Below are 55,351 nucleotides of genomic sequence, written 5' to 3'. Positions count from 1 at the left end.
ATTCTTAAAGCAACCTTTCTCAGTATGTCCACCTCATTTCAAGTTATGAGGTTTATTGTATACTAAAATTTATATTTGGGACATAATCACATGTGTTATATTAAGACATTATCATATATCAATCAGATAAAAAAGCAATAAGTTTAAAATTTATTGACATAAAATATATATAGCATTAAAATAAAGTAAACTATAAGTTTACTTTGTAACAATTAAGTGAAAGGAAGGATTGCATTGGGAACAGCTCAACGTAAGGAGAAAGAAAAAGAGATTAGAAGAAACGATATTATTGATGCTGCCGAAAAAGTGTTTTTTTCAAAAGGATTCGATGCCACTACAATGGATGATGTAGCAAGAGAGGCTGAATTCAGTAAAAGGACAATATATGTATATTTTAATAGTAAAGATCAAATATATTTTGAAATAATGGTAAGAGGATATAAGATACTAATTGAAATGATGGAAACTGAGATACAGTATACCAATGGTAAAAATGCATTAGATAAAATTAAACAAATGGGTAAAGTTCTTTATAAATTTAGCCAAGAGTACATGTATTACTTTATGACTATTATTGAGTATGAAAATGGGGAGTTAGATTTTGCAAATGGAATATCTGATAAATCAAGACAGGAATGTTATGCACTTGGTGAAAAAATATTTACTTACCTAACTTCAGCGCTTAAGAGTGGTGTTGAAGAGGGAAGCATTAGATATGAATTAGATATTGTAAATACAGCAATAATATTATGGTCATGTATTGTTGGTATTTTTACTACATTACATAGAAAAAGAAATTATATTATGAACTATCATAACAGAGAATCAAATGAACTATTATTAAATGCTTTCGATATGTTAATAAGATCCATAGAAAATGGAGGAATAGCTAAATGAATAGGAAGGTGAAAAAAATCATGATATATTTTCTTTCAGGTATTGTTTCCATAATACTCTTGTGCTTAATTGTTATATTTGTAGCAAGTGGTATTTTTTCAAAACAGGAATATTTAAAACCTTGGGATAAAGGATATTCACAAAAATTTGATGACCCAAGGTTAAAGTTAACTGCACATGGAATATTGGCTTCAAATAGTCATAATATGCAACCATGGAAAATTAAATTAGACAATAACAAAGATGTTTTCTATTTATTTGTAGATAGTGAACGGTTAACAAAAGAGGTGGACCCTTATGCAAGACAAATTATGATTACTCAAGGAACTTTTCTTGAAAATGTAAAAATAGCAGGAGAAAAGTTAGGATATAAAACTAAAATAGATTTATTTCCACATGGGGAATATGATGAGCAAAATCTTGTTGAGAGTATGAAGGAAAAGCCAGTAGCTAAAATAACTATTAGAAAAACTCAACCTAAAGAAAGTGTACTATATGATTACATTTTTTTACCAGATACTAATAGAGGACCGTATGAAAAAACAAAATTAAATGAAACTCAAGTAAAGAAGTTATTAGCTATAAATACTAAGTCAGATTTAGTGGTGAAGTTATTTCAAGATGAAGCTAATATAAATATTATGGGAAATTATGCTATAGAAGGAGCTAAAATTGAAGCGGGTATTCACAGAATCAATGAAGAGACTAAAAATATTTTTCGTTCTAATGAATATGAGAAAAATAAATACAGATATGGATATTCAGTTGAAGGACAGGGCACAAGTGGAATAATGAAACATATAATGCAAGGGATTATAACATTGGTTCCATCCATTAATAGTGAGAAGCAATCTGCTAATATGTTTATAAAATCTACTGAAAATGTAGTAGAAAATACTTCAGCTTATGTAATGATTATTTCTAACAATAATAATAGAGTACAACAAGTTAAAAGTGGTATGCTTTATAGTAGATTAATATTAGCAGCACATTCAGAAGGGATTGTTGTACAACCAGTTAGTCAAGTGTTAGAAGAATACAGTGAGATGGAAAAGCAATATAATAAAATCCATGAGCAATATGCTCCAAAAGGTAGTACTATACAGTTATTTATTAGAATTGGAAAACCAAAACAGAAATTTCCTCAAAGTATGAGAAGCGATGTTATGGAGCTAGTTAGACTTGATTAAAAGTAAAATGGGGTAAATGTTAATATTTTCTAAATCAAAGAGTGTAAGTAGGTTTGTTTTATATAAAGCTACTTACACTCTTTTATAAATAAAAAATACTGGTAAGAGTAAATTATGAAGGAAATTTTAAAAAAGTATTATATATAAGATTATGCCTCTAAAATAATGTATACTAAGAATAAAAAACATTATTAATTTTATATAAAAAATCACCATTAATCTTTGTAGAATTATGATGAATATAAATAAATATTGTTATATTTATAAAAATAAGAAGGAAAATTTGGTATTTTGTAGAATATGTTTTTGTTAAATATATATAATATTAAATATTTATAACAATGGAAAACAATCTAAGAAGAAAGCTATAACAGTATGTTATTCATTCAATGGTGAAAAATAACTAAGGTAAATATGTGAATATACATACGGAGGTGTTTTTATGTATGAGGTTGAAAAAATAATTGTATTTTTATTTGTTGCAATACTTCTTTTTTATATGATAAGATTATCATTTTTTACAAAAAGAGAATGGGGATTAGAAACACATACATTTAAGATTTTATTTATGGGAGTTTTATTAATTGCAATTGCTACATTTTTTGATATGATATTGCCTATAATTAACACTAAAATTGTACATGTATCCATAAAGATATGTTTTACATTAGGAGCAGTTGTTTACATAGTAGGTATAATATTATGGAGTAATTATACGAAAAAGGTCATTAAGAAGTTTGAAGAACTAGCTGTAAAGGATCCTATGACAGGTGTATTCAACAGAAAAGGAATGGAGAAAGTGTATAAAGTGTTTTTAAAAGAAAAGACTCCTTTTTATCTTGTTGTTTGTGATCTGGATAGGGTGAAGAAAATTAATGATGAATATGGCCATCTAGAAGGAGATAAGTACATTGTAGGAGCTTCCAAAATTATTTTAGATACAACAGGAGAAAAAGGATATGTAGGAAGAATCGGTGGAGATGAATTTGTTATAATTTTAGAATATCAAGATATACAAGAAGTTGAGCGAATTGTATTTGAAATAAAACAGTCAGTTTATGAAATTTTTCCTCGAAAAGACACAGGAATAAGTTTAGGGTATTCGTTATTTCCTAATGATGGAGATACTCTTCAAGATTTAATAAAAGTTGCAGATGAAAGAATGTATAATGATAAAGAACGTAGAAAAAATATTTTAATTAAAGAATGCCATAATGATGAATCAAGGGAAAAATGAGATAGTAATTTTATTATCTCATTTTTCCCTTGATTTATAGTGATTCTAGTTTTGTTTTTCTAACATAATATCAAGAATCATTTTATCAGTTTGTAGCATACCCGGATTGCTAATTAGTCCCATGTTTTTAATAGCTTCTTCTGCAGTGGCACCAGTGATACCATCTGTTTTAGAAATAACTACATTATTAATAGCAAGACAAGCACTCATTAGAGCGGCGCTAGCAGCAGAGGCTAATTTTAATGCACATCCAATTTTTCCGCCATCACATATAATGCCTGTTAGGTTAGCAGTCATATTTATTATAGAACCAGAAATCTGTTCATCATTTCCTCCTAATAACCAAGTCATAGCAGCAGAAGCTCCAGAAGCAGCTGACATACCACACCCACAGATAGGAGATAAACGACCTGTATGTTGCTTAATATATAAAGTTACCATATGAGAAAATGCAAGTGCTTTAGCCAATTCTTCTTCTGTATTACCATTTTCATTAGCTAATTCTACTACAGGGATTATGGCAGTAATACCATGATTACCACTACCAGCGCTACTCATGACAGCGTAAGGACATCCAGACATTCTTGATTCTGCGCAAGCTGCCGTTCTCATCATAATACGACTTTGAAGATTATTACCGAAAAATTGGTTTTGTGTAAGATTATTAAGTGTATCTCCAATTCCAATGCCAGTATGATTTGAAAGGCCGAAATCAGCAATACCTTCATTTGTTTTAGCACCTTCTAACATAAATAGAAGCTGACTAGGATCTATTGAATCAATAAGTGAGCGTAATTCAGCTATGGTAGTGGAGCAAAGTTTTTCATACAGAGAATTTTCTGTATTTTTGGAAACTTTTTTAGAAACAAGTACAGTATCATTTGCTTTTGTAAATACTATATTTGCATGACTGTTTCTGATTATAGATATACCAATTCCGTTAGTAGTAATAACTTCTGCTTGTACGTAGAGATCGGTCTCTTCTTCATTAATACTTATCTTTACTTTATTATTTTTCACTATTGTATCAGCAAAAGAATTAATTGAATCAGTAATATCTTCTAGTAATTCAAGTCTTTTTTCTGGATTACCAAGACATGCACCAAGTGCAGCAGCATAGTTTAATCCAACATGGCTACATCCTGGGATTCCCACAGACATACCATTTTTAAATATATTGGCATTTACTTCAACTTTAATAGAAACAATTTGTCCTAAAATTGCATGGTAAGCATCTGCAGTAGCTAATGCCACGCACACTGGTTCAGTACAACCAAGTGCTGGAACAACTTCTTGATTTAATAGTTCTAAAATATTTTCTTTTGTAATCATAATTTTCACCTTTCTCATTTTACATTTTTATATGCCGCAGTTATTGTAATAATTATTAAAGAAACTTTTTATATATTAAAAAATTAGGAGGCTTCTTTATAATCTATTTTATTAATGAAGCAAAAAATATACCAACTTATAAAAGACAAAATTACAAATATAAATTTTAATAATCCCATACAAATAAAGATTTAATAGGTTTAATTGGTTGATTTATCAGCCAATTAAACCTATTATTTTGAATAATAAGAAATATTTCACTTATAATGAAACATATAGTTTAAAATACAGAAAATATCAAGTTGGCTTGATTATTGCTGATAAAGTTTATATCAATAATGATTGTAGCAATTTACTAATAAGAGGAAGGTGATAAGAGATGAATTACAATTTTCATGAAAAGGTTTACGAAAAAAGGAGAGAAATTAGTGGATTAATGGAAAGTAGTTAATAGGCTGCAATAAAAACAGTAGAAAAAATTCAATTTTAAATGTTTATAAAAGAAAGGAATATAATATGGAAAATAAAAAAGTAAGTATATGGAAGAATTATAGATTCCCCATCATTTTGATTAGTTCAATTATATTGGGTAGTATTATAGGAATAGTTATGGGAAAAAAGGCAGTTATTTTAAAACCATTTGGTGACATATTTTTAAACCTTATGTTTACAGCCGTTGTACCATTGGTATTTGTCACAATCACCAGTGCAGTTGGTAATATGATAAACATGAAACGATTAGGAAAAATTTTAGGAAGTATGTTAATGGTATTTATAACAACAGGAGCTATTGCATCTGTTTTTATTATTGTAACAGTAAAAGTTTTCCCTCCTACAGCAGGAATAGGTTTCAAGTTGGAACCAGGAAAAGCTACTGAAGCGGTAAATTTAGGACAACAAATTGTAAAAACAATAACAGTTGATGATTTTACTGGATTATTATCAAAAGCTAATATGCTCCCATTGATTATTTTCTCTATTATTTTTGGAATTTGTGTAAGTTTAACTTCAGATGAAGATAACGTAGTGGCAAAGGGGTTAGATGCTCTTTCTAAGGTGTTGATGAAATTTATTAATATAATAATGTACTATGCACCAATTGGATTAGGAGCCTATTTTGCATCATTAATTGGAGAATTTGGACCGGAATTATTAGGATCATATGCAAAGGTAATAGCTGTCTACTATCCATTGTGTGTTGGTTACTTTATTGTAGCTTTTACAGCTTATTCATATTTTGCAGGAGGTAAGAATGGAGTGAAAATTTTCTTTAAAAATATTTTACCTCCAACAGCTACATCGCTTGCTACTCAGAGTTCTATTGCAACTCTTCCTGTAAACTTGGAAGCTACTTATAGAATGGGTGTGCCTAAGGACATAAGAGAAATTATATTGCCAATTGGTGCCACTATGCATATGGATGGAACTTGTCTTTCTTCTATATTAAAAATAGCCTTCTTGTTTGGAGTGTTTGGAAAGGATTTTTCAGGAACTGGTATATATTTAACCTCTATTTTAGTTGCAGTTTTAGGTGGGGTTGTTATGTCAGGTGTACCAGGGGGGGGATTAATTGGTGAAATGTTAATTGTTAACCTATTTGGCTTTCCACCAGAAGCGTTCCCTATTATCGCTACAATAGGTTTCTTAGTAGATCCACCAGCAACGATGATAAATGCAACAGGTGATGCAGTAACGTCTATGATGGTAACTAGAATCTTAGAAGGAAAAAATTGGTTGAAAAATAAAATTGTAGAGTAAATATTAAATACTAAAAGGTTTTCTTAATATAGTAGTGTAAGTAGAGTTGTGTAAAAACAAGGCTACTTACATTTTTTTGTGCAAATTTTAAATTTTTATAATTACAATAATTGAAAGTGTTTAAATATATTAGTGTTTTAATGAATTAATTTTTAAGAATATAATAATTGTTTCACTTTAGGAAATAGTATTATGTGAGAAAACATATATAAACTATATTAGGAGGAAGATTATAATGAAGATTAAAAAAATTATTTTAACACTTTTGATTTGTATATTAACAGTAAACATGAGCGCATTTGCAAAACCAGTTAAATCACCAATTTTTTTAGGGGAAATATTAGAGGTGCAAAAAGGTAATAAAGGAGAAAATAATAGATTATTAGTGGAAGGGTATATAAAGGAATGTGAAGTATATAAAGAAAAATTGGTTATAATTATTAACGAAGATACTAAGATAATGAAAGGATGCAAAGAAGAAGTAAATAATGTTGAGTTTAAAAAGGGGGATAAGGTTTTTGTTACATTAAATTCAGCTATGACAAAGTCTATTCCTCCTCAAACGGTTGCCAAGAAAATACAGGTTACTAAAAATAAATAGAATTAATATAGCAACATATTTTTTAGTAGAGTATATTATGTATAGTGATGAATTAAAGGATGTATTAGAAATTGTTTCAATATATAATTGATGAATAAGGCAAAGAAAGTGATAGTATTAAATCTGAGAAAAATAAAGATTGTGAAACTGAAGAGATTAAATTAAGCAATACTAATATAAATATAACGATTTTGAAAAATATAATTAATGTAAAACGGACAAAATCAAATATTAAAGATACTGGAGTAGAGGAGTAATTAATTTTAGATATATATTATAGAATAGTAGTATAAAAATAACAAATATTTTAATACAGAAAGCATAGGAATATTGAAAAGTATCTTATGCTTTTTATGTATTTTGAAAACAAGTATCTTGACACAATTGATCCTTTGAAGATAATGTTATTATAGAGTTTAAAATTACTAAAATATGCTAATGTGTTATATAGGAGGCAATTTTTTGTGTTAAGTAGTAAAAGTTTAAAGGACATAATAGATATTGATATGTTACAAAATATACAAGATAGGCTTGCTGAAATTACAGGGCTTGCTTATAATATAGTAGATTTTAAAGGAAATCCTATCAATAATTATTCTAATTTTTCTAAGTTTTGCAAAAAAATGAGAAGTACTACAGAAGGAATGAAAACATGTTGTGATGCAAATGCACATGCTGGTTTAGAGGCTGCTATAAGGCAAAAACCATATATTTTTAAATGTCCTGCAGGCTTAGTAGATGTTGCTACACCTATTATTGTTAATAATAACTACCTTGGAGCTGTGTTTTTTGGACAAGTTAGAACAAACAATGATAAACTTGTGCCAATAAAAGAATCAGGATATTACTCTAAAATATATAAAAAAAATCCAGAACTAGAAAAAGATTATCAGAATACTGTATATGTTGATTATTATAAAATAGAGGCTATATCTTCTTTAGTGGAGATTATAGTAAATCAATTAATCGAAAAATCTGTTTTAGATTTAATGCAGGAAGAATTGAATTTTAATAACATTAGATTTATGAAAGAAAGAGAAGAGAGAGTTAAATTAGAAAATCAACTAAAAACTTATGAATTGAAATTACTACAATCACAAGTAAATTATCATTTTATATTTAATATATTAAATACTATAGCAAGGCTAGCACTGATTGAAGATGCGCCTAAAACTCAAGAGGTTATTTATTCTTTGTCAGAATTATTTAGACATACTTTAAAAAATATAGAACAGAAAGTTGTTTTTAAAGAAGAATTAGAAAATGTTATAAGATATTTAGAGATTCAATCTATTAGGTTTGGCAAGAGAATAAATTATAATATTGATATAGATGAAAAGATAAATAAGATTAAGATACCATCAATGATTTTACAGTGTTTTGTAGAAAATTCTATAATACATGGATTGTGTCCTAAAAGAGAAGGGGGAACAATTAATATTAAAGGATATTTTTGTGAAAATAATGTTATTATTACAATTAAGGATGACGGAATAGGGATTTCAGAAGATAAATTATTTTTAATACTAAATAAAAAATATAAAAAACAATTTAATGGAATAGGCATATATAACGCAAATGAAATATTAGCTAGTTATTATGGTAATGAATATACAGCGAAAATAGAGAGTGAAGTCAATATAGGGACTACAGTAAAATTAAAAATTCCTTTAATTCAATAGAGAATATATTATTTAATAGACAATAAATATATACTTATGTAAATGGATGATTAAATATTAAGGTGAGTTTGTGTATGATTAAATTTATGAGGGAGGAGTTAATATGTGTAAAATAATACTTGCCGATGATGAACATTTAGAAATTGAGGCACTAAAAATAATTATAGATAAAAAGGTAAAAATGGCTAGTGTTGTTGGGGAAGCACATAATGGAGAGGAAGTTATTCAGATGAATGATGACTTAAACCCTGATATTATTGTTATGGATATTGTAATGCCTGGTATGAATGGACTTGAAGTAGCTGAGTTAATAAAGAAAAAAGATAAAAATAAGAAAATTATTTTAATAAGTGCTTATGATGATTTTGAACTTGTTCAAAAAGCTTTGAGAATAAAGGTTGATGATTATTTATTAAAACCTATAAGGCCAGAAAAAATAGTAAAAGTTTTAAAGAGTCTTATGAACATTGATAATAAAAACTTATTTTATACAGATGAATTAAAGTGTGCTTTAAATTATATAGAAAACAATTTCAGAGATAATATAATGCTAAAAGATGTGGCTAATTATATGAAGTTTAGTACTACTTATTTAAGTAAACGTTTTAAAAAAGATATGGGAACTAATTTTAATAAATACTTAACTCAAAAAAGGATAGAAGAGGCTAAGAAAATGTTAGAAAGCACAAACATTAGTATAAATGATATAGCGTTTGATGTGGGTTATAATGAACCTAATTATTTTTGTAAAGTATTTAAAAAGTTAGAAGGTGTAACACCTTCAGAATACAGATGTAGAAGAAGAAAAACCTCTCTTATATAAATAATATATTTTAAATTTCTAATTAGATGGTTTTTCTAAATAACATAAAAGTATAGTTAAGAATAAAAAAATGTCATAGAAACGAAAAAATGGATAGGTTTTAAATTTTATTTGAGCAAAAAAATGCAGAAAGTAGATAAATAAATATTAAAGAAATTAATAGCTTGATTGTATTATATATATAAATACCATCAAGCTATTTTCAATGTACAGAATAGTTTAAATTATTTGAAAACGTTTAAATAATAGTATTAGTATTACTAAAGAAAGTTTTAAAAAATGTAAAAAACAATATTCTTTTAAAAGAAGCTTTATACAAAAATATATTAAGAAATTAGGGGGATAAAAGATGAATATCTTAGAAAAAGGATTTAGTAAACCAACACAGAGAGTAGAAAAGTTAAAAGAACAGATACTGTCAGCAGTTCCTTGTATTGAGGTAGATAGGGCTATATTGATAACTGAATCATTTAAAGAAACAGAAGATCAACCTATTATTATTCGTAAAGCTAAAGCACTTGAAAAGATTTTAAGTGAAATACCTATAATAATTAGAGATGGAGAACTTATAGTAGGCAGTTTAACAAAAAATCCTAGATCATCACAGGTTTTCCCTGAATTTTCAAATCAATGGTTAGTAGACGAATTTGATAAGCTTGATAAGAGAACATCTGACTCATTTCAAATTTCAGAAGAAACAAAATCACAACTTAAAGAGATATTTAAATATTGGGAAGGAAAAACTGTAAGTGAATTAGCTACATCTTATATGTCAGAGGAAACTACTAATGCAATGGAATCAAAGATCTTTACAGTAGCAAACTATCATTTTAATGGGTTAGGACATATTTCTGTAGATTATAAGAAAGTATTAGAAAAAGGTTTTAAGGGGATTATTGATGAAGTTGAAGAAGCTATTAATAATGCAGATAAAAATGATCCTCAATATGTGAAAAAGAGAAAGTTTTGGGATGCGGTAATTATCACTTGCAGAGCAGCAATAAATTATGCTAAGAGATATGCACAATTAGCTAGAGAATTAGCTGAAAGTACATCAGATATTACAAGAAAAAATGAGCTTTTGAATATTAGCAGAATATGTGCTAATGTTCCAGAAAATCCTGCAAATACGTTTTATGAAGCATGTCAGTCTTTCTGGTTTGTACAAGCAATTATAAGTTTAGAATCTAATGGGCATGCAATATCTCCAGCGCGTTTTGATCAATATATGTATCCATATTTTAAAAAAGATATAGATTCTAATAACGTAACTGAACAAGCTATTGAAGAAATACTTCATTGTTTGTGGGTAAAATTTAATGATATTACTAAAGTGCGTGATGAAACTACAACTAAAGCTTTTAGTGGGTATTCAATGTTCCAAAATTTAATCGTAGGAGGACAAACGCCTGAAGGAAAAGATGCTACTAATGAATTATCTTATATGTGCCTTGATGCTACAGGAAGTTTAAAATTACCACAGCCTTCACTTTCAGTTAGGATATGGAGTAAAACTCCAGAAGAATTTTTAATAAGAACTTGTGAATTAACACGTTTGGGAACAGGTCTGCCAGCTTATTATAATGATGAAGTTATTATTCCTACATTAATTAATCAAGGATTAACATTAGAAGATGCTAGGGATTATGCTATTGTAGGATGTGTTGAACCTCAAAAGCCAGGAAAAACAGATGGATGGTATGATGCAGCATTTTTTAATTTAGCAAAAGTTTTAGAGTTAAGTATAAATAATGGGAAGATTGATGGAAAACAAGTTGGACCTAAAACTGGTGAGGTTACGTCTTTTACTAATATAGATGAATTAATAGGGGCGTATAAAAAACAAACAGAGTATTTTGTAACACATATGGTTGCTGCGGATAATTGTGTTGATATTGCACATTCAGAAAGAGCGCCTCTTCCATTTTTATCATGTATGCTTGATGATTGCATTAGTAAAGGAAAATCAATACAAGAAGGAGGAGGGCATTATCGTTTTTCAGGACCTTTAGGAGTTGGAATTGCAAATGTAGGAGATTCGTTTATGGCTATTAAAAAGCTTGTATTTGATGAGAATAAGCTTACTTTAGACAAGTTAAAGGAAGCTATTGACACAAACTTTGGTGAATCTGAAACTGATACATTAAAGAAAAGAGTATTGGAACAGGTTCAACAAATGCTTCTTCATAGGTCTCCTAAATTTGGCAATGACATAGATGAGGTTGATGAATTTACTCGTGAAGGAGCACTTATTTATTGCAAAGAAGTAGAAAAACATACAAACCAACGAGGAGGAAAATTTATACCAGGATTATATCCTGTTTCTAACAATGTACATTTAGGAAGTTTAGTAGGAGCAACTCCAGATGGAAGAAAAGCATTTGAACCATTAGCAGACGGGGTATCTCCTACTAGAGGAGCTGATATTAAGGGACCAACCGCTGCAGCGAATTCTGTAGCAAAATTGGAGCATTTTATTGCACCAAGTGGAACATTATTTAATCAAAAATTTAATCCGAATTCTTTACAGGGAGGTAATGGATTGAAAAATTTAGGATCATTAATACGTAGTTATTTTGATCAAAAAGGTATGCATATACAATTTAATGTAGTTGATAAAAATATTCTTATAGATGCGCAAAAACATCCAGAAAAATATAGGGATTTAATAGTACGTGTTGCAGGGTATAGTGCTCAATTTGTTTGTTTGGATAAAGGAATTCAAGACGATATTATTAAAAGAACGGAACAAAATTTTTAAAAATATATTTTAAATTGGATTTAAGGCTTGAGTATTTTTCAAGCCTTAAAATTTAATTAATTTTAAAAGGGGAAGATAAGGCTATGCTAAAAAATGAAGTTAATTATGAAGAAAAAGGGATAGTTTTTAACATACAAAGATTTTCTGTAAATGATGGACCGGGTTTGAGAACTATAGTGTTTTTAAAAGGCTGCCCTTTATCTTGTCGTTGGTGTAGTAATCCAGAATCGCAAAATAAGCATAGACAAGTAATGTTTAATATTAAGAACTGTATTGATTGTCACCAATGTGAAGAAGTCTGCAAAATGGGAGCTATTGATTTTAAGTTTAATTATAGAATAGATAGGAATAAATGTGTCAATTGTGGTGAATGTATAGAAAATTGTTACTCAGGAGCTCTTACTATGTCTGGGGAAGAAATGACAGTGCAACAGGTTATAGATGAGTTAAAAAAAGAATCAATACAGTTTAGGCGTTCAAAAGGAGGGGTTACTCTTTCTGGAGGAGAACCATTAATGCAATCTAAATTCACTTTGGAATTATTAAAGGCTTGTAAAAGTATGGGATGGCATACTACTATAGAAACTACAGCTTATTGTAGTGAAAAAGTGATAAAAGATATATTACCTTGGGTTGATTTAGTACTTTTAGATATTAAAACATTGGATACAAATAAGCATTTTGAATATATTGGAGTAAATAATGAGATTATATTAGAAAATGCAAAAAAAATTATACAATTCGGTATAGAAACTATTATTAGAGTTCCTGTCATCCCAGAATTTAATGCAGATAAGAAAAGTATAGAAGACATAGCTAAATTTGCTAAGGGTTTAAATAAAGTAAATGAGGTACATCTCTTACCATATCATAAATATGGAGTAAATAAGTATGAATGTATAGGAAAAGAGTATGGTATGAGAAAAAAAATTAATACTCCAAGTAATGATGTAATGGTTAAATTTAAAACTATAGTAGAAGATTTGGGAATATGTTGTAACATTGGAGCACATTAGGTTGAAATGGATAAAAAATAGAAAGACTCTTTTAATAAAATATTAATAGTGAAAAACTTAGCCCATATATATGATTAATTGACAATTAAATTATCATAGGGTAGCATATGATTATAGAGGTATAATAAGTAATAAAATTGCAAGATAAGAAGGGGGAAAAGTAATGAAATCAAAAAAAATCATGGCAATAACTTTAGCGGCAGGAATATTTATTGGAGGAGTTGGAGTTTCACCAATTAAAGCTTTTGCAGCAACAGAAAATAAGGTGCAAGCTAAAGTAAGTACACAAAAAGAACTTCAAAGTAAGGTGTACAAGCTATTAAATAAAATTAAAGTTAATCCTAATGAAAAAGACATTAAAGAGGCTAGAAGAGTAATAGAAGATATAGACAATCATTCATATAGAGCAACATGTTCTTATCTTTTAAATTTATATATTAATAACAATATAGATAAAAATGTATCTTCTATAGACGAATTAGTTAATGCATATAAAATGAATAAAAAAATTACTTCATGTGAAGTTGAACAAAATTTAGGAATAAAATTAGATGGAAAAAATTTATCAAAAGAAGAGGAAAAAAATTTAGCGCAAATACTTTCAATAATAAACTCATTAAATGTAAAAACAGATATCAAAACAGTATCAAGGGACGAAAATAAAAAGGCTGTTGCAGAGGGAAATGTTAAAGTTAGTGTCAATGGAGTTACTATGGATATGAAAGTTTGGTCAGATGTAGATACAACTGGAAGTAATCCAAAAATAAAATCTATAATAGAAATTCCAGAAGCACTAAAAGTAATTATGCCAGCAGAGTATAAAGATAAAAAATATTTTGTTTATGATATTAGCAAAATACTTTCAAATTCACAAACAGTAGAAGCTACTAAGATGATAGATTTTCAAAAATTAATAAATTCAGCTAATAATTTTGGTGTTAGTTTCAATGAAAGCTTTGCAAACTTTATAAAAATAGCAGATGCAAAATATGATATTGTTTCAAAGGGTGATGCATCTAAATTAGGTAATAATTCAGTTAAAGCTTATAAGATTGATTTGAATAATGAAAAATTAATAAATGTAATAAAATATGCTCTAAAAGACAAAAAAATGACTGGATTAGTAAAGGATTATATAAATGATATAATGGCTCTTGATCCTAATTATAGTGGAACTAAAGTTACAGATGAACAATTATCAGCAGCTTTAAATCAAACTATAATGATATTAGATAAGATGAAAGATGCAGTTCAAATAGATATAAGTATTGATGTTGGTGTAGATAAGAGTGGATATGTTTCATACAATAAAGGCAATGTAAAGTTCACAGTTAATGTAGGCGAAATATCAAAGATGTCTGGAGATATAAAAGCTAAAAAAGACGTAGTAAATACAAATTCAATTTATACACTATTATTTAATTTTGATTCAAATATAAGTAAAATAAATGAAGATATAAAAACTAATCCTATGCCAGAAGTAAATGAAAAAAATTCTATAGACTATATGGAATTTGTAATGAATATGGCAAAACAAAATTCAAATAAATAAAAATAAATAGTAAGATCCTAATAGGTTGTTTTATTACAATTATATTAGGATCTTATTTGTTATGGGGAAATATGTTGCGAGATAGATACAAATTTAATACAAGTTTGAAACAAGTTATATGTAAACTTAAATGTAAATGAGAACATTGATGTATAAATGCAAATTAAAGTAGTAGTTATATTTTATTTAATATTTATAATTTTGGTTAGAGTAAGTAATTGTTTTTTTATATACTATAGAAATCTTATAAAAACTCGATAAAAATATATATACTTAAATTATGGTAATTTTAAAACTAATAAAGTCCAAATTTTTCTGATATAATATTATTTGGAAAATTATAATAAACTTGTGGAGTAAAGGAGGAACATATGAGGAAGTTAAAAAATACTATGCTTTTATTGTTTACATTAAGCATATGTATACTATTCACTAATATTGAAGCTTTTGCTAAAGTTTCATCTACTCAAATACAGTCTTTCAATATAACGCCAGTATCGAAGACTTCGGATTATGTAGTAGGGAAGCAATATAAGGTTACAGCAAAAGCCACAAGTACAAATAATCCAGAATATAGATTTTGGGTGGGAAATTTAAAAACAGGGAAGTGGAAAATCCTAAAAGATTATAGTACAAGTAATACTATAACATGGACACCTGCACAAGCGGGGAGATTCGAAGTTTCTGTTCATGTAAGAGATAAAAAAAGCAAAGTAGCATATGAAGCTGTAAAATTTCAGGATATGGATGTTTTATCATCTGCTTCAAAACCTGGGACAAGCATAAAAACTACTATACAAAATTTATCTATAGAAGATTTAAATGGAAATTATAAGTACATAGTAGGAAATAAATGCAAAATAAATGCAAATGCCGTAAGTACTAATGGACCTGAATATAAATTTTGGGTATCCGATTTAAAAAAAGGAGATAGAAAACTTCTTAGAGATTATAGTGAAAATAGTAGTATAACATGGACGCCTACAAGTAAGGGCAAGTTTGAAATAGTTGTATATGTAAGGGATAAGAGAAGTAAATTAGATTATGAATGTATAAATTATAAAGATATAGAAGTTGTTTCTACTGAAGAAGGTACAACAAAACCTACTGTAAAAACGGCTGTAAAAAACTTTTCTGTAGAAGCTTTAAATGGAAAAGCTAAATATACAGTGGGAAATAAACATAAAGTAACAGCTAATGCGGTAAGTGTTAATAGTCCTCAGTATAGATTTTGGTTAGGAGATTTAAAAACAGGAAAATGGAAAATACTTAAGGATTATAGTTCAACTAACACTATAACATGGACACCTACACAAAAAGGGAGATTTGAGGTATCTGTGCATGTAAGAGATAGTAAAAGCAAAGCTGCTTATGAAGCTGTGAAATTTGAGGATATAGATATTATATCTACTTCACAAGGAAATACAGATGATAATACTAAACCAGGTAAAGATACAGATATTAAGTCGCCTATAAAAACAACTGTAAAAAAATTTTCTATAGATAACTTAGATGGAGATCCAAAATATATAGTAGCAAATAGATATAAAGTAACAGCTGATGCTTTAAGTACTAATAATCCTCAATATAGATTTTGGGTAGGAAATTTAGATACAGGAAAGTGGCAAATTCTTAAGGATTATAGTGCAACTAATACTATAACATGGGTACCAACATCAAAAGGAAGATTTGAAGTATCTGTACATGTAAGAGATAGTAAAAGTAAAGCGGCTTATGAAGCTGTAAAATTTGAAGATATATTTGTGGATTCTGGTGCACATACACAGTCAAGAAAACAATCTCAATTACAAACGAATCTAGTTAATTATTTACTAGCTAGTAAAAGTAATAGGGATTCGGTTATGAAGAGAGCAATAGAACTTCATGATGGGGACGAGAGTAATACTTGTGTATATTTTACAAGTGAGGCATTAAGAAGAGCTGGATTGAAAAATTTACCTACATATGTATGTAATACTCGTCAACTTAGTACAAAATTAACTAGCTATGGATGGGCGAAATGTACGGATTACACTAAACTTTTACCAGGAGATTTATGTTTCAGTATAAATGGGGGCACAGGATATCCTACACATGTTTATACTTTTGTAAGCTGGGTAAAAGAAGGCGATTATGTATGGGCTAACATAGTTGATAATCAACGTTCAAGATTTAATGGTGAACCTCTTCATAAAAGAACAATTATCCGTAGCACAGAATTGTTTGATAAATTTCAGTATTTTATGTACAAGCCACGTTAAAATTTTTAGATGAATGCATAGGGCAAGATTCATTTAAAATATAGATTAATATATAGAGACTAGTAAAAGGAATTGATAAAAATTCTACTTTTGCTAGTCTTTTGATTTTTATAGGAACAGAATTAATTATTGTTTTAGTTAAAACATTATACTAAGAGCACTAAATAAGATTTTAAAACGACTAAAATTAACCTATTTTAAAATGAAAATATAAAATAGTACTTGTATCTTTCTATAAAAAATAGTATATTATTAATAATAGATATTAACAAATAATAAATATTAAAAATAATAGTAAATGAGTAAAGGGTGAGAATGTATGAAATATTTATTTTTAGAATATCCTAAATGTAGTACTTGTAAAAAAGCTAAGAAGTGGCTAGAAGAAAATAATATTATATTTGAAGATAGACATATTGTTGAGAAAAATCCGACAAAGAAGGAGCTAACTGAATGGATTGAAAAAAGCGGACTTCCAGTAAGTAAGTTTTTCAATACAAGTGGAGTTTTATATAGAGAAATGAATTTAAAAGAGAGAGTTAAAACGGCAGAAAAAGATCAGTTAATTGATATATTGTCAACTAATGGAATGTTAGTTAAACGTCCATTAGTTATAATGGATAAATTTGTTTTAGTTGGTTTTAAAGAAGATGAGTGGAGGAATAAGTTATTAGAAGATAAAAAATATAAGAAAAATATTGAAGGAGGAATAATAATGGATAATATAGAAATCGTATTAAATGCTTTAAAAAATTCAAAAGAACCAATGAAATCAGGTGAAATAGCTGAAGCAACTGGAATTGATAAGAAAGAGGTAGATAAGGCTATCAAAAAATTAAAATCAGAAGAAAAAATTAGTTCTCCTAAGAGATGTTACTATTCAATAAATGAGTAATTTTTATTAATTAAGATACTGGAGATGTAATTTTAAAATAGTGTGTTTAATGAGTTGAACAATATTTTGATGAACTAAAATAAATTAAGTAATTAACTTAATCTATATTTAAAAGGTGGATTATTTATAGTTTATATTGCTGTATATATCCACCTTTTTTATTTAATTAATTATTTTTAGTTTAATTAGATTCAATATTAACTAAAGATTTTTTAGGTAGTGATACGATAAAACCAACTAATGCACCAATTACTGCAGGTACAAGCCAACCAAGACCTTTTGAGTAAAGTGGCAAATAATTAAATAAACTTATTAATGAATCCAGTTTTAAACCAAACTCTTTGAGAGAATCTACAATGCTTACAAAAGATACAAACAGTAGACTCCATCTATAAACACTAGAACTACCTCCAAAAAAGTCATTGGCTAGAGAGAGTACTATAAGGGTAAGAGCAACTGGATATATAGCAGTTAAAACTGGTACAGATATTGAAAGAATTTTAGTTAATCCCATATTTGCAAAAACCATACTAGAAGAACATAATATTTTAACCCAAGTTTTATATGAAACTTTAGGTATTAATCTTGTAAAGTATTGACTACATGATGTTATAAGACCAACAGATGTAGTTAAACAAGCTAGTGAAAATATTATTCCTAATAATACAGCACCAGGTTTACCAAATAAGTAGAGTACTATATTAGTTAGTATTTCTGCTCCGTTTTGAGTATTAGGAAATCTTACTTGGCTAGAAGCACCTAAATATGCCAACATACCATATATAATTGTCAAAAATAAACCTGCTATTAATCCAGCTTTTATAGAGTTAGATGTTATAGATTTTTCATCTTGTATACCTTTTGCTTTAAGAGCTATTGAAATTACAATTCCAAAGTTTAGCGCTGCTATAGCATCCATTGTCATATATCCATCTAAGAATCCTTTAAAAGCAGGAAATTCTACATAATTTCCCTGTGCTTGAGCAAAAGAGCCTATAGGTTTAAACAAACTACATATGAAAATAGTTGATATAAGGGTTAATAATATTGGAGTTAAAATTTTACCAAAACGATCTACTAACTTTGATGGTGTTAAACAAAGCCAAAATGCTATTAAAAAATAACATAGTGTATATATAAAAAGAGCTAAGTTACTTGAACTAATGGAAGATGGTAAAAATGGAGCTACTCCCATTTCAAAAGCCAAACTTCCTGCACGAGGTATGCCTAGAAAAGGTCCAATTGCTAAATATATTATAATTGTAAATATAATTGCAAAGTATACATGTACACGGCTGGCTAAAGCATGAAGTCCACCAGCTTTTGATATAGTTACAATAGCTAATATAGGAAATCCCACTGCAGATATAAGAAATCCTCCCAAAGCAATCCAAGTAGAATTACCGGCTAGTTTACCTAAAAATGGTGGGAATATTAAATTTCCTGCCCCAAAGAATAAGGAAAAAGTCATTAAACTTATAAACATTAAATCTTTTTTTGATAAATTTTTCATTTTTATGCCCCCTAAAATTTTAAATGTTTTGTCAATAAAGGATAATATCTATCTCAGAATCCACATTAATCACATCCTTACTAGTTATGATAGGGTATGTCAAGAAGTTGTTATTTTAACATGATCTAGAATTTTAATTATTGATTATGTCAAAGTTAACAATTTAAAACATATCCAAATATTAATTGAAAAATTTTAAAATAAAAAAAGCACGTCCCCGAAAAGGGACGAGCTATACTCGCGTTACCACCCTAATTCAATAAAATCTAAACAAATACAAAGGAGATTTTATTGCACTTATTCTACGTACAACATGATACGCGTTCCTTTTAACGGTGGACATCCGGTAAGGCTTACTAATGAAAGCTTCGGTCTTACTTCTCTGAGATGATTTTCAGTTATACTCTGAACATTGGCTTTCAGCATAATGCCAACTCTCTGTAGAACAGTTTTTATAACTTACTTGTTCTCGTCATAGAATTTAATTTTTAATTTAAATATTTTATATCATAATATATATAATATGTCAAATGTTTTTTATTTATGGAAATTTCGTATTTTAAGTAAAATTTATAAATAATTATCAATAATATTTTCAGCTAGTTTTTTATACATGTTAGATTTATTGATAAGCATAAGAACTGTGAGAAGTATTTTATAATAATCACTATTTTGGTTTAAATTAGAAACTTCATTAAGTATTAAATCAAGTTTTTCTCCTATTTGATTATTAAAATTATCACTTTCAATATTTTTAATATTTAAGAATATTTCATATAATTTATCTAATTCTAATCCTTCTTCATCTATATTAAAGTTTTCTACTATTTGACTTAACAAGGTTTTTATATCAGTAATTGCTAAACTTTGTTTTAAATTGTAAATTAATATCATCATTATTATGTGATTTCTTGAATATTTTTTATTTTTAGCAGGCATTAATATTTTATCTTTTGTATAGTTATTTATCATAGTTTTCGTTAAAATTTTATCATCTTCATTACGCTTACTTCCATTTAAACCGGTCTCGAATAAAGTTATAACTTGGTCCATATATAAATCTAATTTTGGAATATCAATAAGTTCAATCTCTTCTTTTAAATTTAAATTATTTATGGTATTAAGTATGTCTTCTTTATAATTACTCATATTTACAGCTCCTTTCTTAAAAAATAACTGGTCTGCCGCTTGATATAAACATAGTGAAATGTAGTTATTAAAACTATGTCATGTAATATATATCTATAATTTTAATGGTATAGCAAAATAAATTCAAGGAGTTTATAAAAAAGTTATATAATTTTTACATTTTAACTAAAAATTAATTGAATTTTTGTGAAAATACTATATAATATAAGTATGATATGAAGTAGTTTTAAAAACTAGGTATAGTTATATTAATATATTTTAAAAGATTACACATAATAGAGTTAAACAATTCTACGAAATTTAAAATTACTTTGTTAAAAGGAAACAGTAAGGAGGAATAAAAATGACTAAGAACAAAATTTTTAGAGAGCCTATTAATGGATTTACTCATTTATTTGGGGCAATAGTTTCTTTAGTAGGGCTAATAGTTCTTATAATAAAAGCATTGATTTCATACCCTTCAAGTAATTTAAAGATAACTTCTGTTATTATATTTGGCGTAAGTCTTATATTTTTATACACAGCTAGTTCAGTGTATCATTTAGTAAATTCTACGGACAAGGTAATTAAGTTGTTAAGAAGACTGGATCATTCAATGATATTTATACTTATTGCAGGTACTTATACACCAATATGTTTAGTTGTGTTGCAAGGTAAATTACGTTGGAGTATATTTATAGCTGTATGGTTAATGGCATTAGCTGGAGTATTATTTAAAATGATATGGTTTAATATGCCTAGATGGTTGTCTACAATGTTTTATATATTGATGGGATGGTTTGTAGTTTTATTTATAAATCCTGTTTCACAAAGTATTAGTATGGCAGGAGTAGTGTGGCTTGTTTTAGGAGGTGTTTTTTATACTTTAGGAGGTATAATGTATGCATTGAAATGGCCCGATTTAAATTTGAAGTTTATGGGATTTCATGAAATATTTCATATATTCATACTTTTAGGAAGTTTTAGTCATTATATGTGTATATTTAAGTATGTAATATAATAATATTACGACTTAATGGATAACGGCAGAGAAATAGGTTTTCTAAATATATGTAGTTATTCATTAAATCTTCAGTATGCAAAGAAGCACTAAAAGGGTAGCCTTCTAAAAATGCTACCCTCCCTATGGGACGTCCATGACGCAGTTCGGCTTCAGGAGTCCATTATTTTATAGCAACTATCTTTTAATCTTAAGTTAAGAGATGCCTCCCATAAGCTATCGCTTTTAAGAGCTTACCAGCTCTTTTGTTTAAGTCAAAAACAAAGCTCATAATGAAAAATTAAATTTTCATTATGAGCTTATTCTTTTATTTAATTCAAAGATTTTCTGACACTAGGAGGGAAATCCTACTTTACTATTCACTATTCTCTAAAATAATGTTGCTATGCAACATTATTCTATAGTGTATAGTTAACAAAGGATGAGTATTAAATTAAAATAAATTTGTATATTACTTTTTTTATGATAAAATAAAGCTATGTTTTGGTAAAAGGAGATGAAATTCAATGGGAGCTAAGAAATTTTTAAAAGAATGGATATTGCCTATAGGAGCAGCCATAATATTAGCTGTTTTAATAAATCAATTTTTATTTTTTCAAGTATCTGTTCCAACTAAGTCCATGTATCCTACTATCAAGCCCAAAGATAGGATTATTGTTACAAGGATTTATGACAAAAAATCACTAAAAACAGGAGACATTATAGTTTTTCGTTCAGATGAATTGAATGAAACTTTGATAAAAAGGCTTATAGGACTTCCAGGTGATGAAGTTAAGATAGATGAAGAAGGTTTAGTGTATGTTAATGGGAAAAAAATAGATCAACCTTATGTTGTATATAATGGTGGGATGAGTGGAACTTTTAAGGTTCCAGAAGGAAAATATTTTTTTATGGGAGATAATAGAGCTAACTCATGGGATAGTAGGTATTGGAATGAGCATTATATAGAAGGAAGTAAGATAAAAGGTAAAGCGCGTTTTATAATTTTCCCATTTAATAGATTCGGTAATTTTAAAATAGAAGAATAATGTTATATAAAATTGAAAAGACTTGTGAAAATAAACAAGTCTTTTCTTTATGAAGTATTAAATACCATTTTGTACATTATTAGTAAAAAGATATAAAAAAATATTAAAAAATACTTGAAAAATAATAAAAACTAATATAATATAATAAATAAGAAAACTAAATAGTCTCAGGCAGAGAATAGAGAGCCGTTTTTAAATATTAGGAATCAACCTTATTAGGATTTTATTTCTAAAAATCTAGGTGGGGTTTAATTCGAATTTAAAAAGGGTTTATTTTTTGTGCTCACTACAAACGTTTACAAAAATGCTGGATTTTTTATTAATATAAAACAAAAATAAAGTGGACCAACAGGTTATGCAATAAACCCAGCTAGAGATTTAGGATCACGTATAGCAGGTAAAGGAGATTCAGATTGTGAATATTCATGGATACCAGTAATTTGACCTATTTTAGAAGGCATATTAGGAGCTATTATGTTTAATTTGGTGTTTTAAAAAGCTATTCTAAATATCTTTAAATTCGTAACAAATTAGTCTGGCTTACTTTACGAGAAAAGAATGATGTACAATAGATTAAACTATAATTTGAAATTTCACATAGATTTGACTAGTTTAAAATAAGAGAATAATGGCATATAAAATTTAGGACACTTGTGAGAATGAGTATTTCCCTTATAAAGTATTCAATACCATTTTATGTATTAATAGTAAAAACATAAAAAAAATACAAAAAAATAATAAAAAAATACTTGAAAAATAATAAAAACTAATGTAATATAATATATAAGAAAACCAAATAATTTTAGGCAGAGAATAGAGAGCCGTTTTTAAATATTAGGAATCAACCTTATTAGGATTTTATTTCTAAAAATCTAGGTGGGGTTTAATTCGAATTTTAAAAGGGCTTATTTTTTTGTGCTTGCTACAAACGTTTACAAAATGCTAGATTTTTTATTAATATAAAAGAAAAATAAAAAGGAGGAGTAAAAATGACTACTTATATGGCAGAATTTTTAGGAACAATGATTCTTATTTGGCTAGGAGATGGAGTTGTAGCATCTGTAGCACTTAACAAAAGTAAAGGTAAAGATGGTGGATGGATAGTTGTAACAGTAGCCTGGGGACTTGCAGTTGCTATTCCTGCATACATTTTTGGTGGAATCAGTGGGGCACATTTAAATCCAGCAGTTACTATTGGAAATGCATTTATAGGTAAATTTGCATGGAATCAAGTGGCAGGTTATATAATAGCACAGATGTTAGGTGGTATTGTAGGTGGTTTATTAGTTTGGTTAACTTATTTACCTCATTGGAAAGAAACAGAAGATAAAGCTGCAAAATTAGGTGTATTCTGTACAGCACCAGCAATAAGAGATTTTAAAGCAAACTTTTTAACTGAAGTTTTAGCAACTGCTTTATTAGTTTTTGGCTTACTTGGACTCGGACAAGCGGAGATGGTTGCAGGATTTGGAGCATTTGCCGCAGGATTATTAATAGTAGTTATTGGACTTTCTTTAGGCGGACCAACAGGTTATGCAATAAACCCAGCTAGAGATTTAGGACCACGTATAGCACATGCTATTCTACCTATAGCAGGAAAGGGAGGTTCAGATTGGGAATATTCATGGATACCAGTAATTGGACCTGTTTTAGGAGGTATATTAGGAGCTATTATATTTAATTTAGTATTTTAAGGAATTATTTTTAATATTTTTGAATTAATAACACATTAGCATGGTTTACTTTACGAGAAAAGAATGATGCACAACAGATTAAAGCATAATTAAAAATTTTATTAAGTATATTTTAATACTAAAAGAAAGTGATAGGGGGAGTAAAACATGGAAAAGAAGTATATAATGGCACTAGATCAAGGAACTACAAGCTGTAGATGTATAATTTTTAATAAAAAAGGTGAAATGATAAGTGTAGCTCAAAAGGAATTTAAACAAATTTATCCTAAAGGCGGTTGGGTTGAACATGATGCTTTAGAAATTTGGGGCAAACAGGTAGGAGTTGCTGGAGAAGCACTTAATAGTGCAAGAATTTCTCCAGAGGAAATCGCAGCAATAGGTATAACAAACCAAAGGGAAACTACTGTAGTTTGGGACAAAAGAACAGGACTTCCAGTGTATAATGCTATAGTATGGCAGTGTAGAAGAACTTCAGAGTATTGTGATGAGTTAAGAGAAAAAGGATTAGACAAGAAGATAAGAGAAAAAACAGGGTTAGTTTTAGATGCTTATTTTTCAGCTACAAAAGTTAAATGGATACTCGATAATGTAGAGGGAGCTAGAGATCAAGCTGAAAAAGGAAATTTATTGTTTGGAAATATAGATACATGGTTAATTTGGAATATGACTAAGGGCAAGGTTCACGTAACCGATTACACTAATGCATCAAGAACTATGCTTTTTAACATACATGAATTAAAATGGGATGAGGAATTATTAGAATTATTTGGAATACCAAAATCAATGTTACCAGATGTAAAACCATCAAGTTATGTGTATGGACAAACAGAGGAAATATTATTTGGAGTACCTATTCCAATTGCAGGAGATGCAGGTGATCAACAAGCAGCTTTATTTGGTCAAGTTTCATTCAAAGCGGGAATGGCTAAAAACACATATGGTACAGGATGTTTCTTGCTAATGAATACAGGAGAAAAAGCAGTAGATTCTAAAAATGGATTATTAACAACAATAGCAGCAAGTACATCTGATAAGGTTGAGTATGCTCTTGAGGGTAGTGTATTTATAGGCGGAGCAGTAATTCAATGGCTTAGAGATGAACTTAGAATGATAAAAAATGCTGCAGAATCACAAAAATATGCTGAATCTGTAGAAGATTCAAATGGAGTATATTTAGTTCCTGCTTTTGTTGGTATAGGAGCACCATATTGGGATCAATATGCAAGAGGAACTATGGTTGGGATTACAAGAGGTGCTAAAAAAGAGCACATAATAAGAGCTGCTTTAGAATCTATGGCATATCAAACATATGATGTTTTGAAAGCTATGGAGGAAGATTCACAAATAGAATTAAAAGCACTAAAAGTAGATGGTGGAGCATGTCAAAATGATTTCTTAATGCAATTCCAATCTGACATATTAGGAGTACAAGTTGATAGACCAGAAGTTATAGAAACTACAGCATTAGGAGCAGCATATCTTGCTGGACTTGCAGTTGGATATTGGAATAGTAAAGAAGAATTAGTTGCTAATTGGGCTATATCAAAAGATTTCCAATCAAACATGGATGAAGAGAAGAGACAATCTTTAGTTAAAGGATGGCATAAAGCTGTAGAAAGATCTAGAGATTGGGAAGAAAGATAATTAAAAATGAAAATATTCTCTAAAATTGTTGAAAAGGCTTAGATGTTGTGATAAAATTTTAATATAAATAATAAATTGGCTGAGAATGAGAGAGCCTTAATTTTAGAGGGGATACATATATCCACTTTAAATTAAGGTTCTCTTTTTTGTTGATATTAAGGAGGAATAATATGTTTGATATTACTATTATTGGGGCAGGGGTTACAGGCTGTGCAATAGCAAGAGAATTATCAAAATATAATCTTAAAACATGTGTTATTGAAAAAGAAATTGATGTGGCTTCAGGAACAAGTAAGGCTAATAGTGGAATTGTACATGCTGGAGAAGATCCAATGCCAGGTACACTTAAAGCTAAATTAAATGTAAGAGGAAATCAAATGTTTGATAAGCTTCAAGAAGAACTAGAATTTCCTTTCAAAAGAAATGGTTCCTTAGTTCTATGTTTTGATAAAGATAAAATGGGTGAATTAGAAGAGCTTAGAGAAAGAGGAATAAATAATGGTGTTCCTGACACTATGAGGGTAATAAATAGAGAAGAAGTTTTAAAAATAGAACCTAATATATCAGAGCATGTAGTAGGAGCGTTAACACTTCCTACTGGTGGAATAGTTTGTCCTTACGAGCTTACTATTGCTTTGGCAGAAAATGCGAGTACTAATGGTGTAGAATTTAAATTAGAAACACAAGTAAATGGAATTGAAAAAAGAGAAGATAGATATGTTTTACAGACTAGTAAAGGTGATATAGAAACTAAAATAGTTATAAATGCAGCTGGAGTTTTTGGAGACGATTTAAATAATATGGTAAGTGAAAAGAAATATCACATAATACCAAGAAGAGGAGAGTATTGTTTATTTGATAAATCAGTAGGAAATACTGTTTCAAGAACTTTATTCCAGCTTCCAACTAAAATGGGAAAAGGTGTTTTGGTAACGCCAACTGTTGATGGTAATTTAATTATTGGACCAAGTGCTAATAATATGGAAAACAAGGAAGATGTTAGTACAACAAGAGAAATAATGGAATCAATATTAGAGAAATCTAAAATGAGTATAAAAGAAGTTCCTATGAGACAGATTATCACATCTTTTGCAGGCCTTAGAGCTCATGAAGTTGATGGTGATTTTATAATAGGAGAAGCAGAAGATGCAAAAAACTTTATAAATGTAATAGGTATTGAATCACCAGGGCTTACAAGTGCTCCTGCAATTGGAGAGATGGTTAGAGATATTATTGTAGAAAAATTATCTCCTGAAAAAAATGAGAACTTTAATCCTATAAGAAAGAGTATACCTAAGTTCAGAGAAATGAATAATGATGAAAGAAGAGAGATTATAAAAAAAGATAAGGGCTATGGCAAAATAGTATGCAGATGTGAAACTGTTACTGAAGGGGAAATAAGAGAAGCTATTAGAAGACCTATCGGAGCTAAAACTTTAGATGGGGTTAAAAGGAGAACAAGAGCTGGAATGGGAAGATGTCAATCTGGTTTCTGTTCAAATAGAATAGTAGATATTTTAGCTGAAGAATTAAACATTTCACGTGAAGAAGTAACTAAATTTGGAAGAAAATCTAATCTTTTAGTGGAAAATATTAAGGATAGTATTCAATAAAACACATTGGAGGTCTTGATATGCAAGAATACGATATAGTTATAATTGGAGGAGGTCCTGCAGGACTTGCTGCTGCTATAAAGGCAAAAGAAGAAGGAATGGAAAATATATTGATTTTAGAAAGAGATTCGAGATTAGGAGGAATACTAAATCAATGTATCCACAATGGTTTTGGGCTTCATACATTTAAGGAAGAGCTTACTGGACCGGAATATTCTCAAAGATTTATAGATAAAGTTGAGGAAATGAAGATTCCTTACAAACTAAATACAATGGTACTTGATATAACTAGAGATAGAGTTATAACAGCAGTTAATCAAGAAGATGGAATTATAGAGATACATGCTCATGCGATAATTCTTGCTATGGGATGTAGAGAAAGACCAAGAGGAGCTATCAATATACCAGGAAGCAGATGTGCAGGAGTATTTTCAGCAGGAACTGCTCAGAAATTTGTAAATATAGAAGGTGAAATGCCAGGAAAAGAAGTTGTAATATTAGGTTCTGGAGATATAGGACTTATAATGGCAAGAAGAATGACTTTTGAAGGGGCAAAAGTTAAAGCAGTAGTAGAACTTATGCCTTATTCAGGTGGACTTAAGAGAAATATTGTTCAGTGTTTAGATGACTATGGAATACCACTAAAATTATCTCATACTATAACTAATATAGAAGGTAAAGACAGAATAACAGGAGTTACAATAGCAAAAGTTGATGAAAATTTAAAACCTATATCTGGAACAGAAGAATACATCAAGTGTGATACCTTACTTTTATCAGTAGGATTACTTCCTGAAAATGAACTTTCAAAAAGTGCAGAAGTTAAGCTAGGGGTAACAGGTGGTCCGGAAGTTGATGAAAGAATGCATACTAATATAGAAGGAATATTTGCTTGTGGTAACGTGCTTCATGTTCATGATTTGGTTGACTTTGTTACAGAGGAAAGTTATAAGGCTGGTAAAAATGCTGCTGATTATATTAAAGGTAAAAGAGCAGAAGGAGAAATTATTGAGCTTATAGCAAAAGATGGAGTTGGCTATACAGTTCCAAAAGTAATTCATAGAAATAATGTTGATGATAATGTAGATGTAAGATTTAGAGTTAGAAATGTATTTACGGATAGTTATATATCTGTGTATTTTGATGATAAAAGAGAAATACACAGAAAGAAGAAAGTTTTAGCTCCAGGTGAAATGGAAACAGTTAAGATAACTAAGAGTATTTTTGAAAAATATCCTAACTGCAAGAGTATAACTATTAAAGTGGAAGGTGAGTAAAGATGTCTATAAGGGAACTAATATGTATAGGCTGTCCTATGGGATGCCAACTTGAAGTTGAAATGGAAGGTAATGAGGTTAAAAGTGTTAAAGGAAATGTATGTCCAAGAGGTAAGTCTTATGCAGAAAAAGAATGTACAAATCCTACTAGAATAGTAACTTCATCTGTATTGGTTGAGGGTGGAGATATGGAAGTTCTTTCTGTAAAGACAGAACATGATGTACCAAAAGATAAGATTTTTCAATGCGTAAAAGCTTTAAAGGGAGTAAAGGTAAGTGCCCCTGTAAATATAGGTGATATAATTGTAGAAAATGTAGCTGATACTGGAGTAAATATTATATCTACTAAAAAGGTTGTTGCAGTATAATAATGCTGAAATGCAATATTATTCAACTAACAGCTTACAGTTGTCAGTTTCTAATGAATGAGAAATTTCTTTCTTATGTCATAAAACATTTGAATAAAAGAATAAGTCCTCAATGAAAAATTAATTTTTCATTGAGGACTTTATTACATTTCCCAAATTTTCTCATCCGTTGTTGAGATTCCAATAGCACCAGCTTTAATACTTTGAATTACGTCTTCCTTATCTTTTATTAGACCACCTGCTATTACAGGTCTGTTAGTTTGTTTATTTATAGTATAGGTTATTTTACCCATGATCCCGGGCAAAATTTCTGCTGCATCTGGGCGAATAGTTTTTAGTGATTCGATAGCATTATTTAAAGAAAGAGAATCGATTATAAAAAACCTTTGAATTGCAAACATATTCATGTCTTTTGCAGCTTTTATTAAGGTTGATTTTGTAGATATTATTCCATCAGGTTTTATATTTTCATGAATATATTTTAAGGCAGTAACATTTCTAGAAAAACCGTCTATTAAATCTATGTGTATAAATATACATTTACCTTTACTTTTAACTTTGCTAACGATTTCTTTTAAATTAAATATATCTCCTGTAAGTAGAAAAACTATTTCACAGGGTGATGCAATTGCCTTGTCTAACTTACTAATATCTTTAACTGCTGCTATTATAGGATTAATTTGTATTCTGTCAAAAAAAGCTTTTTTCAAATAGCCCACTCCCTTCATCTAATCTTGTTCTCAAATTTGATTTAAAAAATGTAGTTTTAAATATACTATTAAATATTTTTTTAGGCTCAGATGATATAGATTTGTTAGAATAAAACTTCATCTGAGCCTTAGTAAAGTTAATTTAATAAAATTTCTTGTAAGGTAAAAGTATATACAGTACTATATAATTATTATACATATTTTTTATTATAATAAAAAGAGCAAAATTTATTTTGATTGAAATTTATTGAAATTTTACAATAAATTATAACTGTATAGAATCTAAGAGGATTTTTCTAATGCTATAAGTGCTGCACCTAAGGCACCAATGATTTCAGGTTCTTTAGGAATAAATATTTTATGATTGAGTTTTTTTTCTAAGCACTGAACAACTCCTATATTTTTAGCTACTCCACCAGTCATCATAAAACCTTCTTCACGTTTAACCCTATCTATTAAAGAAAGGGTCCTATTTGCAATAGAATTACAAATACCATATATTATATCACTTTTTTCTTTGTTTTCAGCTATGAGAGAGATTACTTCAGATTCTGCAAAAACACTGCACATACTTGTTATATCTATATTTTCTTTGTGTTTTAATGAAAGAGAGCCCATTGTATCTATAGATACTTCAAGAGTTCTAGACATCATTTCTAAAAATCTACCTGTGCCAGCAGCACATTTGTCATTCATAGCAAAATCTTTAACATTACCCTCACTATCTATTTTAATAGCTTTGCTATCTTGTCCACCAATGTCTATTATAGTTCTAATATTTGAATTTAAAAAGTTAGCTCCTTTAGCATGACAAGTTATTTCTGTTACTGTTTGATCTGCAAAAGGTATACTCACTCTTCCATATCCTGTAGATACTATATAGCATAAATCTTCTATACATAGTTCTGATTTTTTTAGAACTTCATTAAGGGCTTTTTCTACGCCTATGGAGCTTTTAGAACTTGTTTTTACAATAGAAAAAGAAACTATTGACTTATTTTCATCTATAATTACAGCATTAGTAGAAGTTGAACCACTATCAATTCCAAGAGCAAATTTATTTTTGTGCACTTTATTAACAGGTGATGAATAATTTTTTTCAACAGATGTGGAAAACTTATTTAAGGATTCTATAAAAGCTTCTATTCTCGTCCTAATTTGACCTTCACTTTGTTCACTATAATCTGTTTCTATTTTAATCATAGGAACATCTATGTTATTTTTTAAATTTGAATATTCATAGGAGTAAAAATCGCAAAATTTAATTGTGTGATAAATTATACCTGAAAAATTTTCTTTTAAAATAGAATTACGTTTATCTATGTCGGCCATTCTAAGACAAGGGAAGTAATTTAATATATTTTTAGCATATTGAGTTAGAATATCTACATCATTATAGATGTTATTGTAAAGCCCATAGTTAGAGGTACATGTAAAATTATAGACTTGTGCATTGCTGAGTTTTTCAATATATTCTATTAAAGAATTTTTACATCTAGCTCCCATAATAGCAAGCTTAAGAGAAGTGCTAGTTCTATTATTTATATCATTGTTTTTATTATTTACAATTTTTTTAAATTCTTTTTCATTAAATATTTTTTTACTGTAATGCTCGTAGTGGTTAATTAATTTAAATATTTCTTTTTTAAATAATTCTATGGAGCAACAAGAATTCTTCTTAGGAATGTCAATTATGTGGATAAAGTTAAAGTTATTTTGAAACTTTAGTACATCATATAAACGTCTTATACTATCACAGCAATTTACAAGCACTAATTCTTTTATTTGTTTTTTTAAGCAAAACTCTAAAACAGACTTACAATAAAAACACATATTTGGGTGCATTAATGTATCGGAATTATGAAAATTTGTTATGTAAGGGTCTATTTTTATTACTTCTTCCCCAAAGCTCTCTAAAATCTCTATAGGAGTATATTTACATACATAACCTATCATTTATATAACCTTCTTTCTTTGGGTTGTGTCTATTATTTCTAGAAAAGCTTCTACCCTAGTTTTTATCTGACCGTCTTGAGTATTACGTCTGTCCACTCCATCTCCATCAATAGATAAGAATGGAATATTATTTTCTTTTAATAAATCTTTTAGGATCATAGTTCCACCAGTAGATTGCTTACACCCCCAATGACAGAAGTTTATTACAGCATCTGCATCAAGTACTTTAGCAGTTTTTAGTATGTTTTTAGCTTTTTTTTCAAAGCTACCATTGTATTGATTTAAAAGCATTTTTTTTGCTAAGGCATTAAATGGATTATTATAGTCTAATTCCTCCATATAATCAAAACTAAAATCACAAGTTAAAAGCTGATACTCTCGACTTAAGTTAAAGTAATCTTTTAATGTTTTATGATAAAAAGGCAGAAGATGTACCCATAAAATTTTTTTACATGATGTTCTATTAAAGTATTGGATATCTTCTGATTGCATTTTGTAAAATTTATAAGTTTCTTTTCTACCAAGGGCAACATGAGAAGTGAAAAGTTTATACATTTCTAAAGTAAGTGTATTTGGAAAATACTTTGTTTTAAGTTTATTATAGAATAATTTCCTATAATATAAAGTAGAGTTTTCTAATATTAAAATTTCTTTCAACTTGTTTACATCTAAACTTTTGCTCATGGCGTCTTCTATCATACATACCATTTCTTTTATTTGATTTGCAACATATGATTCAGTATCTTTGTTATATTCATAAGGTATATCTATAATGTAAAAAGGTATATTATAGTTGTGTGAGCAATGTCTAAAGGTATTTATATTAGCATCACAGATCATAGAAGAAGTAACTGCAAAAGACGGTTTAGATATAAGTCCTGAATCTATAGCTCCTAAGAAAGCCTTATGATATGAGCACAGAGTTTCTGAAAATCCACAATTTGAGGCATAATCTATAAAATAATCTTCGCATGTAAAACCAGATAAAAATGAAGAAAATGCTTCAATAAATAAAGGATAAATACCCATAGCATGAAGTATTTCAGTTGGAGCAAAAAGATTGACTAAGCCACAATTATTAGGATTTCGGAGTGGTTCTAATATATATTGAATACATATTTTATTGAGATATTGAAGAGAAGGAGGTAAATGTTTATCTCTAAATTTAGAAACCCTTAGTTTTTCAAGAGATAGACCAGTTTTTATTAAGTTTAAAGCAGTTTGGGGATTATACATAGATTTTTTAATTAAATTTCCATATCTTTTAACAATATCCACATAAACACTTCCTTAATATAATAATAAATTATTAATAGCTTGATTCATAATTTATTATAGCAGAACAGATGAGAAATAATTCCAGATTTCATATAAATTAAAATAAAAAACGCCATACATGGATGTGGGAGGGAAATACAAGATTTCTGGATCCATGTATGACTTATGTTTTGTTACGAACTTACGATTTAAAATATATAGAAATTTCTTGTTTATTAGTAGTACAATTTAAAATCTTTACCTATACTTTATATTGTATTATTTGTTTATTTCAATGTCAATAAAAGTATTAGCATTATTTATATTAATATATTAATATATTAATGAATTTCATAAAAATAGTATGTTTATTGATATATATCAAATTTATTTTGTTTGTTTTTTTTATATGAGACATAAGGGCTAAATGTTAATACTTGTAGCTAGTCAATATTAAATGTATAATAACTATATTAATTAATTTATTGTAGAAAAATGTTTAAATTAATTATAGAAAGTTTTAAATGAATATTAGTTTTACAGTTTGCTAAAATATCTAAATTTTATAAATTAGATGTTGATAATTTATAAGAAATTATGTCAATAATAGATAATATATAGTTAGATGTAGTAGGTAAAAAGTGATATTAAATATGTGTATTATTTGTTTTGTAAAATATGACATGATTTTATGTAGATTATAGTAATAAACGCTAATTTAGATTTTTAGTTATTTTTATAGGAGGATGTAGGATGTTTAACAACAAAAAACTGAAATACTTAATTTACTATGTTACAGGTGTTTTAATTTTACTTATAATATTAAACTCTGTAATGAGGAGCTTTGGAACAGAACATATAAAATATAGTGAATTTGAACAAATGCTTTCACAGAAAAAAATTGAAGAAGTCCAAATAACAGATAATCAGCTTATAGTTGTTCCTAAGCCAGGAGTAGAAAATAAAAAGATACTTTATACTGCAAATATTGAAAAGCTTAATGCATCTGATTTACTAGTGAAATTAAAGGCAGCAGGAGTAAAATACGATGGGCCTGTAAAAAACCAAAATCCTTTCATGAACTTTTTCTTGGAATGGGTATTGCCATTACTAGTATTTATGGTTATAGGTAGAATAATATTTGGAAGTATGGAAAAAAGAATGGGTAATGGTGTTATGTCTTTTGGAAAGAATAACGCAAAAATTTATGCTGAAAGTGAAACAGGAAAAACTTTTGAAGATGTAGCAGGTCAAGATGAAGCTAAGGAATCGTTAGTAGAAATTGTGGACTTTTTACATAGGCCAGAAAGGTATACGGAAATAGGAGCAAAACTTCCTAAAGGAGCTCTTTTAGTAGGACCTCCAGGAACAGGTAAAACACTTCTTGCAAAAGCAGTTGCAGGAGAAGCTAAGGTACCGTTTTTCTCTATATCCGGATCTAGCTTTGTCGAAATGTTTGTAGGAATGGGTGCCGCTAGAGTTAGAGATTTATTTAAGCAAGCAGAAGAAAAGGCTCCTTGTATAGTATTCATTGACGAAATAGATGCTATAGGAAAAAGTAGAGACAATGGAGTAGGCGGAGGAAATGATGAAAGGGAACAAACATTAAATCAGCTTCTTGCTCAAATGGATGGGTTCGATGCTTCTAAAGGGGTTGTAATTCTAGCAGCAACAAATAGACCAGAGATTTTGGATAAAGCTTTGCTAAGACCAGGTAGATTCGATAGAAGAGTTATTGTTGATACACCGGATTTAAAAGGTAGAGAAGCTATACTTAAAGTTCATGCAAAAGAAGTAAAAATGTCTAATGAGGTTAATTTAGAATCTGTTGCAAGATCAACGCCAGGAGCAGTAGGGGCAGACCTTGCTAATATAGTAAATGAAGCAGCTCTTTTAGCAGTTAAAAAAGGCAGAAAAGAAGTTATACAAGAAGATTTAGAGGAAGCCGTTGAAATAATTATCGCTGGTAAAGAGAAAAAAGATAGGATAATGTCCACTAAAGAAAAAAGAACGGTTGCTTTTCATGAAGTTGGTCATGCATTAGTTGCTGCTTTATTAAAACATACAGATCCTGTTCATAAGATAACTATTATACCAAGAACAATGGGAGCATTAGGTTATACTATGCAACTTCCAGAAGAAGAAAAATATCTTGTAAGTAAAGAAGAAATGATGGATAAGATAACTGTAATGCTTGGAGGTAGAGCTGCAGAGGAAGTAGAATTTAACACAATATCTACGGGTGCTTCAAATGATATAGAAAAAGCAACTCAAACTGCAAGAAATATGGTTACTATATATGGTATGACTGAAAGATTTGATATGATGGCCTTAGAGTCTGTTTCTAACAGATATTTAGATGGTAGACCTATTAGAAATTGTAGTGCTCAAACAGCAGCTTTTATAGATGAAGAAATGTTAAGAATAATAAAAGAATCTCATAACAAAGCTATTAAAATATTAGAAGACAATAGAGAATTATTAACTAATATTACTGAAAGACTTATTGAAAAAGAAACCTTAATGGGAGATGAATTCATGGATATGGTTAGAGAAGTATATCCTGAGATACCATCAAAAAAAGAGAAAAAAGATAATAATAGTGAAATCAAGAATGAATATATTGAGGAAAATAAAGAAAAAATTAAAGAAGAATACTATCCACAAATTAAAAAAGATGATAATGATGAGAAAAAAGAGGAAGATAATAAAGAAATTAAGGAAGAAATTAAGGAAGAAATTAATAATAAAAGTCAAGAAGATGACAAGAAAATTAAAGAATAAAAAACATAATATCCATATAACTATAGTACAATGCACAATGTATTGTACTATAATTATATGTATTGTATTAAATTTTTTTAGAAAGAGATGATTGAATGAAAAATAATGATTTTGAAAAAGAAATACAAAAAGAAATACAATTAGAGTTTGAAAAAAATAGATTAAATGACACTATTAATATAATAAAAGAAGAGATAATAAACTGTATTGAAAAGAGGAAAAATATTACACAGCATTTAATAGATACTAGAAAGAATGCTGTAGAAGAATATAGAGATGACGAAGATAAGTTAATAGAATATTTTGATCATGAGAGATTTGTAAGAGAAGAAAGTTTTAAGTCTATAGATAGGAAGCTAAAAGAATATACAATATTGCAACCATCACCTTACTTTGGAAAAGTGACTTTTGAAGAAAAGGAGATTCAAGGAGAAGATTCTATATATGTAGGTAGATTTGGTGTTACTCCAGAGGAAGCTTACGAGCCTGTAGTCGTGGATTGGAGAGCTCCTATATCATCTTTATTTTATGCTGGTAAATTAGGTGAGGTAGAATATAATGCTCCTCTAGGAAAAATTAAAGTAGATGTAAATGGCAAAAGACAATTTATAATAAAAAAAGAAAATCTTATTGGTATGTTTGATTCTGAAATAGATGTAAAAGATGAGATACTTCAAATGGTTTTAAGTAAAAATGCAGAGGACAAGTTAAAAGATATAATAATGACAATTCAGCAAGAGCAAGATGATTTGATAAGACAACCAAAAGATAAAACTATAGTTGTAGACGGAATAGCAGGGAGCGGAAAGACAACAATAGCTCTTCATAGAGTAGCATATTTACTTTATAATTATAGAAACATTCTACAAGATAAGGTGCTTATACTAGGACCTAACAGTATATTTATGGAATACATATCAACTGTTCTTCCTAGTTTAGGTGAAATAGGGGTTAGGCAGCAAACTTTTAGAGACTTTGCAATGGAAATTTTAGATTTAAAGACTATTATGGAATTTAGAGAGTATATGGAAAAAATAATAAATAAAGATGAAGAATTTATAAAAGAAGTTCTTTTTAAAACATCTGAAGGATATATGAAAGAGTTAGATAAGTTTATTGAAGTTTTAAATAAAAGCTATTTTATAATACAGGATCTTGTTTTTGAGAATAATGTAATAGTTCCTAAAGAGGCAATAAAGGATTTATTTGATTATTATGAAAATATGCCGTTGTTTAGAAGAAGTAAAAAAATAAAGAGAATACTTTTTGCTAAGATAAGAGATAAAAGAGATGAGAAGGTAAGAGAAATTGAAAAATGGTACAAAGAATCTTTAGCTAAAATGGATGAAGAGAAGAAAAATTTAGAAGGATCTGAGCTAATATTTAAGAGAAAGCTTAAAATTAGAAAAGTTATAAAAAATGCTATGATTGCAAAGAAATCTCTTCAATGGTTAGATAATGAGAAAGTTATAGATTTATATAATAACTTAAATAGTAATAAGATACTTACTATAGATGATTTAGCACCAATTTTATATTTAAAGCTAAAGTTAGAAGGATTAAAACTAAATGAGGAAATAAAACATGTTGTGATAGATGAGGCCCAAGATTATAGTTTGCTTCAACTTATAGTTATTAAAGAGTTAACGAAGTGTAAGGCTTTTACTATTGTAGGTGATAAAAACCAACGACTAATTCCTGTATTAGGAGAAATACCTATGCTAAATCTTAATGGCATATTAGAAAATGTAGAGTATTTTAATTTAAACAAGAGCTATAGATCAACTAAGGAAATTATGGAATATGCAAATAAGTATCTTGACGATGATAAAATAGTTCCATTAGTTAGAAGTGGAGATTTAGTTATTGATAAATATATAAATTCAAAAGAAGAGTTTATAAAAGAAATTGAGAATGTCCTTGGTAAATTGAATAGTGAAGGGTTTGAAAGTATAGCTTTAATATGCAAAAATAAGGAACAAGCAAAAAAAGTATATTCTCTTGTAAACAGAAAAATTGGAATAAAACTAATAGATAGTGAAGAAATAATTTATAATAAAGGTGGGGTAGTTATACCAGCTTATTATGCAAAAGGTTTAGAATTTGATGCTGCTATTATTATAAATTGTGAAAATAACCAAATGATTAAAGAAGATAAGTTAATGTATGTTATGGCAACAAGAGCTTTGCACAAGCTTTATGTTTACAATATTAAGTTCAAATAAGTAATAAAAACATGGATTCAATTCTAGAATTGAATCCATGTTTTTTATAGTTTAAAGATTTTTATATTCTTTTTCATATTTTAAAATTTTGGTTATTACATCATTAGTTATTTTTTCAACTTTATCAAAGTTCATATTAGGTACATATAATTTTTCAAGTTCATCGTGTAGAATTTTTGCTTGAGAGATAATAGACAAACCTTTATTTAAAAGCATATAAAAAGTTTGTTTTGAAGCATCTATTTCAGCTTTACTTCTTTCAAGGAGAAGTTTATTTTGATAATCTGACATATTTATTTGAATTCCTTCAAAAGTTTTTTTGTTTATTTCATTAGAAGTTAAAATAGCAGTATTTATATTTGGTATACATATATGCTCTATTCTTTCAGGAATCAAAGGATCATGGTAAACCTCAACAAAAAGTCCTCTCTTTAAGGCCTCCTCATAGATATATCGCATAACTGAAGTTTTATAAGTTCCAGGTTCGCCATTTAAAACATATATTTGTTTATAATCTTTATATATAGAGTCTATATAGCTTACGATACCATTAGGAGTAAATGCAGTGGCAAATAAATGTCTATTATTTGCAGCAACCGAAACTGTGGTATTCCTAAATAGTATATTTTTTAAATCTTCTATAAAAACATTTATCTTTGAAAAATTTAAAGCGTCTAAATTATAATAGTTCCAGTCATCATGAATTATCTTAGCGGCACCTATATATCTATATGCATGTTTAAAGGTTTTTCCTATTTGTTTATTAATAGATATAATAGAATTTCTATAGTCTTTAAAATTATTTTCTATCCAACATTCCCCCATATTTAGAATTTCATCTACAGCACCAGGATTTATAGGATCAACTACATGTGGGGATGTTCCATCAAGTATTGCTACATTTAATTCTTTTATAACTACACCATCTAAAGAATTGTTATCAGAAGAACAATGATGATATTCTATGTCATAACCTTTTTCATTAAAATATTGTCCTACTTTTTTCATAAGGGTGGACTTTCCTGTACCAGGACCACCTTTAAGGCATATTATTCTTCTTGCATTTTCTTGAGGCATGATATATCTATAGAAAGAATAAAATCCTTTAGAAGTATTACCACCAGGGAAGAAATGCTTAAAATTACCTTTCATAAAATCACACTCCTATTTTCATATCAGTACATTATATTAAAAGAAAAACAAAAGTTTACAAAAATTTTTATAAGTACAATAAAAATGTATTTATTTAATGAATTTATTTATTGATTTTTTGTGTGGAATTGTTACAATAAATAAGGTGAAATTAATATTTAAAAATTTAAGATAAGATAGTGTTGTTTACTGTTTTGGAATTAATTTGTAACAATTAATTAATAAATAAATTGTATAATATAAGTGTAATCTATTTAAAAATTTGAGTATCTTTTAAGTAATTGTTGATCCGATATGATTTACAGTTTGAAATTTCAGTATAATTAAGTCAACAATTTCAAATAAAGAAGAAAGTTTATATGAAAGTGGAGGAAGGAGAATAAATGTCAAGAGGAAGGCACTTGTTAATTGTTGCTATTATTATATTTATTAGTATTATTTTTGTAGGATGTAAAGATAAAGACTTTACCAGTAACGATACTCCTTCATGTGATGCAAACAAACAACAGATAGTCCATGAGAAAGAGAATGTGGTTGTAGCTTCTAAAGAAGAAGTAAATGAAAATGAAAATGGAAATACTAATGGAAATCTAAACAACTTCGGGCTTGCTGTAGAAAAAAAAGGATGGATTTATTACCTATATGAAAAAGATGATAAAGGATATATATACAAAAAGAAAATAGATGGCTCTTCAAATACAAAATTATGTGATGATTATGGCTTTTATATAAATGTAGTAGGAAACTATATTTATTATAATAATGCTGATGATAACAATCATATTTATAGGATAAAAACAGATGGTACAGGAAGAGAAAAAATTTCTAATGATGTTGTACAAGATGTTTATGTAGAGGGAAAATTTATTTATTATGTAAATGCTGAGGACGGAAAAATATACAAGCTTAAAATTGACAATAAGGAAAAGGTTAAATTAAGTGATGATATTATAGAAACAGGCGGTATTGTAATAGATAAAGAGTTTATATACTATAATAATAAAGGAATTACCAAAATCAAGAAAGATGGGTCAGCAAAAACATCTATTTTACAAGATAATAGCAATGTTTTTACCATAATAGATGTGGATCAACAGTGGATGTATTATTTAAATGATGTTGGATTGTTTAGAATAAAAAAAGACGGTACATTAAAAGAGCAGTTATATAGTGGATCAGCATCGTGGGGAAACATTAAGGGAGAATATATTTTTTTTAGTGACATAAATGATGGGTGTATATATAAACTTAGTAAAGATGGAAAAAGTAAAACAAAAGTAGTAGAAGATTTAGCCTATAAAATAAATATTATTGGAAATGAGATTTACTATGATTATTCTAATAGACCTATGAAAATGAAGTGGATAAGTCAGAAATAATTTAAAAGCAAAATTGGATAATATCTACAATGATAATTTAAAACGTGTAATGAAAAAATAATTTTTTTATTACACGTTTTTTATATTAAATAGATACATATTATTTTTAAATAAATTATTATCTAACTATAAGCTTTATCTATTGTAATAAGGGAATTATAAAGAGGATGAATTTTCTTTAGTTCTTTGTCTATATTAGTTTTAAGATTTTCTTCATCCTTTAAAGTTAGTTTTGAACTAAAGTCAATTACAATATCAAAAATTAAATTTTTATATTCTCCATCGCCAACCATTCTAAAATCGTGAAAAGATTTGACTTGGGGAAATTTGCCTAAAACCGTTCCTACTTCTATTCTAGCTTTATTTATTTCTTCATCGTCTGTATTTATAGGATCCATATGTATAACTAGAAACAAGTCTAAGTTCTTAGAAATTTCATTTTCTGCTTTATCTATTATTTCATGGATTTTAACAATAGAGATATCATAAGGAACTTCTGCATGTATGGAAGCCATCCTTCTTCCAGGACCATAGTTGTGTATTATTAAATCGTGAACTCCTATAATATTTTCGTATTTTAACACTTCATTTTTTAACTCTTCGACAAGCTCAGGATCTGGAGCTTCTCCTAATAGTGGGTTAATTGTGTCTTTTATTAAAGAGTATCCAGAATATAAAATAAATAATGATATTACTATTCCCACATATCCATCAATAGGGAAAGAAATCCACTTAGAAAGTAGTAATGAAAATGCTACAGTGCTTGAAGAGATAACATCAGTTAGGGCGTCTAAAGAAGAAGCTTGAAGAGCAGAAGAATTTATTTTTTCTCCTATGTACTTGTTGAACTTACTTAGCCATATCTTAGCACCAACAGAAATTAATAATAAAATAAAAGGTATTAATTGAAAATTTATTTTTTCAGGATTCATTATTTTATTAAAAGAAGACTTAGTAAATTCTACTCCAACCATAAGTACCATAAAAGCTACAATTAATCCAGAAATATATTCTATTCTTCCATGACCAAAAGGATGTTCTTCATCGGCAGGCTTAGAAGCTAATTTAAAGCCTGCAATAGTTATGACTGAAGATAAAACGTCTGATAAGTTGTTGAAGGCATCTGCTGTTACAGCAATACTTTTAACAAATAATCCAATAGATAATTTTATTAAGAAAAGAATAAGGTTAACTATTATGCCTACTATTCCACCTAGATATCCATAGGAGTCTCTAACTTTATGATCATTTGTATTTTCATAGCCTTTTACAAATTTAATAACTAGTAATTTTGAAAGCATTTTATCACCTCTAACATAAATTTACTCTTCATATTATAGCACAACTGAAAAATGTTGTTAGGCGATGTTTTTTAGTAAAATAAAAAATCCAATATCTTTGAGTTTTACTGCAGTGTAACTTTTTTGAACAGTTTTTGATTGGTGCTGTATCTTAAATGGGACAAATATACATAAATAATTATAAATTCCATAATAAACGCTACTATATCAATCTATATTTTTTTGGTATGAATATTGCTGTAAATTTATAGCAAATAAAACAAAGGAGGTAATGTAATGATATCTAAGGTGATTTCTATTGATAAAGCTCTTAATGTAATAAAAGATGGAACAAGATTAATGATTGGAGGATTTATTGATGTAGGTTCTCCAATTAAGTCTATTGAAAAGATTGTTCAAAAAGGGACGAAAGATTTAATTCTTATTGCAGTAACTCCAGGAATGTCTGGATTTGGTAAATCAATGCTTTACAAGAACAAGCAAGTAAAAGAACTTATTTCAAGTCATGTAGGCACTTCAGTTGAGTCTACAGAAGAATATCTAGCTGGAGATTTATGCGTAAAAGAATTTTTTCCTATGGGAACTTGGATGGAAAAAGTACGCGCTGGTGCTATGGGGCTAGGTGGAGTACTAGTACCAGTAGGAGTAGGTATTTTAGATGAGCCAGGATTATTTGAAAATTTAGATGAGCCTAAAAAAGTAATAAATGTAAATGGCTTAGATTGTTTTATTGAGCCAGCGCTAACATCAGAGGTATCAATAGTTAAGGCTTGGAGGGCAGATGAACTTGGGAACCTAGAATTTAGAGGGACCAGCTTAAACGATAATGCAGATATAGCTATGGCTGGAAAATACACTATTGCAGAGGTAAATGAAATTGTACCTGTTGGAACTATAGACCCAGAAAGAGTTGGATGTCCAGGAGTTTTTGTTGATGCGGTAGTTCAAGGCTATACATTAAAAGAGCAGAATGATATATATCGTGAAGTATGGATTAAAAAAGGTAAATTAAATAAGGAAGAATAAATTGTTTGTAAGAAATTTTAAGCTTATTCAAGATAATAAAAGGAGGAATAACAATGGAGGTTAGAGAGATTATTGCCAGAAGAGCAGCTAAGGAATTAAATGATGGAGAAGTTGCAAATTTAGGCTTTGGTATGCCTACACAGGCAGTCAACTATTTGCCAAAAGGTATAAAGCTAATTATGCATACAGAAAATGGGGCTTTTGGTTTTGGTGGGAAACCAAATTGTAATGATGCGGATTCTGACGTTTCAAATGCAGGTTCAGAGCCAGTTACATTGTTACCAGGGGCAGCGTGTATGTCACTTGCTACATCTTTAGGAGCTATGAGAAATGGATATATTGATGTGACTATATTAGGAGCTTTAGAAGTTGATCAATTTGGTAATATAGCAAATTGGGCCGTAAAGAGGGATGGATTATGGTGGCCAGGAATAGGTGGAGCTATGGAGTTAACTTATGGAACAAAGAAAATAATAGCTACATTACAACATACGGATAAGAATGGAAATTCTAAAATAAAGAAAAAATGTGAATTACCTTTAACAGGGAAGAGGTGTGTAAAAACAATAATTACAGAGAAAGCAGTTTTTGATGTTGGAGAAGATATGTTAATTTTAAGAGAAATTTATCCGGGATTATCTTTGGAGGATATAAAAGCTATAACAGAGGCAGATTTTATTGTAGGTGAAGATTTGAAAGATATGGAATTATAAAAGACATATAAATGAAAAATGGAGATGAGAAGTGTAAATGAATATTAGTAGTGAAGAATTAATTTTAAAAGCTAAGAATTTTACTAAAGAAAATATAAAGCCTATAGCCAAAGAATTAGATGAGAGTAATCGCTGCCCAAAAGAGTTATTTGATCCTATGAGAAAATTAGGATTCTTTAGAGCTCAGTATCCCTTAGAATATGGTGGATATGATATGGATTATAAAAGTGCTTTTTATATATTAAAGGAAATAGCTAAAGGAAGTGCAGGAATAAGTTTACTTTATGTAGTGCACTGGATGGCTACAGATGTTCTCTTAAAATATGGTACCGAATCACAAAAGAAAAAATATCTGAAAGATTTAGTAGAGGGAAAGAAGATAGCTGCTTACTCAATAAGTGAGGCAACAGCTGGATCAGATGCTGCAGGTATTAAAACAGTCGCAGAAAAGGTTGAGAATGGATGGAAGATTAATGGAACAAAGTATTTTGTGACGAATGGAGGTATAGCAGATTTATATTTTGTTATGTGTAAGACAAGTCCTAATAAAGGTGCAAAGGGAATAAGTTTATTTATAGTTGACAAAGAAACTTATGGATTAGATGTAACCTATTATGCTGAAAAAATGGGGTTTAGAAGTTCTGCAACTACTAATTTAGTATTAAAAGATTGTATAGTTTCTGAAGACAATTTACTAGGAAAAGAAGACAAAGGATTTGAAATTGTTTTAGATGGACTGGTAGGAGGTAGACTTGGAATGTCAGCCATTGGGATAGGAATTGGAGAAGTGGCTTTAGAGTAAGCTGTTAAATTTTCAAATAATCGTAGTGCTTTTGGTAAACCTATTGCAGCACTTTTCTCTATTCAAGAAAAAATAGCTAATATGTATATAAAATTAGCAGGGGTAAAGGCACTTTTTCGCAAAGCTTGTGAAGTAAGAGATAGAGGAGAAGATTATTCTTTAGAAGCATCTGTTGCTAAGGTAGCTACAGCTAAAGCAGTAAATGATATATGTTATGAAGCTATACAAATTATGGGGGGACACGGTTATATAAGAAATAATGATGTAGAAAGATTTGCAAGGGATGCAAGATTAATAGATATAGGTGTTGGAACGGTAGAAGTTTTAAATATGATAATTGGACTTAATGTACTGAAGAATTTAAAGTGAAAAATCTATGAAAATGCACTTAGAGTGTATAGTTGAGATAAAGAGAAATGAGATTAATTTATTTTAAAATAGATAATAGGAGAGGGATTAAGATGAAGAATATTCAATTAAACCAAATAGAATTACCTAATAATGAAATGTATAGTTATAGACAATATATAGGAGGTGAAAAAGTTATAGTTTTAGTTCATGGAAATTTAGCCAGCTCCAAGTTTTATGATGAGCTTATACAAGAGCTACCAGAAGAATATACTGCTTATGCTATTGATATGAGAGGGTTTGGAAGGTCGACTTATAATAGACCAATAGATACTTTAAGAGATTTTGCTGGAGATTTAAAATTATTTGTTGATCAATTAAAATTAAAAAAATTCGATTTATTAGGATGGTCTACAGGTGGAGCTGTAAGCATGTTATTTTGTTCAAATTATGAATATATGGTAAACAGATTATTCTTAATAGACTCAGCGGGTATTTCAGGATATCACTCTTATGCAGTAGATGATAAAGGTAAGAAAATTTTATTAAAATCTAGAAAAGAGATTCAGGAAGACAAGACTAAAATTGAACTATTAGAGGCATTAGAGCGTAATGATAAAGAGTACTACAGAAATATATGGGATACTGCAATATACAATAAAAATAAGCCAAAGCCTGAGGTTTTTGAAGCGCAATTAGAAGAAAGTTTGCTTCAAAGAAACTTAATGGATGTATACTATGGATTGACAAAATTTAATATATCTAATTATTACAATGGGTTGTCTATGGGAACAGGTGAGGTTGATAGAATAAATGTACCTACGATAATACTGCAAGGAGATAGTGATTTATTAATTACTGTAGATGAGGCAAAAGAGATGAAAGAAAGTATAGGAGATAATGCAGAACTTGTAATAGTGAAAGAGTGTGGACATTCACCTATGGTGGATGCTCAAGAAGTATTGGTTAGATGTATAAGTGAAGATTAAGAAATTATATTCAAAGAACATTTAGACAAAAGGAGGTTAATAAGATTATGAAAAAAACTAAATTATTCAGAAATCTAATTATAACATTCATAATTTTCGCATTATTCAATTTGCCTGCTAGTGCTAGAACTGCTCAATTGAATGTTGAAGATGTTTGGGGCATAGCAAATGAAAAATTTTCAGAAGTATTTTTTAATTCTCCGGTGGCAATGTCTAAAGATGCTAAAGGAAATATATATGTTGCAGATATGAGTAATAACAGAATTGTAAAGATTGATGAAAATGGAAATGTTCTTAAGAAATTTGGTGCGCGAGGTTCTGGTAATGGACAATTTGATACTCCTTTTGGTGTAGCTATTGATAATAAAGGTAATATACTAGTTGCAGATACAGCAAATTATCGTATTCAAAAGTTTGATTCAAATTGGAATTTTATAACCGCTTGGGGTTCTTTTGGCGATGGGACAAGTCAATTTGGCTTACCTAGGGAAATAGGCATAGATAGTCAAAATAGATATCATGTTTGTGATGAATTTCATGATCGCATTCAGGTTTTTGATGAAAATGGAAAATTTTTATATCATTATGGAGGAAGAGGTACAGGTAATGGTAAGTTTAGATTACCTCAAGGGATTGCTATAAAGCAAGATCCACTAGGCGACAAAGTTTATATATGCGATACTTTCAATAACAGAGTTCAAGTTTTAGATGTTAAAGGAAATTATATTGAGCAATTAGGAACGGGAGAACCAGGGGATAGCTCTAATAAGTTTTTATATCCTAGAGGAGTGAATATAGACTCTAATGGCGATGTATATATAGCAGATACTTTTAATCACAAGATTAAAAAATTTAATAGTAATCATGTCTATAAATATTCTACAAGTTTAGGTATTGCTAATTTAGAACCAGTATTCCCTTGTCAAGTTTTACCTATAGGAAATGGGAAATTTATTGTTTCAGATACAGGAAATAGCCAATTAATTAGATTTAATGGATATTCAACTTATGCTTCACCAGATTTGAATATAGGAAAGTTAAGGACAGGTGATAAAGTATTCTCAGGAAGTACGGGAGTAGCTGTAGACCCTTCAGGTAATGTTTATGTTACAGATAGTTTAAATCACCGCATAAAAAAATTTGATAGCTCTGGAAAATTATTAGGTAAATGGGGTGGAAATAGCGGTAATGGAGGACCAGGAGCTTATGGTATATACTATTGGCAATTTACTACACCTAAACAGATTTGCTACAATAAAAAATATGATAATATAGTGATTGCAGATACAGGTAATTCTAGAATTCAAGTATTCTCAAAGAATGGAACTTGGTTAATGAACTTTGGGTATGGTCATTTAACCTTACCTGTAGGAGTATGTACTACTAGTGATGGTTCCATATATGTTGCGGATACAGGAGGTAATAGAATTGTAAAATTTAATTCTTTAGGACAGTTTGTAAAGAGTTGGGGTAGAGAAGGAATGGAAAATGGACAGTTTAGACAACCATTTTTTCTTGCTAGTGACTCTAAAGATAATATCTATGTAGTAGATAGATCTAATAGCCGTATTCAAAAATTCGATAAGAACGGTAATTTTATTACAAAGTGGGGAACTAAAGGAGGGGTCCCTGTGACTGATCCTTTAGAAAATTGGGGTATTGGTGACGGAGATTTATTTTTACCCATAGGGATTACTATTGATGAAAGCGATAATGTTTATGTTACTGACAGTTCTAATAATAGGGTGCAAAAATTTACTTCAAATGGAATTTTTATTGAAAAATGGGGGAATTTTAGTAGCAGTAGTGGGAATTTCTTTTCACCTCAAGGTATTGCATGTGGAGCAAATGGAGAAATCTATGTAGCAGATGGACTACTTAACAAAGTTACAAAGTTTGTTCCTTGATATTCTTAAGACAAATAGAATTTAAATAATATGATTAACTATATAGATATTAGAAATTATTAAGTTCTATATAGTTATGTTGCAAATAGAATATTACACATGTAACATTTTGTTACAATAATATTATAAATTAAATTTATTATTTACAGAAAAAATTTATCTTTTGTTAGAAAAGATAAATTTTTTTTGCTATGAGAAGCCATTTATAGGGAGATAGAATCCGTCAATTTAAAAAATTTGTATTTAGCACATAAAGTGGCATATGTATTGCTATAAAACAATATATGAAGTGGGTGTTATAAAGATAGAAGGGGGAATAAGTATAAGTTTAATTGAGACGAAGAAAAGGTTTAACTAACAATATTTAATGGAGGGATAGTTATATGGAGAAAAAACAATCAAAATTTTTTTATGGTTGGATTGTAGTTTTAGTAGCATTTTTGTCAGTAGGTATAACTTATGGGACAAAAGGAGCTTATGGTGTAATTCAACTTTCTATGTTAAATGACTTAGGATGGTCAAGAACACAAGTGGCAGGGGCCTTTTCTGCAAATATGTTTGTATATGCTATTGTGGTTTTATTTGTTGGTAAAATAATGGATAAAGTTGGAGTCAAAAATATTTTAGCAATAGGTGGTGTATTAACAGGACTGGCTTATTATTTAATGACAGTAATTAAAACTCCTACTCAATTTTACTTATGCTATGGATTGTTATTAGGTGTTGCAGGCAGTTGTATGGGAATGGTACCAGGCCCAACAGCTGTAGGTAGATGGTTTGTTAAGAAAAGAGGAAGAGCTATGGCGATAACATTAGTAGCATCACCTTTAGGAGCAGCTATATTTACAATGTTTGCAAAGGGATGGCTAGAATCAATAGGATGGAGAGGAACATTTAAAATAATGGCTATAACTTCATGGATTTTAGTAATTATACCATCACTATTATTAATGAAAAATAAACCAGAAGATATAGGGTTATTGCCGGATGGAGAAATCAAAATAAAAGTAAATCAAAATACAAATAGCTGTAGTATTGATGATGAGGAATGGACATATAAAAAAATCTTTTGTTCTCCAAAAGCATGGGCATTAATTCTTGCATACTTCTTATTTGGAGGAAATGGTCTTGCTCAACAAATACATCAAGTGCCACATCTTATTAATAATGGATTAACAGAGACACAGGCTACTGATGCTTTGGCAATGAATATGTTTTTATCTATGTTTTCTATGTTAATTTGGCCAACAATCTCAGATTTTATTGATAGAAAGAAGGCACTATGTATTTCATTAATATTACAAATAATTGGAACTATAGTTCTTATGAATGCTAACACGCCAGTAATGGCATACGTATTTGTGTTCATAATGGGACTATCGTACATGGGAGCATTTGGATTATTTTCATCTTTAACAGCAGACTTGTTTGGAAGAAAAAGTCTTGGAACACTTAATGGAGTAATGGCTACTAGTGCCTCAATTGGATCTGCTGTAGCAATTTATTTTGGAGGATATATTTATGATGTTACAAAATCATACACAATTTTATGGTCAATATGTATAGGAGGATTAGTTTTAGCAACGCTTTTCACTATTTTTCTTATCAAATCCACGGCTACAGATAAAAGTAGCAATATGATTGTGAATGGTGGTAAATAAAAATATTTTATAAAAATTATTAGGAGGTTTTTTTATGATAGCAAAAATAAATGGAATCGATTTGTATTATGAAGATAAGGGTCAAGGACCTGCTTTGGTATTTATTCATGGATTAGGTGAAAATGCAGAATCGTGGAAATACCAAATTGATGTTTTTAGCAAAAGTTTTAGAACTATTGTTATGGATTTACGCGGACATTATCGTAGTGGCGATGGAGATGAATTCATTACTATGGAATTGTTTGCAAAAGATGTATTAGCATTATTAGATTATCTAGGGATAGATAAAGCTCATTTTGTTGGTTTATCCATGGGAGGACTAATTTGTCAAGAGATTGCAATAAAAAATCAAAACCGTATGCTCACTATGACTCTAAGTGATGCTGCGGGGTATTATCCAGAACCTATGTGTACAACTGGACTTGATGAAAGATTGGAGAGAATCGATAGAATGCCCATGGAAGAATTAGGTGAGTTGATTGCTAAAGCAGCTTGCAAGATAAATGTTGAAGAAAGTATTTTAAAGGAAGCTATACAAATGTTCCAATTAAATAGAGTAAAACCATATAGACAGGCTACGTATTCTACTTTAAAGGCTGATTATAGAGAATATCATGAAGATATGAATATTCCAACATTCATATCTGTAGGACAATTTGATCCTGTAACCCCAATTGTTTATGCGCAATATCTAAACGAAAATATTATTGGGTCAAAAATGCAAATTATACCAGATGCATCCCATTTATCAAAAATGGATAATGCACCAGCATACAACTTGGCTTTAGCTGAATTTTTAATAGCATATGAGACAGAATCTGCTATACCTGTAATTGAGATATTAAAATAATTATTAATAAGTTAACTTAAAAGAGGAGGTAACCCAGATACCTCCTTTTTTACATATAAATTCAATAAATTAATTATACTAGTTATGCAACTTATATTATAATTAATATATAAGTTGTAGGGGGGATATAGTAATGATTAATTTGAACACAAAGGAATTTTTAGAGTTTTGTCATAGTGCTTTTGACAATATACCTATTGCAATTGACTTTTTAGACAAAGATGGAAAAATGATATATATAAACAAATCTTTTTCTGATTTTCTTCAAATACCTATTGAAAATATGATTGGTAGAATAGTGACAGATATAAATCCTACATCTAAATTTATGAAATCTTTGAAAAATAAAAGAGCAGATATAGCCACTCCTCATAAGTTCCCTAATGGAAAGGAAGCGATATGTCATAGAATACCCATAATTGATGATAGAGGTAATTTAGTAGGTGGATTAGGTATGATTTTATTTGAAGAAATTCAGAATATGAAAGATATATTGGATAAATATGAATTACTCAATAAAGAATTGAAGTTATATAAAAATGAAATTGCTAAATTTAATAAGACTACATATAGTTTGGATAATATAATTGGAAAATCTAGCAGCATTATTAAGTGCAAAAATGATGTGAAAAAATTTGCTAAAGTAAAATTTGATGTGCTTATTAAAGGTGAAAGTGGGGTAGGAAAGGAACTTTTTGCTCATGCAATACATGCAGAGAGTGAGAGACATAATATGCCTTTTGTTAGGATAGATTGTTCGTCAATTCCAGAAAGTCTATTAGAATCAGAGTTTTTTGGATATGAAGAAGGTTCATTTACTGGAACGAAAAAAGGCGGAAGTATAGGTAAATTTGAGCTAGCAAATGGAGGCACTATTTTTTTAGATGAGATTGGAGAAATGCCATACCATATGCAAGCAAAACTTTTAAGGGTTTTGCAGGAAAAAGAGATTATAAGAATTGGTGGAAAAAAAGTTATTCCATTAGATATAAGGGTAATAAGTGCTACAAATAGAAACTTAGAAAAAATGGTTATTGATGGAAAATTCAGGGAGGACTTATACTACAGAATTAATGTTTTAAGTATAGAAGTACCACCATTAAGAGAGAGAAAAGAAGATATGAAATTTTTAGTAGAGGAGTTTTTATCTAATTTCCATAAAGAATTGGGGATATTAAGAAAAATTCCTGATAATATAATGGATATTCTTAATGAGTATTTGTGGCCTGGAAATATTAGAGAATTAAAAAATGTAATAAATAAAATATGTGTTAGCGCAGATGATGTAAATGTAGGGATAAATGATTTACCTGAATTTTTTTTACAAGATTCAATAAAACAGAATATAAATTTAAGCGGTATGGGACTGAATGAAGTCATAAATGCTGTTGAAGCAGAGACAATAAAAAGTGCGCTAAGCCAGTGTAATTATAATAAAAGTCAGGCTGCAAAACTTTTAAAAATACCTAGAAATACATTATATAGAAAGATAAATGAATTGAATATAAAGGATATTTAAAATGTGAAAAACTACAAGTTAGTTTGTAGCTTTTTATAATAACTAAACCAAAGGTATTGTAAACACAAATCTGGAATACTACAATAGATTTGATGCAGGAATAAAATAGCTAAACAGTATTTGGAAAAATGAGGTATAATATAAAATATAATAAAATCAGTCGGTGTAGGGCTATCTACACTAGATATGCTATGGAGGTAATAAAATGAGTAAAGAATTAAAAATTGCACAAGAACTTATAGATTTTATATATGAGAGCCCAACAGCTTTTCATGCCGTGGAAAATGTAAAAGAAGAGTTATTAGGAAATGGTTTTAAAGAATTGAAAGAAGAAGATAAATGGCATATAAAAAACAAAGGAAAATATTTTGTAACTAAGAACAATTCGGCTTTAATTGCATTTGTAGTAGGAAAAGGTGAAGTCGCAGATAATGGATTTAAAATATTAGGGGCACATACAGATTCACCATGTTTTAGAGTTAAGCCAAATTGCGAAATGACATCAGAAGAGGCTTATTTTAAAATTAATACGGAAGTTTACGGGGGACCTATAGTAAACACATGGCTAGATAGACCACTATCTATTGCGGGTAGAGTTATATTAAAGGGAAAAAATATCTTATTTCCAGAAGAGAGGCTTGTAAATATAAATAAACCTATAATGATAATTCCTAATCTTGCTATTCATATGAATAGAGAAGTAAATAAAGGAATTGAGTTAAATAGGCAAATAGACACACTTCCTTTAGTATCTCTAATTAATGATCAATTTGAAAAAGAGAATTATCTTTTAAACACTATAGCGAAGGAATTAAATATAGATTGTGATGAAATACTAGATTTTGATCTATTTCTTTATGAATATGAAAAAGGAAGTATTATAGGACTTAATGAAGAGTTTATATCTTGCGGAAGATTAGATGATTTAGAAGCTGTTCATGCTGGGGTTAAAGCTATTATAAATACAGAGGCATCAGAAGCTACTAATGTCTTAGTATGTTTTGATAATGAGGAAGTAGGTAGTTCAACAAAACAAGGTGCAGATTCAGAAATGCTTTCAAATATTTTAGAAAGAATAGTTTTAGCCCAAGAAGGAAATAGAGAAGACTATTTTAGAGCTTTAGCTAAATCATTTATTATATCTTGTGATGCAGCTCATGCGGTTCATCCAAATAAAGGTGAGAAATGTGATCCAACCAATAGACCAGTTATAAATAAGGGGCCAGCAATAAAAATTGCAGCTAGCCAGAGTTATACTTCAGATGGAAATTCATCAGCTGTATTTGAATGTATTTGTAAAAAAGCAGGAGTACCTGTACAAAAGTTTGTAAACAGATCAGATGAAAGAGGAGGAAGTACAATAGGACCTATTTCATCCACCCATATAAATATACGTTCTGTTGATATTGGAATTCCAATGCTAGCAATGCATTCAGTAAGAGAATTTTGTGGAGTTATGGATCATTATTATTGCATCCAATGCTTTGAAGAATTTTACAAATAAGATCTTGACTTTAGATGGGATTTAAAATTCAATTTGAATTTTAAATAGTGAATTGAAATTTTAATGTTTCAAAGTGTTAAACAATAACTAAGGAGCTATTACTATGAATATAGATATAATTATTTCTAGTGAAGATATAAAAGAAGAAAAAATAAAAGGGAAAACAATAGTTATAATTGATATGTTAAGAGCCACTTCTGTAATTGTAACTGCTCTATATAATGGATGTAAAGAGGTAATCCCTGTAATAGATATAGAAGAAGCAAGAGACGTAGTAAAAAATGAAAGAGAAAAATACGTTTTAGGAGGAGAAAGAAAAGCTTTAAAAATAGAAGGGTTTGATTTTTCAAATTCTCCTTTGGAGTATTTAGATGGTTCTGCTAAGGGTAAAATATTAGTTATGACTACTAGCAACGGAACTAAAGCTATTAATAGATCTATTAGTGCAGAACGAATGTTAATAGGAGCTATGATAAATGCATCATCTGTTGCAAAAAAAGTTGTGGAAGTAGGGAATGATGTTGTTATAATAAACTCAGGAACCAATGGAGAATTTTCTATAGATGACTTTTTATGTAGTGGATATATTATAGAGTGTATACTTAAAGAAATAAAAGTAGATATGTCAGATATAGCTATTACTGCTAATTATATGTATAAGCAAAATGAAGATTTAATAACATTTATAAAAAATGCAAAGCATTATAATATATTACTAGAATTAGGGCTTCAGAAGGACTTAGAATATTGTTGCAGAAAAGATATTATAAATATAGTACCAGAGTTTATTAATGGAAAAATTATTATATGAGTTCGATAATTTAAAATATAAGCTGAAATTAGAGTTGTTATGAGAAGCTTTAAAAGAATGCAAAGAAGTAATATTTAATTAAAATAGTGAGTTATAAATAAAAAGGTTAAGCTTGTATTAAGATTACAAGTTTAACTTTTTTTATTTAGGCGTTGAATAATTTATAGTATATTTTATTAAAATATATAATTAATAATAAAATAATATTTATAATTTTAGGAGGATTTTTTAGATATGGTAAATATATATAATAATATAAGGCAAAATAATAAGTATTAAATTCAAATAAGTTAATCTTTAACTTATAACAGCAGTGTGGTATAATTTATTAAAGGATATTAAATATCATTGTAAGGGGATATAAAATATAACTTAATTAAAGGGGATGATTGTTATTATCCAAGTATTTGAGGATTTCCCAATATTGGATGGAAACGTATACAACTTAAGACAAGTTAAAAAAACCGATTGCAAAGATATATTTGATATATACTCTGATAACGATGCAGTAAAATATGAGGGAATGAATCCTATTGAATCTATTGATAAAGCTAAAAGCTACATTGATTTCATTAATGATGGATATAATAAAAAAATGTTTGTTCGTTGGTGCATAAGTGATAAAGAAGATGATAAGCTATTAGGATTAATTTCTCTCCAGCATTTTGACTATTTAAATGCAAAGGCTGAAGTTGGATATATTCTTAATAAAAAATACTGGGGTAAGGGTATTATGGGAAGTAATTTATCTTTAGTTATTAATTATGCATTCAATCAATTAAATCTTCATAGACTAGAGGCGGTGATACATCCTGCAAATATAGCTTCTATAACTTTAGCGGAAAGGATGGGCTTTAAGATAGAAGGGGTAAAAAAAGAATGTGAATTAAATCTTAGAACTTCTAATTATGAAGACAGATTGATATTGGGAAGAGTTAATAAAATGAAAAAAGTGAGCTAAATTAATGTTTAGCTCACTTTTTATGTGGGCAATATGCTTTAAGAAAGTATTGGATTTATGTAATAGTTAAGAAAATTATGTAATTACCTAAGTTTTGTACAAACAAAACTTTATTAGTTTCCATATTATAGTTTCCAAAAAATAAATAGTGGATAATACCAAGCCTTGAAGTATAATTTTCTTGCTACAGAAAAATTAAGAAAGG

At 28.8% G+C, this 55,351-nt stretch carries 40 protein-coding genes, 2 pseudogenes and 1 other annotated feature; of the genes and pseudogenes, 34 read left to right on the top strand and 8 right to left on the bottom strand.

Translation table 11 applies throughout. The features are described 5' to 3' along the window. Window positions 1-234: 234 nt before the first annotated feature. From OW729_RS16285 to OW729_RS16275, 3 genes are all read left to right on the top strand, one after another. Window positions 235-897, top strand: a complete 663-nt coding sequence (locus tag OW729_RS16285) for a TetR/AcrR family transcriptional regulator (RefSeq protein ID WP_268062613.1) — start codon at window positions 235-237, stop codon at window positions 895-897. Beyond that, complete coding sequence (locus tag OW729_RS16280; protein ID WP_268062612.1) at window positions 894-2,087, top strand: Acg family FMN-binding oxidoreductase; 1,194 nt, start codon at window positions 894-896, stop codon at window positions 2,085-2,087. The genes OW729_RS16285 and OW729_RS16280 overlap by 4 nt, the downstream gene beginning before the upstream one ends. A gap of 442 nt (window positions 2,088-2,529) precedes the next feature. Next, window positions 2,530-3,324, top strand: coding sequence for a GGDEF domain-containing protein (locus OW729_RS16275; protein WP_268062611.1), 795 nt, complete (start codon window positions 2,530-2,532; stop codon window positions 3,322-3,324). A gap of 45 nt (window positions 3,325-3,369) precedes the next feature. Here the strand turns inward: OW729_RS16275 and OW729_RS16270 are convergent, their stop codons facing one another. Beyond that, window positions 3,370-4,656 carry an L-cysteine desulfidase family protein gene (locus OW729_RS16270; RefSeq protein ID WP_268062610.1) on the bottom strand — a complete coding sequence of 429 codons (1,287 nt, stop codon included), beginning with the start codon at window positions 4,654-4,656 and terminating at the stop codon, window positions 3,370-3,372. Window positions 4,657-5,172: 516 nt separating this feature from the next. Between OW729_RS16270 and OW729_RS16265 the strand changes: the two genes are divergently transcribed. The 9 genes and pseudogenes from OW729_RS16265 to OW729_RS16225 all read left to right on the top strand — a co-directional run. Then, entirely contained in the window at window positions 5,173-6,414 is a 1,242-nt protein-coding gene (locus OW729_RS16265) for a dicarboxylate/amino acid:cation symporter (RefSeq protein WP_268062609.1), read from the top strand. A gap of 235 nt (window positions 6,415-6,649) precedes the next feature. Next, window positions 6,650-7,015, top strand: coding sequence for a DUF3221 domain-containing protein (locus OW729_RS16260; protein ID WP_268062608.1), 366 nt, complete (start codon window positions 6,650-6,652; stop codon window positions 7,013-7,015). Between the two features lie 464 nt (window positions 7,016-7,479). Beyond that, complete coding sequence (locus tag OW729_RS16255) at window positions 7,480-8,697, top strand: sensor histidine kinase (protein ID WP_268062607.1); 1,218 nt, start codon at window positions 7,480-7,482, stop codon at window positions 8,695-8,697. 103 nt (window positions 8,698-8,800) lie between these two features. Then, a complete protein-coding gene (locus OW729_RS16250; RefSeq protein WP_268062606.1) occupies window positions 8,801-9,520 on the top strand; it encodes a response regulator transcription factor in 720 nt (239 codons plus the stop codon). A 349-nt stretch (window positions 9,521-9,869) separates the two neighbouring features. Then, the gene (locus OW729_RS16245) at window positions 9,870-12,281 is read left to right on the top strand and encodes a glycyl radical protein (protein ID WP_268062605.1); all 2,412 of its coding nucleotides are present in this window, start codon (window positions 9,870-9,872) and stop codon (window positions 12,279-12,281) included. 83 nt (window positions 12,282-12,364) lie between these two features. Further along, entirely contained in the window at window positions 12,365-13,297 is a 933-nt protein-coding gene (locus OW729_RS16240) for a glycyl-radical enzyme activating protein (RefSeq protein ID WP_268062604.1), read from the top strand. 163 nt (window positions 13,298-13,460) lie between these two features. Continuing rightward, window positions 13,461-14,849 carry a peptidoglycan-binding protein gene (locus tag OW729_RS16235; protein ID WP_268062603.1) on the top strand — a complete coding sequence of 463 codons (1,389 nt, stop codon included), beginning with the start codon at window positions 13,461-13,463 and terminating at the stop codon, window positions 14,847-14,849. Between the two features lie 371 nt (window positions 14,850-15,220). Continuing rightward, entirely contained in the window at window positions 15,221-17,110 is a 1,890-nt protein-coding gene (locus OW729_RS16230) for a triple tyrosine motif-containing protein (protein ID WP_268062602.1), read from the top strand. Between the two features lie 319 nt (window positions 17,111-17,429). Further along, a pseudogene (locus tag OW729_RS16225) lies at window positions 17,430-17,780 on the top strand (arsenate reductase family protein); the annotation flags it as partial. Window positions 17,781-18,186: 406 nt separating this feature from the next. Here OW729_RS16225 and brnQ read toward each other — a convergent pair. Continuing rightward, window positions 18,187-19,518 carry a branched-chain amino acid transport system II carrier protein gene (brnQ, locus tag OW729_RS16220; protein ID WP_268062601.1) on the bottom strand — a complete coding sequence of 444 codons (1,332 nt, stop codon included), beginning with the start codon at window positions 19,516-19,518 and terminating at the stop codon, window positions 18,187-18,189. A gap of 220 nt (window positions 19,519-19,738) precedes the next feature. Continuing rightward, window positions 19,739-20,003 (bottom strand) — a binding site (T-box leader). Window positions 20,004-20,088: 85 nt separating this feature from the next. Further along, complete coding sequence (locus OW729_RS16215) at window positions 20,089-20,667, bottom strand: DUF1836 domain-containing protein (protein ID WP_268062600.1); 579 nt, start codon at window positions 20,665-20,667, stop codon at window positions 20,089-20,091. Window positions 20,668-21,010: 343 nt separating this feature from the next. On the opposite strand from OW729_RS16215, the gene trhA reads away from it, so the two are divergent. The 7 genes from trhA (at window position 21,011) to OW729_RS16180 (ending at window position 29,291) form a co-directional block, all read left to right on the top strand. Then, on the top strand, window positions 21,011-21,667 hold the full coding sequence (trhA, locus tag OW729_RS16210; RefSeq protein WP_268062599.1) for a PAQR family membrane homeostasis protein TrhA: 657 nt from the start codon (window positions 21,011-21,013) through the stop codon (window positions 21,665-21,667). Between the two features lie 506 nt (window positions 21,668-22,173). Further along, window positions 22,174-22,695 (top strand): signal peptidase I, encoded by a 522-nt coding sequence (gene lepB / locus OW729_RS16205; protein WP_268062598.1) that lies wholly within the window; start codon window positions 22,174-22,176, stop codon window positions 22,693-22,695. Window positions 22,696-23,684: 989 nt separating this feature from the next. Further along, window positions 23,685-24,389, top strand: coding sequence for an MIP/aquaporin family protein (locus OW729_RS16200; RefSeq protein WP_268062597.1), 705 nt, complete (start codon window positions 23,685-23,687; stop codon window positions 24,387-24,389). A gap of 147 nt (window positions 24,390-24,536) precedes the next feature. After that, window positions 24,537-26,033: a glycerol kinase GlpK gene (gene glpK, locus OW729_RS16195; protein ID WP_268062596.1), complete on the top strand. Its 1,497-nt coding sequence runs from the start codon at window positions 24,537-24,539 to the stop codon at window positions 26,031-26,033. A gap of 170 nt (window positions 26,034-26,203) precedes the next feature. Next, complete coding sequence (locus OW729_RS16190) at window positions 26,204-27,646, top strand: NAD(P)/FAD-dependent oxidoreductase (protein WP_268062595.1); 1,443 nt, start codon at window positions 26,204-26,206, stop codon at window positions 27,644-27,646. Between the two features lie 20 nt (window positions 27,647-27,666). Continuing rightward, entirely contained in the window at window positions 27,667-28,923 is a 1,257-nt protein-coding gene (locus tag OW729_RS16185; protein ID WP_268062594.1) for an NAD(P)/FAD-dependent oxidoreductase, read from the top strand. Window positions 28,924-28,925: 2 nt separating this feature from the next. Then, a complete protein-coding gene (locus OW729_RS16180) occupies window positions 28,926-29,291 on the top strand; it encodes a DUF1667 domain-containing protein (RefSeq protein ID WP_268062593.1) in 366 nt (121 codons plus the stop codon). Window positions 29,292-29,434: 143 nt separating this feature from the next. On the opposite strand, the gene OW729_RS16175 is transcribed toward OW729_RS16180, so the two are convergent. From OW729_RS16175 to OW729_RS16165, 3 genes are all read right to left on the bottom strand, one after another. Then, window positions 29,435-30,010 carry a glycerol-3-phosphate responsive antiterminator gene (locus tag OW729_RS16175; protein WP_268062614.1) on the bottom strand — a complete coding sequence of 192 codons (576 nt, stop codon included), beginning with the start codon at window positions 30,008-30,010 and terminating at the stop codon, window positions 29,435-29,437. A gap of 273 nt (window positions 30,011-30,283) precedes the next feature. Beyond that, a complete protein-coding gene (locus OW729_RS16170; protein WP_268062592.1) occupies window positions 30,284-31,957 on the bottom strand; it encodes an acyl-CoA dehydratase activase in 1,674 nt (557 codons plus the stop codon). Continuing rightward, window positions 31,958-33,235 carry a 2-hydroxyacyl-CoA dehydratase subunit D gene (locus OW729_RS16165; protein WP_268062591.1) on the bottom strand — a complete coding sequence of 426 codons (1,278 nt, stop codon included), beginning with the start codon at window positions 33,233-33,235 and terminating at the stop codon, window positions 31,958-31,960. A 732-nt stretch (window positions 33,236-33,967) separates the two neighbouring features. Here OW729_RS16165 and ftsH point away from each other — a divergent pair. Together ftsH and OW729_RS16155 are read left to right on the top strand one after the other, a co-directional pair. Beyond that, the gene (gene ftsH, locus OW729_RS16160; protein ID WP_268062590.1) at window positions 33,968-35,998 is read left to right on the top strand and encodes an ATP-dependent zinc metalloprotease FtsH; all 2,031 of its coding nucleotides are present in this window, start codon (window positions 33,968-33,970) and stop codon (window positions 35,996-35,998) included. A 95-nt stretch (window positions 35,999-36,093) separates the two neighbouring features. Then, the gene (locus OW729_RS16155; RefSeq protein WP_268062589.1) at window positions 36,094-38,223 is read left to right on the top strand and encodes a HelD family protein; all 2,130 of its coding nucleotides are present in this window, start codon (window positions 36,094-36,096) and stop codon (window positions 38,221-38,223) included. A gap of 51 nt (window positions 38,224-38,274) precedes the next feature. Here OW729_RS16155 and OW729_RS16150 read toward each other — a convergent pair whose 3' ends face one another. Next, complete coding sequence (locus tag OW729_RS16150) at window positions 38,275-39,375, bottom strand: PRK06851 family protein (RefSeq protein ID WP_268062588.1); 1,101 nt, start codon at window positions 39,373-39,375, stop codon at window positions 38,275-38,277. Between the two features lie 383 nt (window positions 39,376-39,758). On the opposite strand from OW729_RS16150, the gene OW729_RS16145 reads away from it, so the two are divergent. Further along, window positions 39,759-40,754, top strand: coding sequence for a DUF5050 domain-containing protein (locus tag OW729_RS16145; protein WP_268062587.1), 996 nt, complete (start codon window positions 39,759-39,761; stop codon window positions 40,752-40,754). Between the two features lie 122 nt (window positions 40,755-40,876). Here the strand turns inward: OW729_RS16145 and OW729_RS16140 are convergent, their stop codons facing one another. After that, complete coding sequence (locus OW729_RS16140) at window positions 40,877-42,055, bottom strand: cation diffusion facilitator family transporter (protein ID WP_268062586.1); 1,179 nt, start codon at window positions 42,053-42,055, stop codon at window positions 40,877-40,879. Window positions 42,056-42,331: 276 nt separating this feature from the next. Between OW729_RS16140 and OW729_RS16135 the strand changes: the two genes are divergently transcribed. The 12 genes and pseudogenes from OW729_RS16135 to OW729_RS16080 all read left to right on the top strand — a co-directional run bounded on the left by OW729_RS16135 (window position 42,332) and on the right by OW729_RS16080 (window position 55,146). Further along, window positions 42,332-43,081, top strand: coding sequence for a CoA transferase subunit A (locus OW729_RS16135; RefSeq protein WP_268062585.1), 750 nt, complete (start codon window positions 42,332-42,334; stop codon window positions 43,079-43,081). Window positions 43,082-43,134: 53 nt separating this feature from the next. After that, window positions 43,135-43,794, top strand: coding sequence for a 3-oxoacid CoA-transferase subunit B (locus OW729_RS16130; RefSeq protein ID WP_268062584.1), 660 nt, complete (start codon window positions 43,135-43,137; stop codon window positions 43,792-43,794). A gap of 37 nt (window positions 43,795-43,831) precedes the next feature. Next, complete coding sequence (locus OW729_RS16125; RefSeq protein WP_268062583.1) at window positions 43,832-44,596, top strand: acyl-CoA dehydrogenase family protein; 765 nt, start codon at window positions 43,832-43,834, stop codon at window positions 44,594-44,596. 12 nt (window positions 44,597-44,608) lie between these two features. Then, a pseudogene (locus OW729_RS16120) lies at window positions 44,609-44,965 on the top strand (acyl-CoA dehydrogenase family protein); the annotation flags it as partial. A gap of 92 nt (window positions 44,966-45,057) precedes the next feature. Continuing rightward, complete coding sequence (phaZ, locus tag OW729_RS16115) at window positions 45,058-45,933, top strand: intracellular short-chain-length polyhydroxyalkanoate depolymerase (protein WP_268062582.1); 876 nt, start codon at window positions 45,058-45,060, stop codon at window positions 45,931-45,933. Between the two features lie 47 nt (window positions 45,934-45,980). Next, window positions 45,981-47,840: a beta-propeller domain-containing protein gene (locus OW729_RS16110; protein ID WP_268062581.1), complete on the top strand. Its 1,860-nt coding sequence runs from the start codon at window positions 45,981-45,983 to the stop codon at window positions 47,838-47,840. Window positions 47,841-48,223: 383 nt separating this feature from the next. Continuing rightward, on the top strand, window positions 48,224-49,501 hold the full coding sequence (locus OW729_RS16105) for an MFS transporter (RefSeq protein WP_268062580.1): 1,278 nt from the start codon (window positions 48,224-48,226) through the stop codon (window positions 49,499-49,501). Between the two features lie 34 nt (window positions 49,502-49,535). Next, window positions 49,536-50,351 carry an alpha/beta fold hydrolase gene (locus OW729_RS16100; RefSeq protein WP_268062579.1) on the top strand — a complete coding sequence of 272 codons (816 nt, stop codon included), beginning with the start codon at window positions 49,536-49,538 and terminating at the stop codon, window positions 50,349-50,351. A gap of 133 nt (window positions 50,352-50,484) precedes the next feature. Continuing rightward, window positions 50,485-51,870, top strand: coding sequence for a sigma-54 interaction domain-containing protein (locus tag OW729_RS16095; protein WP_268062578.1), 1,386 nt, complete (start codon window positions 50,485-50,487; stop codon window positions 51,868-51,870). A 205-nt stretch (window positions 51,871-52,075) separates the two neighbouring features. Beyond that, entirely contained in the window at window positions 52,076-53,374 is a 1,299-nt protein-coding gene (locus tag OW729_RS16090) for a M18 family aminopeptidase (protein ID WP_268062577.1), read from the top strand. Between the two features lie 103 nt (window positions 53,375-53,477). Continuing rightward, a complete protein-coding gene (locus OW729_RS16085; RefSeq protein WP_268062576.1) occupies window positions 53,478-54,185 on the top strand; it encodes a 2-phosphosulfolactate phosphatase family protein in 708 nt (235 codons plus the stop codon). Between the two features lie 385 nt (window positions 54,186-54,570). After that, a complete protein-coding gene (locus tag OW729_RS16080; RefSeq protein WP_268062575.1) occupies window positions 54,571-55,146 on the top strand; it encodes a GNAT family N-acetyltransferase in 576 nt (191 codons plus the stop codon). Window positions 55,147-55,351: the final 205 nt, after the last annotated feature.

The sequence above is a fragment of the Clostridium brassicae genome (genome assembly GCF_026738875.1).
Lineage (GTDB): Bacteria > Bacillota > Clostridia > Clostridiales > Clostridiaceae > Clostridium_H > Clostridium_H brassicae.
Note: the sequence above shows the minus strand (reverse complement) of the source record. Positions and strands in the feature narration are given on the sequence as shown.

Bases quoted from the DNA above. Each gene is read 5' to 3' on its own strand.
- OW729_RS16270 (WP_268062610.1), bottom strand. From the start codon at position 4,656: ATGATTACAAAAGAAAATATTTTAGAACTATTAAATCAAGAAGTTGTT.
- brnQ (WP_268062601.1), bottom strand. From the start codon at position 19,518: ATGAAAAATTTATCAAAAAAAGATTTAATGTTTATAAGTTTAATGACT.
- phaZ (WP_268062582.1), top strand. From the start codon at position 45,058: ATGAAGAATATTCAATTAAACCAAATAGAATTACCTAATAATGAAATG.
- OW729_RS16110 (WP_268062581.1), top strand. From the start codon at position 45,981: ATGAAAAAAACTAAATTATTCAGAAATCTAATTATAACATTCATAATT.
- OW729_RS16085 (WP_268062576.1), top strand. From the start codon at position 53,478: ATGAATATAGATATAATTATTTCTAGTGAAGATATAAAAGAAGAAAAA.
- OW729_RS16100 (WP_268062579.1), top strand. From the start codon at position 49,536: ATGATAGCAAAAATAAATGGAATCGATTTGTATTATGAAGATAAGGGT.
- OW729_RS16275 (WP_268062611.1), top strand. From the start codon at position 2,530: ATGTATGAGGTTGAAAAAATAATTGTATTTTTATTTGTTGCAATACTT.
- OW729_RS16170 (WP_268062592.1), bottom strand. From the start codon at position 31,957: ATGATAGGTTATGTATGTAAATATACTCCTATAGAGATTTTAGAGAGC.
- OW729_RS16130 (WP_268062584.1), top strand. From the start codon at position 43,135: ATGGAGGTTAGAGAGATTATTGCCAGAAGAGCAGCTAAGGAATTAAAT.
- OW729_RS16125 (WP_268062583.1), top strand. From the start codon at position 43,832: ATGAATATTAGTAGTGAAGAATTAATTTTAAAAGCTAAGAATTTTACT.
- OW729_RS16245 (WP_268062605.1), top strand. From the start codon at position 9,870: ATGAATATCTTAGAAAAAGGATTTAGTAAACCAACACAGAGAGTAGAA.
- OW729_RS16135 (WP_268062585.1), top strand. From the start codon at position 42,332: ATGATATCTAAGGTGATTTCTATTGATAAAGCTCTTAATGTAATAAAA.
- OW729_RS16280 (WP_268062612.1), top strand. From the start codon at position 894: ATGAATAGGAAGGTGAAAAAAATCATGATATATTTTCTTTCAGGTATT.
- OW729_RS16240 (WP_268062604.1), top strand. From the start codon at position 12,365: ATGCTAAAAAATGAAGTTAATTATGAAGAAAAAGGGATAGTTTTTAAC.
- trhA (WP_268062599.1), top strand. From the start codon at position 21,011: ATGACTAAGAACAAAATTTTTAGAGAGCCTATTAATGGATTTACTCAT.
- OW729_RS16145 (WP_268062587.1), top strand. From the start codon at position 39,759: ATGTCAAGAGGAAGGCACTTGTTAATTGTTGCTATTATTATATTTATT.
- ftsH (WP_268062590.1), top strand. From the start codon at position 33,968: ATGTTTAACAACAAAAAACTGAAATACTTAATTTACTATGTTACAGGT.
- lepB (WP_268062598.1), top strand. From the start codon at position 22,174: ATGGGAGCTAAGAAATTTTTAAAAGAATGGATATTGCCTATAGGAGCA.
- OW729_RS16190 (WP_268062595.1), top strand. From the start codon at position 26,204: ATGTTTGATATTACTATTATTGGGGCAGGGGTTACAGGCTGTGCAATA.
- OW729_RS16185 (WP_268062594.1), top strand. From the start codon at position 27,667: ATGCAAGAATACGATATAGTTATAATTGGAGGAGGTCCTGCAGGACTT.
- OW729_RS16265 (WP_268062609.1), top strand. From the start codon at position 5,173: ATGGAAAATAAAAAAGTAAGTATATGGAAGAATTATAGATTCCCCATC.
- OW729_RS16250 (WP_268062606.1), top strand. From the start codon at position 8,801: ATGTGTAAAATAATACTTGCCGATGATGAACATTTAGAAATTGAGGCA.
- OW729_RS16080 (WP_268062575.1), top strand. From the start codon at position 54,571: ATGATTGTTATTATCCAAGTATTTGAGGATTTCCCAATATTGGATGGA.
- glpK (WP_268062596.1), top strand. From the start codon at position 24,537: ATGGAAAAGAAGTATATAATGGCACTAGATCAAGGAACTACAAGCTGT.
- OW729_RS16155 (WP_268062589.1), top strand. From the start codon at position 36,094: ATGAAAAATAATGATTTTGAAAAAGAAATACAAAAAGAAATACAATTA.
- OW729_RS16230 (WP_268062602.1), top strand. From the start codon at position 15,221: ATGAGGAAGTTAAAAAATACTATGCTTTTATTGTTTACATTAAGCATA.
- OW729_RS16215 (WP_268062600.1), bottom strand. From the start codon at position 20,667: ATGAGTAATTATAAAGAAGACATACTTAATACCATAAATAATTTAAAT.
- OW729_RS16180 (WP_268062593.1), top strand. From the start codon at position 28,926: ATGTCTATAAGGGAACTAATATGTATAGGCTGTCCTATGGGATGCCAA.
- OW729_RS16095 (WP_268062578.1), top strand. From the start codon at position 50,485: ATGATTAATTTGAACACAAAGGAATTTTTAGAGTTTTGTCATAGTGCT.
- OW729_RS16090 (WP_268062577.1), top strand. From the start codon at position 52,076: ATGAGTAAAGAATTAAAAATTGCACAAGAACTTATAGATTTTATATAT.
- OW729_RS16200 (WP_268062597.1), top strand. From the start codon at position 23,685: ATGACTACTTATATGGCAGAATTTTTAGGAACAATGATTCTTATTTGG.
- OW729_RS16235 (WP_268062603.1), top strand. From the start codon at position 13,461: ATGAAATCAAAAAAAATCATGGCAATAACTTTAGCGGCAGGAATATTT.
- OW729_RS16105 (WP_268062580.1), top strand. From the start codon at position 48,224: ATGGAGAAAAAACAATCAAAATTTTTTTATGGTTGGATTGTAGTTTTA.
- OW729_RS16260 (WP_268062608.1), top strand. From the start codon at position 6,650: ATGAAGATTAAAAAAATTATTTTAACACTTTTGATTTGTATATTAACA.
- OW729_RS16140 (WP_268062586.1), bottom strand. From the start codon at position 42,055: ATGCTTTCAAAATTACTAGTTATTAAATTTGTAAAAGGCTATGAAAAT.
- OW729_RS16150 (WP_268062588.1), bottom strand. From the start codon at position 39,375: ATGAAAGGTAATTTTAAGCATTTCTTCCCTGGTGGTAATACTTCTAAA.